This is a genomic window from Georgenia sp. TF02-10, from assembly GCF_022759505.1.
GTDB lineage: Bacteria > Actinomycetota > Actinomycetes > Actinomycetales > Actinomycetaceae > TF02-10.
Genome location: NZ_CP094289.1, coordinates 2172541 through 2229777 on the forward strand (window position 1 = coordinate 2172541; position 57237 = coordinate 2229777).

Below are 57237 nucleotides of genomic sequence, written 5' to 3' on the forward strand. Positions count from 1 at the left end.
CTCACCGCCCGCGGGATCGACCTGCCCGCAGGAACACCGCAGGACCCTGCCGGGGCATGGACGGTGCACGGGCTGGCCACCCGGAAGAACGAGCTCTACCTCGACCTGCTCACCGAGGACGGCATCAAGGCCTTTCCCGGCACCGTGGACCTGCTTGACCGGCTGCGGGCCGGTGGGGTGCCGGTCGCGTTGGTCACCGCCAGCCGCAACACCAGCGAACTTCTGGGGGCCGCTGGCCTGGCCGAAGCCTTTGACGTGGTCGTGGACGGGGAGCGTGCCGCCGAGCTGGGCCTGCCCGGGAAGCCCGATCCGGCGATGTTCCTGAGGGCAGCCGCCGAGCTGGGCGTGGACCCGGCTCGGGTCGCGGTGGTGGAGGACGCCGTCGCCGGTGTCCAGGCGGCCCGCGCCGGCGGGTTCGGCCTGGTCGCGGGCGTGGCCCGGGGCGGGCAGCGGGTCGAGCTGGAGGCCGCCGGGGCCCACTTGGTGGTCGAGGACGTCGCCCAGCTGGACCTGGGTGCGCTGCGCGCCGACCCCTGGACGCTGGTCTATGCGGGGTTCGACCCCGCCCACGAGGGCCACCGTGAGGCGCTGACCACGCTGGGCAACGGCTATCTGGGCACCCGGGGCACGGCCCCGGAGCGTCCCGCCGACGGGGTGCACTATCCGGGCACTTACCTGGCCGGTGTCTACAACCGGCTCCTCTCCACGGTCCATGGCCGCCAGATGGAGGACGAGCACCTGGTCAACGCCCCCAACTGGCTGGTCCTGGACCTCGCCGCCGCGGACGCGCAGCCGTGGTGGTCCGCCGGCGGCCTCACCGTGTCCGGGGAGCGACGTGAGCTGGATCTGCGCCGTAGTGTGCTCACCCGCACCGCGATACTGACCGACCCGGCCGGGCGGCGGCTGCGGCTGCGGCAGCGGCGCCTGGTCTCCATGACCCGGCCGCACCTGGCGGCGCTGGAGACGACCGTGGTCCCCGACGGCTGGAGCGGGATCCTGCGGGTGCGCTCCGGCATCGACGCCGGGGTGGTCAACGCCAATGTCGCCGAGTACGCCGCGCTGGCCGACCGTCACCTGCGCACCACGGGCGCCGAGAACACCGGGCCGGGCACGCTGCTGGTGGAGGTGGAGACCGTCCAGAGCCAGGTCCGCATCGCCACCGCGACCCGCACCACCGTCAACGGAGTCACCCCGGAGGCAGACTTCGAGTCCGACAACGAGCTTCACTCCCTGGTGCTCGACGTGCCGGTCACAGACGGTCAACCGGTCACCATCGACAAGGTCGCTGCCGTGTACACCTCCAAGGACCCGGCGATCGCCTCGCCCCGGCTGGCGGCCCTGGGCGAGCTGGCCGCCGCCCCACCACGCTTCGACGGCCTCCTCGCCGGGCACACGGCGGCGTGGGAGCGGCTGTGGGACCGCTTGGGGATAGAACTGAAAGCCGACACCCAGACCCGGCTGGTGCTCAACCTGCACGTCTTCCACCTGCTCCAGACCCTGTCCACCCACACCGCCGAGCTGGACGCCGGCGTGCCCGCCCGCGGCCTGCACGGAGAGGGATACCGCGGGCACGTGTTCTGGGACGAGCTGTTCGTCCTGCCGGTGCTCACCACCCACCTGCCACAGGTCAGCCGCGGACTCCTGGACTACCGGTGGCGTCGCCTGGACGCGGCCCGCCGCGCCGCGGCACAGGCGGGACTGCCCGGGGCGATGTTCCCCTGGCAGTCCGGCAGCGACGGGCGGGAGGAAACCCCCGACATGCTGTTCAACACCCGCTCCGGACGGTGGATGCCGGACAACTCCCACCGCCAGCGCCACGTCGGCCTCGCCATCGCCTACAACGCCTGGGAGTACTACCAGGCCACCGGCGACCTCAGCTGGCTCACCCGGCGCGGCGCGGACCTGATCATCGAGGTCGCGCGGCTCTTCACCGCCCTGGCCACGCACGACCCCAGCACCGACCGCTTCCACATCAGCGGCGTGATGGGACCCGATGAGTACCACGACGGCTACCCCGACGCACCGGGCCAGGGCCTGGTCGACAACGCCTACACCAACGTCCTGACCGCATGGGTATGCCAGCGGGCACTGGACGTCCTCCAGGCCGTGGCCGGGCAGGAGTGCGACGACCTGCACGCCCGCCTCGACATCGCCCCCGAGGAGCCCACCACCTGGGAGCACCTCAGCCGGCGCCTGACCGTGCCGTTCCTCCCCGAGGGCCTCATCGCCCAGTTCGCCGGCTACGACGACCTCGCCGAGCTGGACTGGGACCACTACCGGCGCACCTACGCCAACATCGGGCGCCTGGACCTCATCCTGGAGGCCGAAGGCGACGCCACCAACCGGTACAAGCTCGCCAAACAGGCCGACGTCCTCATGCTCATCTACCTCCTGGGACCCGACGGACTGCTGAACATGCTCGAGCGCCTCGGCTACCCCACCACCCGCCAGACGCTGGCCCGGACCGTGGACTACTACCTCGCGCGCACCGCGCACGGCTCCACCCTCAGCCGAGTCGTGCACGCCTCGGTCCTGGCCCGCCTGGACCCCGCCCGCGGCTGGGCCACCTTCCGCGAGGCCCTGGCCGCGGACCTGGACGACACCCAGGGCGGCACCACCCAAGAGGGCATCCACCTCGGCGCCATGGCCGGCACCATCGACATCCTCATTCGGTCCTTCGCCGGCCTACACACCCGGGACCCCACCGTTGTCCTGGACCCCGCACTACCGGCCGGGCTGCCCGCCATGCGCTTCCGCGTCCAGCACCGCAGCCAACGCCTCCACATCACCCTCGACGAGACCACCCTCACCGTCACCGCCGAGCCGTGCGCGGCCAACCCACACATCCGCCTGCGAGTCGGGGAGCACGAAGCCGCCCTACCAGCCGGCACCACCCGGCGCTTCTGTGCGGACCCGGGCGTCGTAGTGACTGGGCTGTTCGGCCTATGTGAATAGCTCTGGCGTTGTCTGGCCGGGGCGTGGACGGCCTCGATCGCCATCGACACCACCCCGGGGCCGAGCCGCGTGATGCCTCCACCGACGCGCGATGGCTCATGTCGCCTCAGCGGTCAGCGAGCCCGGCGCTCGAGCATCCACCCGTGCCCGGCCGTGAGACGCTCAGCCTCCTGCGGCCCCCACGAGCCGACCGGATAAGGCAACGGGGACGGGCGCTGGGGACCCTGCACCGGCGCGAAGGCGGTGAAGGCCGCCCGCAGGCAATGGGAGGTGGTGAACAGCGAACGGTCCCCGACCAGGACGTCGAGGAGCAAGGAGGCGTAGGCGGAGATCGGCTCCCCGCCCGGCACCTCGGCCAAGTCGAGCTCGGTGTGCGCGAAGCTCAACGCCCGGCCCGGTCCCGGGGTGTTGACGGTGACACCCACAGCAAAGGCCCCAGGGCCACTGAAGTCGATCTCGATCGTGTTGCGCCCAGTGAGCGCCGCGCCCAAAGGACCCTGGGACGGACGCATGATCAAGGTGATTCGCTGGGCCTTGCGAGCCATGCGCTTGCCGGTGCGCAGCACGAACGGGACGCCCCGCCACCGATCGGTGTCGATCCACAACCGGGCAGCGACAAACGTGTCCTGCCTGGAACCAGCCACCACCCCGGCGATATCGGTATAGCCCTCGAACTGCCCCAGCACGACGTCCCTGACCGGATCCAGTGGCCGGAACGCCCCGATGACCGCATCCCGGGCGGCCACAATCGACTCCGGCTCCGCCACGTCCGCCGGCGGATCCATCGCCACCTGGCTGGCCACGTGGAACAGATGGGTGACCAGCATGTCCAGCGCCGCGCCGGTGGCGTCGTAGAACACAGCCCGCTGGGCGACGTCGAGGTCCTCGGGCACGTCGATCTGTACCTGCTCGATCCCGTGGGCGTCCCATTGCGAACCGAACAGCCGGTTCGCGAAGCGCAACGCGTAGATCCCCTGCACCGCCTGCTTGCCGAGGAAATGGTCGATGCGGAAGACCTGCTCCTCGGTGAGCACCGTCTTCACCAGCGCGTCCAACGACTCAAAGTCCGCCAGCGACCTGCCGTAGGGTTTCTCGAACACCACCCGGGCGCCCGCCGCCAAGCCATGGCGTCCCAGCCCCCGGGTAATCACCGGATACGCCGCCGGGGGCACGGCCAGAAAGTGCACGACCAGCGGCTCACCACCGCCCTCGGCCGCTAGCTCACGCCGCGCGCGGGCCAGAACCTCAGGCAGTGCACCGGGATCGTCATCGGTGAACCCCCCGCCCGCGTAGCCGACCCGCAGGCACACCTGGTCCCAGTCCTCGGGCAGGCCCAGCTCGCTGCTCAGCAGGGAGTCCCTCAGCCGGGCCCGGAAGGCCTCGTCGTCCCACCGGTCTGTGGCGCAGCCGATCAAGCGCCACCGCTGGGGCAGCAATCCGCGCTCGTGCAGCTCCACCAGGGCCGGCATCACCATGCGGCGGGCCAGGTCACCAGTGGCACCGAACAGGACCACGACCACAGACAGTGGGGTTACGGTCGCGCTCCCGGGCGGTGATGACGAGCCCAACGTAGACCTCCGTCGCAGATACCGGCGAGGACCGCTCAGGCCGCCGTGGTGTACGCGTGCGGGTTGGCGTCGAAGAGCTCGGCGCAGTGCCCGCAGCAGAAGTAGTAGCGCTCGCCCTCGAAGTCCCGCATGAGCCCGCTCGCCTCCGCCTGGGACTTCACCTGCGCGGTGCCCCTCACCGCGCAGGTGACCAGCTGCTCACCCGGGCCGGCGACGACGCCGTGGTGACCGTGCCCGTGGCCCCCGCCACCACAACACCCGCCGCCGCCATGATCCTCCTGACCGTGGTCCATCACGTTCCTCCCTCTCCTTCATCCCCTACCTGGAACGGCGATCTGTCGCCCATCACGTGGGCGGTTTGTCACCGTGACGACATTCCCGATCCTACCCCCAGGGGGTACGGGGCGGGTGCGCATGGGCGCCTGCCAGAGGAACTCTTCATCGAAGTTTCACAGAATGCGGTTCGTTGTGGGGTCCGCGTTCCAACTCACCCGCGGGGGACAAAGAAAGGGCCGCCCGCCGGGTAAGTCGGGAAGGTGAAGTTTCGGTCAAATATGGCCGGTGAGCATTGTCTTGTAGTGCCACTGGTGAAACCTTGTACGCACAGCTCATTCGAGCGTGGGGACCCCAATTTCTTGCGCTCCAGGGTGGAGGGAGACGGCAATGTCGAGGCAGACAAGCAATCGAGTGTCCCGGGGGACCAAGCCGATGTTCGCCGAGGACATCGTCACCCGCGCCGGTGCCCGGGTGGCCCTCGCCGTAGGACGGCTGCTCATCGGTTGGATATTTCTCTGGGCCTTCATCGACAAACTCTTCGGACTGGGGTTTTCCACCCAACCGGAGGCGGCGTGGATCCGCGGGGGCACCCCCGCTCAAGGCTACATCGGCGGGATCGAGGAACCCCTCGCCGGCATCTTCCAGCCGCTGTTCCTCAATCCCTTCGGAGACTGGCTGTTCATGGTCGGGCTAGCCGGCCTCGGTCTCGCCCTCATGCTCGGGGTGGGCCTGAAGATCGCCGCCGTCACCGGCACCCTGCTACTTGGTTTCATGTGGCTCTCGCAGTTTCCGCCAGTGGTAGGCGGAACTAACCCGATCACCACGTCTCACTGGGTTGAGGCTGCACTGGTGATCATCTCGGCCCTCACCCTGGCCGGTGATACCTGGGGGCTGGGTCGCTGGTGGGCCGGCAAGGTCGGTAACAGCTGGCTGCGCTGAGCGCGGTAAGAATCGCAATTGAACCATCCCGGGTTCGATGGAGGGTCGCGATCTTGGGAGGATCGGACTCATGTCGAAGCGATACCCGCAGGAACTCGAGGAGCGCGCCGGTTTGGACGGTGCTCGAATGCGAGAAGGACTACGAGACCGCGCTATGGCACGGTCAAAGCCGTAGCCAACAAGGTGGATATCGGAAATGAGATCCTACGGGTGCAGTGGGCATCAGCGAGCTCCCAATAGCGCGCCACGCTCAAGCACGCAGGAGGGCGTCGCCACCGCCCGCCAGGATCGGCCTCACTGTCCGGTGACGAGGCTGACGGGGGCCGTGAGGTCTTCTCGCGCGCGGCCCTCGCGGAGGGTCGCTGTGCGCCGACTGGCCGGACCTTCGGCGCTGTGGCCGCGGCCCCGACGGCTCAGGACGCCGGCAGCCACCCCCACAGCAGCCACGACCCAGACGGCGACGGTGGGCAGGGTGCCGAGCCGGGCAGCTGGGGTGAGGGACGTGCGCAGCGGGAGGGTGGCAGTCATCTCCTCCGCCGTGAACAGTCCCGTGCGCTCAACAACGTCTCCATCGGGCAGGATGATGCCGCTGACACCGACCGTGGAGACCTGGACCGTCGCCCGCCCGTGCTCCACCGCACGAAAGCGTGACATCACCAGCTGCTGGGTCGACTCCGGGGAGTACCCGAAGGAGGCGTTGTTCGTCGGGATGATGATGAGCTCCCCACCCCCCACCACGCCCTCACGGATCAGTCCGGCGTAGGCGACCTCGAAACAGATGCCCACCGCCGCTTCGACCTCACGTGACAGCCGCTGGACCGGGATGGGCATGAGCCCCGGGCCCCGCCCCGCGGCCATGTCGGTAGAAACCCGGTCCACCAGCGGGGTGATCCGCCGGAACAGATCCCGGTAGGGCATGTACTCCCCGAAGGGAACCGGGTGCTGCTTGGCGTAGGCGCCGCTGACAGTCCCCCCTTCCTGCCACAACACCAGCTCGTTGTAACGGATGTCCTGGCCGGTCGGGAACCGCTGCGTGCCCAGCAGGACCGGGGCACCCGCCGCTCTGGCGGCCGCGTCCACCAGTGCCGCCTGCGCGGCGTCGGTACGCGGGTCGATGTCCGCGGCACTCTCCGGCCACAGCACCAGGTCCAGCCGGTCCCCCACGCTTTCGACCAGCCTGCGCGTGCCCCGGGTGTGGTTCGCCGTGACCTCCCGGGCCTGCACCGCCCACTCGGCTCCCAGCTGGGGAACATTGCCCTGGACCGCGCCCACCCGAAGGGTCCCCACCTCCGCTCCAGCATCCAGCGGCAACAGCCACGGCCCCAGAGCCAAGATGAGCCCCACCACCGCAGCGCCCATGGCAGCTGCAACGTGGGATCGGCGCGTCCACACCAACGCCATCAGCGCGCCGATGAACACCACCACGGCCGAGACGAGGACCTCCCCACCGTAAGGAGCCAGCCGCACCAGCGGCGCGTCGGTCTGGGAGAAGGCCAGCATCCCCCACGGGAAGCCACCAAACGGCCACGAGGCGCGAAGCTGCTCGACGGCAACCCAGATGACGGCCGCCAGGCACGCCTGCACCACGGGGCGAGCCCCTACCCACGCCGCCCGCCGGGCCACCACCGTCCACGCGGCGGCGAAGCCCGCGATGTACAGCGCCTGCATCATGCTCAACGCAATCCACGGCACGAGTGAACCGGTCGCGTGGATGACCCAGTACACGTGCGGCAGGAAGAACGCCACACCCCACACCAGTCCGGTCGCCCAGGCCTGCGCCATCCGCGCCCGGCGCAACGCGAGCAGCAGCAGCGCGACGCCCAGGTAGGCCAACGGCCACCATCCACGGTCGGGAAAGGCCAGGTTGGTCAGCACCCCACCGCCAGCGGCCATCACCAGCGGCCAGGCCACACGCGAGAAGGCCGGTGGTGTCGGGTCTCCAGGTGACCGCGGGGACGACGTCACGGCCACACCCACACCACGCGCAGCCTTACCGGGCCACCGGAAGCCTCGACGACCGGGCCTGGCGCGTATGCGGCCAAGCAGCCCCAGAGCTGCGCCCGTCAGTGCCGGTGTCCACGGTCGGTGTGGTCACCGGTGCTGTGGGGAAGCACATCGTCCAAGGGCGGCGCCTCTTGCGAGGTCCGCGGATCGCCATGTCCTCCATGGCCACCGAACATCATCATGACCATCATCAGAGGGCAGGCCAGCACGGCCGCGTACACGAGCGCGTCCCCTGTCGACACACCAAAGACCCGCATGGCTATGAACAGTCCGCCCATGAGCAGGACCATTCCCTTGAGGTGCCCGCTGCCGCTGTGGTTCACCGTCACTCCTCCTCAACAACGCCGCACGGAGCGGTAGAGGACGCGTCCCCGACTCACAACCCCGATACGTTTCCCCCATTCTCTGCCGCTCACCTAAAAGCCGGGTCTCCGTTCTGTGACGCTTTGATGAAGCCACTGCCCCCACAGCACGTCACAGCGCGGTGAGGTCGCACGGCACACCCGTCTCCCTGGGTGTCTATGCCGGCGGCGTGAAGTCCTCGAACCGCACCGACGTATGCGAGATGGCCGATCTCTGCCGAGGGAGGCAGCGGAGTGCGTGTGCCTTCAGAACGGACCGGGCCGACCCTCACACAGCTTGGCGGGCGCGGCCAGAGCCGCTACTCGTTGTCGCCGCCGGTGTCGTACTGCGGGCCGCCGGCGGCGGTTCCGGTCTCCCCGACGTCGGGCCACTGCCACTCGGCGACCTCGGGGATGTCCACCCCGTGCTCCCGGGTGTACCGCCGGGCCGCCAGGCGCGCGTCGGACATCCGCTGCCGCAGACCCGCGTAGCGCGCACCGAGGCCCGGGACGCGGTCGATGACGTCCATGACCAGGTGGTACCGGTCCAGGTCGTTGAGCATGACCATGTCGAACGGCGTCGTGGTCGTGCCCTTCTCCTTGTAGCCGCGCACGTGGAGGTTGGCGTGGTTGGTGCGCCGGTAGGTGAGCCGGTGGATGAGCCAGGGGTAGCCGTGGTAGGCGAAGATCACCTTCTTGCTCGTGGTGAAGATCGCGTCGAACTCCGAGTCGGGCAGTCCGTGCGGGTGCTCCTTGGGGTCCTGCAGACGCATGAGGTCCACGACGTTGACCACCCGCACCCGCAGCTCGGGCAGGTGCTCACGCAGCAGGTCCGCGGCGGCGAGCACCTCCAGGGTGGGGATGTCGCCCGCGCACACGAGCACGACGTCCGGTTCGCTGCCCTCCTCCTCGGTCCCTGCCCACTCCCAGATGCCCAGGCCGCGGTGGCAGTGGTCCAACGCCTCCTCCATCGTGAGGAAGTCCGGACCGGGCTGCTTGCCGGCGACGACGACGTTGACGTACTGGCGGGTGCGCAGCACGTGGTCGTAGGTCGCCAGCAGCGTGTTGGTGTCCGGCGGCAGGTAGACGCGGACGACGTCGGCGCCCTTGTTGACGACGTGGTCGATGAACCCCGGGTCCTGGTGGGAGAAGCCGTTGTGGTCCTGGCGCCACACGTGCGAGGACAGCAGGTAGTTCAGCGAGGCGATGGGCCGGCGCCACGGCAGCTCGCCGGTGACCTTCAACCACTTCAGGTGCTGGTTGACCATCGAGTCGACGATGTGGATGAAGGCCTCGTAGGACGTGAACAGGCCGTGGCGACCGGTGAGGAGGTAGCCCTCCAGCCAGCCCTGGCACTGGTGCTCGGACAGGATCTCCACCACCTGGCCGGCCCGGGTCAGGTTCTCGGCGCGGTCGCTGTCGAGGAGCTCGGCGTTCCACTGCTTGGCGGTGACGTCGTACACCGCCTGAAGCCGGTTGGAGGCGACCTCGTCCGGCCCGAAGAGCCGGAAGTTGTCCGGGTTGCGGCGCATCACCTCGGTGAGCCACTTGCCCAGCTCGCGGGTGGCCTCGGTGAGCGAGGCGCCGGGGACCGGGACGTCGACGGCGAAGTCCCGCACGTCCGGCAGCCGCAGATCACGCAGCAGCAGGCCCCCGTTGGCGTGCGGGTTGTCGCTCAGCCGCAGGTGCCCCTCGGGCGCCAGGGCGGCCACGTCCTCCACCAGCCGGCCAGCGTCGTCGAACAGCTCCTGCGGGCGGTAGCTGCGCAGCCAGTCCTCCAGCACCTGCAGGTGCTCGGGGGTGTCTCGGGCGTTGGCCAGCGGCACCTGGTGGGAGCGCCAGGAGCCCTCGGTGCGCTGCCCGTCGACCTCCTTCGGGCCGGTCCACCCCTTGGGGGTGCGCAGCACGATCATCGGCCACCGGGGACGCTCGACCTCCTCGGCGTCCAGCCCGGCGGCCCGCTCCTTGATGTCGGCGATCTCGTCGAGCACCTCGTCGAGCAGGGCGGCGAACCGGGCGTGGACCGAGACAGCGTCCTCGTCGTCGAAACCGGCGGTGAAGACGTGGGGGCGGTGGCCGTAGCCGCGCATGAGCTCGGTGAGCTCGTCCTCGCCGATGCGGGCCAGCACCGTGGGGTTGGCGATCTTGTAGCCGTTGAGGTGCAGGATCGGCAGCACGACCCCGTCGGTCTTCGGGTTGACGAACTTGTTGGCGTGCCAGCTGGCGGCCAGCGGGCCGGTCTCGGCCTCGCCGTCGCCGACGACGGCCAGGACAAGCAGGTCGGGGTTGTCGAACGCCGCGCCGTAGGCGTGGGAGAGCGCGTAGCCCAGCTCACCGCCCTCGTGGATGGAACCGGGCACCTCGGGCGCCACATGGGAGGGGATACCCCCGGGGAAGGAGAACTGCCGGAACAGCCGGCGCAGCCCCTCGGTGTCCTGGGTGACGTCGGAGTAGATCTCGGAGTAGGTGCCCTCGAGGTAGCCGTTGGCCACCGGGCCCGGCCCGCCGTGACCCGGGCCGGCGATGTAGATCGCGGACTGGGCGCGTTCCCGGATCACCCGGTTGGCGTGGGCGGAGATGAAGTTCAGCCCCGGGGTGGTGCCCCAGTGGCCCAGCAGCCGCGGCTTGATGTGGTCGGGCTCCAGCGGCTCGCGCAGCAGCGGATTGTCCAGCAGGTAGATCTGCCCGACGGACAGGTAGTTCGCGGCGCGCCACCAGGCGTCGATGCGCGCGATCGTGGCGTCGTCCGGGCCCTGCTCGCCGCGTCGGCGCCAGGTGGTCGGGGAAGCAGTCGCGCTAGTCATGGTTCAGTACTCTCCTGTGTCGTAGCTCCCCCGCACATGCTGGTCCACTTCACCATCGCCCACATCGACCCCTTCTCGCCTCCTACTTTGGTCCTGGTGTGCCCCAGTTGCCGCCTCTGACCGCTGTGGCCCATCCGCCCTTGTGTCCGATCACGTGACCCTGGAGTTCACTGGAAGGTCGCCACCATGCCGACCATGTCCTTTTTTGAAGCCTTGCTCTGCCGCAGCGCACCGTGGCGGTGCTTGGCGCGGCGGATCCTGCCGTGGAGTACTCAAGGGTTCTCCCTTGCAGGTGAGGTGCTCGAGCTCGGCGGCGGGAGTGGTGCCATCGCCGCGCAGCTCGGCCGCACCGACCGGCAGGTACGTCTCACCGTGACCGACCTGGACCCCGTCATGGTCCGTGCCGCACGGCAGCGGTTAGCACATCTACCGCACGTCGTGGTCCACCAGGCCGACGCCACACGACTGCCGTACGGGGATGGGTCCTTCGACGCGGTGACAAGCTTCCTCATGCTCCACCACGTGATCGAATGGGAAAGCGCAGTGAGCGAGGCGTCTCGTGTCCTGCGACCCGGGGGAATGTTCCTGGGATACGACCTGGTCGCGTCCCGCGTCGCATCGCTGGTGCACCTGGTCGACCGTTCCCCACACCGACTCATCGAGCGCGGAACACTAGAGCCCGTCCTGGCGCGCGCCGGCCTCCAGGACGTCACCGTGCAGTACTCGCTGCGCGGTCTAGTCCTACGCTTCGCCGCCCGCAAACCGCGCACGCCACAGCCCGGTGGCGGCGCGATCGGGTCGACCTCACCAGCCACAGGCCAGGTCAGGCCGTGAACCGGAATGTGCCTGGCGCTCCGTGACGATGCGAGCCAGGACTCACGCGCGCGACGACGAGCGCCGACCTCCCGTGCCTCAACAGCCGGGAGGTCGGCGCTCGTGAAACACCGCGGTACCTGCGGGCCGCGTGCGTCGCACGTCCCGCGCGGTGAGTCAGTGGTGGTGCGCTGGGACCACGTCCTCACGTCGCCCAGGTGCCTCGACGCCACCGGCGGAGGGCACCTTGGGGGCGCCGTGCGCGGCCGCGGTGCTGGCCTCGGGGCTGAGGTCCAGGCGGCGCAGCAGCTGGGCGTTGAGCGCCACCACGATGGTCGACAGGGACATCAGGATGGCCCCCACCGACATCGGCAGGATGAACCCGATCGGCGCCAACACCCCTGCGGCCAGCGGGACGGCGGCGATGTTGTAGCCCGCTGCCCACCACAGGTTCTGCTTCATCTTCCGGTAGCTGGCGCGCGAGAGCTGGATGACCGACAGGACCGAACGTGGGTCGTCCGAGACCAGGATGACCCCGGCCGAGCCAATGGCCACGTCGGTGCCCGCGCCGATGGCGATCCCCACGTCGGCCTGGGCCAACGCCGGGGCGTCGTTGACGCCATCCCCCACCATGGCCACGATGCGGCCCTGGTGCTGCAGCTCAAGGACCTTGTCGCTCTTGTCCTCCGGGCGGACCTGGGCGAAGACCTGGTCGATGCCCAGGTCGGCGGCCACCGTCCGGGCCACCGGCTCGGCGTCACCGGTGATCATCACGACCCGGATGCCCAGCTGGTGCAGGGCGTCGATCGCCTGCCGGGACTCCTCGCGGATCTCATCGGCCAGTGCCACCGCCCCGGCCACCTTCCCGTCGATCAGGACGTGCAGGACAGTAGCCCCGTCCTCCGACCACGGTGCGCTTGCCCGCAACGGCTCAGCGGAGTGCTGGGCGAGCAGCGCCGGGCCACCAACCTGGACCTCGCGGCCCTCCACGGTGGCACGCACCCCCACGGCGGTCGCGGCACGGAAGTTACCGGCCGGCGGCACCTGCAGTCCTCGGTCCTCGGCCGCGGCCACGATCGCCCGCGCCAGCGGGTGCTCACTCTCGGCCTCCGCGGCCGCCGCCAGGCGCAGCAGGTCCCCGGCCTCATACCCACCGGTGGTGGTGATGTCGGTGAGCGCGGGCTCGCCCTTGGTCAGCGTGCCGGTCTTGTCGAACAGCACGGTGTCCACCACGCGCATGCGCTCCATCGCGGCACGGTCCTTGATCAACACCCCACCACGGGCGGCGCGCTCAGTGGAGATGGACACGACCAGCGGGATCGCCAGGCCCAGGGCGTGGGGGCAGGCGATGACCAAGACGGTGATCGCCCGCACGAGCGCGCTCTCGGGCACCCCCAGCCACACCCACACGACCGCAGTGATGATCGCGGCGATCACCGCGTACCAGAACAGCCAGCCGGCGGCCTTGTCCGCCAGGAGCTGGGCGCGGCTGGTGGAGGCCTGCGCCTCGGCAACCAGGCGCTGGATACCGGCCAGCGCGGTGTCCTCACCAACGGCCGAGACCCGCACCCGTAGCGCGTTGTCGGTGGCCACCGTACCGGCCACGACGTGGTCCCCCACGCTGCGCAGCACCGGCTTGGACTCACCGGTGATCATCGACTCATCCACGTCCGCGCCGCCGTCGACGACCTCACCGTCGGCCGGCACCCGGCCACCCGGACGGACGACGACGACATCACCCAGACGAAGGTCTGCCGGGGCCACCGTGACAATCTCATCACCCTCCACCCGCTCGGCCTCATCGGGCAGGAGCGCGGCCAGGGAGTCCAGCGCGGAGGTGGTCTGCGCCAAGGAGCGCATCTCCAGCCAGTGCCCCAGCAGCATGATGACGACCAGGAGCGCCAGCTCCCACCAGAAGTCCAGCTCGTGGGAGAAGAGCCCCAGGCTCGCCCCGAGTGAGGCGACGAACGCGACCGTGATCGCCATCCCGATCAGCAGCATCATCCCCGGCTTACGGGCACGCAGCTCGTCGACGGCGCCGGTGAGGAAGGGCCGCCCACCCCACACGTAAATCACGGTCCCGAGCACCGGGGAGACCCACCCGACGCCCGGGATGTCGGGCAGGGAGTAGCCGAGAAGGTCGGCGAACATGCCGTTGAGCAGCACGGTGGGAATCGCCAGGGCGAGCATGATCCAGAACAGGCGCCGGAACATCGCCACATGATCCCCATGTCCCCCATGGCCGCCGTGGTCTCCATGACCGCCGTGAGCGTCATGTCCGGCGTGAGGACCATGGCTGTCGTGACCGGAGTGGGACGCATCATGCCCGTGGTGCCCTGCGGCGGTCAGTGGGTCGGTGACCTGTCCGGTCTTCGTCGGCATCGCTTGCCCGTGGGTGGCCTGGCTCCCGTGTCCCCCGCCGTGAGCGGTGTGCTGCTCGGCGGGACCGCGTCCATCTGACCTGGCCCCGCCGTGCCCGTGATGGTGCTCTGGCGTACTCATAGCTTCCCCTCGTCGACATCCTTCATCCATACCCCTACAGGGTATCCCTGCTGGGTGCAAGGGGGACGGGTGGCATTCCATTCCTGATCTGGGGCCCTTGCCGGTGATCTTCATGGGTTCTTCATGAAAGGTCGATCGATTGGCCCGGTCAGGCGGCCGATGCTTTCGGTGGTGATCCGACACCCATTGAGAAGAGGACTTCGTGACAGCCCAAGAAAGCCTGACCAAGGTGACCGTGGTTCAGGCGCCCGCGTGCCACTACTGTGAGGACGCCGCTGCGGTTCTTGCTGAGCTCAGCGTGAGGTTCGCGTTGACCGTGCGGATGGTCGAACGCGACTCGGCCGAGGGACGGGAACTGATCGGCCGGCACCGGCCGCCCATGGCCCCGCTGGTCCTGGTCGACGAGGAGTTCTTCAGCAGCGGACGCCTCCCCCGGCGCCGGCTGGAGAAGCTTCTCCAGCTGCGCGCGGCCGCGGCGTGAGAAGGGCCTGAGCCGTGGGAAGTGAGCTCCTGACCACCGGCAGCGTCCTGGCTGCCTTCTTCGCCGGCGGCGTGGCCCTGTTCGCGCCGTGCTGCATCGTCTTCCTCGCCCCCAGCTACCTGGCCGGGGCGGTGAAGAACCGCCGGTGGCGAATCCTGCCCCTGACCTTCGTGTTCGCCGCAGGCCTGGCGCTCGTGCTGGTCCCCATCACACTCGGCATCAGCATGCTGTCCGGGGCCATCAACCAGTACCACACCCAGCTCTACTGGGCCGGTGGCCTGCTGATGATCGCCCTGGCCGGGCTGTCCCTGTCGGGGACCATGTGGTCCCTGCCCCGCTTCCTGCGCGCCCCGGACACCAGCCGCGGGGACGGCGCCAGCTTCTTCGCCCTCGGTGTCTTCTCCGGGATCGCCTCCAGCTGCTGCGCCCCCGTCCTGGCCGGCGTGATGACACTGTCGGTGCTGTCGGGGTCCGCCGCCGGAGGCGTGGCCCTGGGCCTGGCGTTCGTCTTCGGGATGGTCTTCCCCCTCTTCGTCATGGCCCTGATCTGGGACAAGGCCCGCCTCGGGGAACGCCGCCTCTTCCAGGCGCGGCTCATCAAGATCCGCGTCGGCGGCCGCACCCTGGTCACCAACACCGTCAACCTCGCCGTCGCGATCGCCTTCGCCGTCATGGGCATCTGGGTCATCACCCTGGCCGGCAGCACCGAGATGACCGGCGGTGGCGCGGTGCAAAGCGCCATCGGTGACTGGCTCGCCAGCACGCTGGGCCGCCTGCAGGAGGGGCTCAGCCCCCTGCCCGAGCCCCTCCTGGGCGTGGGCCTCCTCGCCCTGGCCGGCGGGTTCGTGCTCTTCACCCTGCGCGACCGGCGCACCCGAGCCTCGCGCCCCGCCGATCCCGAGCCAGCAGCCGAGACGCCCGCCTGCCACGCCAACCACGACACCGAAGGACTACCCAGATGACCAGCACGACCCTCAGCGCCAAGGACCGGCTCCGGCACAAGCACGCCGAGGAGAAGGCCCGAGCCCAAGCAGCCGCGAGCAAGGCCCGTCGCCGGCGGATCTTAGGGATCTGCGCGCTCCTCGCGGTCGTCGCGGCCGCCGTCTACGCCCTGGCCACCTCCGGAACGGCCAGCTCCGAGGAAACTCGCCGCGCCCCGGACTTCACCCTGCCCACCACGGCCGGGACCAGCGTGACCCTGTCCGAGCTCCGCGGGGAACCGGTCATCCTGTACTTCAACGAGGGCGCCGGCTGCGCCTCGTGCACCGTGCAGATGGCCGAGATCGAGAAAGAACCGGGCTTCGCCGAGGCCGGCATCACCGTCCTGCCCATCGTCATGAACACCGCAGAACAGATCCGCCCCGACATGCAGCGCTACGGGGCCACCACCCCCTACCTGCTGGACGACGGCACCGTCTCCCAGGCCTACGGCACCCTCGGGACCGGCATGCACCCCGGAGTCCCCGGACACGGCTTCGTCCTCATCGACGCCGACGGCAACCAGGTCTGGCAGGGCGACTACCCCTCCATGTGGTTCGCCCCCGCCGACCTCCTGGACGAGGCCGAATCCAGACTCCGCTGACTGTGCCACGGGATACGGTCCACGCACTGCCGACACCCGGACCTGTGCATCAGCGAGGTATCCGCGCGTGGGCTGACAGTGGCGCCGCCGACGGAAGGTGTGCAAGGGGTGGTTGAGGACATGGCCTCAGTCCGTGGCGCACTGACGCTCTGCAGGCTCGTCGAAGGCCGGCACCGCGCGCGCCTCAGCTTCCTCCGGCGTCGCGGCTACCCCGTTCGCCGCGATGTCCTCGATCAGCCAGTCCATCTCAAAGATCTCGCGACGCTGCGCCTCGCTGATCTCCACGGCGAGCTCACAGACCCGGACGTCCTCGATCCCGGCTCGCTCCGACCGCGTGATGGCCAGTGAGTGGTGCGGGATCATCGCGCGCATGAAGGCGGAGTCGTCCACCGTGGCCTGGCTGCGGTCCAGCGCCGTCCCACCCGCCAGCAGCCCGAGGCTGACTACCACGACGACGACGTTCGCCTTGGCGTTCTTGTACATGTTCAGCATCCACGCGAGCATGACCAGCCCCATCGCACCGCCCATGGTCACCGCCATAAACACGCGGCTCTGGCTGAAGCGCACGTGGCCCCACTCCCACGAGCCGACGAACATCACCCAGTACATGACGACCATCGCCGTCAGGAGCATCGCGGCGAACCGCAGGTACATCTTCGTGTTCATGTTGCGCGAGTGGCTGTCGTGGTCCTCGCTCACGTGCTCGTGCTCTGCCATCGGGAAACACTCTCCTTTCTCAGGACTTCGGTCCTCAATCGTTCACTCACCCGCGCGTACCGTCCCACCCGCGGAATGGCGCGGTATCCGCGCGACGGCCGCCGCGGGAGCTAGTGGATGTCGACGACTGCCATCATCCCGGCGTCTTCGTGGTCGAGGATGTGGCAGTGGTAGACGCTGCGGCCCGGGTGATGGGTAAAGTCCACCAGCGCCCGGACCCGGCCATTAGCGGGAACATTGACGACATCCCGCCAGGTCGGTGCTGACACCGGTTCGCCGTTGTCCTCGACGAGTTGCATGGGCCAGACGTGTAGGTGGAAGGGGTGATCCATCGGCGTGGGGTTGGTGATGGTCCACTCCTCCACCGACCCGGCAGCGACCTGCTGGTCGACCCGGTCGGCGTCAAAGGCACGGCCGTCGAAGCCCAGGTCCATCATGGTCCTCCTTTGGCCGGGACGGATTATCCCCCCGCCCATGGTCATCGTGAAGGCGATCTCCCGCCGGCCACTGAGCGGGCGGTCGCGCAGGTCCGGGTCTGCAGGTCGTTCCGGCACCGGTCCCGGGGCGGCGGCCTCGTCTCCGGAGACGACCAGGGTGGCCAAGTTAGTAGGCCCGGACAGGTCCCCGCCGCCCATCATCATCCCCATCCCGCCGCGGTCGTACCCGAGTGAGCGCAGCTCGCTGGTGCCGGCGCGGGCGGTCACCAGCAGGTCCGCGCGGTTCCCCGGAGCCAGCAGGACCTGCTCGACCTCCCGGGCGGCGGGTTCGTGACCGCCGTCGATGCCCAGCAACGCCAGGCGCTGCCCGGGCAGCGCCAAGCGCAGGTAGCGGGAAGTGCACGCGTTGACCACTCGCCACCGTTCCCGTTCTCCCGGCCGGGCGGCGAGCTCCGGCCGGAACTGACCATCGACCAGGACAAGGTCCCCTTCCCGGCCCATCATCACCTCCGGTGCCGATACCGGCGCGACCGCACCGCCGGCGTCCAGAGTGATGTCCGAGACGACGAGGACCCGCTCCCGACTGGCCGGCACCTCATCGCCCTCGACGATCACGGCGCCGTACAGGCCGCCGAAGATCTGGTCAGCCACCGTGCCGTGGCGGTGGGGGTGGTACCAGAACACCCCCGTCGGGTGGTCCTCGGGCAGGTCGAAGCGGTACTCGAACGTCTGGCCCGGCTCGACGCTGATGAAGGGGTTGTCCCCGTTGTCCCGCGGGGAAACCAGGAGGCCGTGAGTGTGCAGGTTGGTCGGCGTATCGAGCTTGTTGCGCAGAAGCACCTCGATGCGGTCCCCGGGCCGCACCCGCCAGGTCTGTCCCGGGACAGCGCCGTTGTAGGTCAGTACCCGCGCAGGCCTTCCGGCAATGGTCGTCTCCCGTGGGGCAGCGACCAGCTCCACGCGCAGGAGCCCACCCTGGCTGCGCACCACCTCAGGCTCAGCCAACGCCACTGATCCGCCTTCCGGTGGGCGCAGCGCGGCCTGCCGGCCGGCCCAGGGAAGGCCAGTGCGGGACAGCCCCACCCCGCCGACGACCACACCCAGCGCCCCCAACGCCCCAAGCCGCAGTGCCTCCCGGCGGGTGATCGGCTCCACCGCTCAGCCCTCTGGACCCTCGAGGCGCCGGCGCCGCTCGTCATACTCCGCGGCGTCAATCTCTCCCCTGGCGTACCGCTCATCGAGGACCTCCAGCGCGCGGCTGCGCCCCTCCAGCGGCGGTCGACGCTGCTCATCGCGGCCACCACCCCACAGAAGGCGGATCAGCACCACCACCAACACGACCACACCGACCATGAGCAGCACGAAGAACAGCCAACCCCAGCCCATTCCCCTCGTGCCAACCATGCCATCTCCTCGAAGTCGGTCCCAGGCACCGGAGGTTGTGCCTTACCCGGGCTGAACTCCCAGCCCCCCGAGCCTCCCTCTCAGAGCGTCTCCAACAGCTGCTCCATCTCCGTGATCTCGGCCTGCTGGTCATCGATGATCGTCTGGGCCAGCTCCAGCGCCTGCGGGTTCTCCCCGCCGTCGAGCTCCTCCTGCGCCATGTCCACCGCGCCGCGGTGATGGGCGATCATCAGCTCGAGGAACCGCTGGTCGAACTCGGCGCCCGACAGCGACTCCAACTCGGCCATGGCCTCCTCCTGGCTCATGCCCTCCATGTCCATGCCGCCGTGGTCCATGCCGCCCATCGGGGAGGTCTCCTCCCCCCAGGCCTCGAGCCAGGACGTCATCTTCTCGATCTCCGGGCCCTGCGCGGCGGAGATCCGCTCCGCGAGGGAGCGCACCTCCTCACTGTCCGCCTTCTCCACGGCCAGGTCGGCCATCTCGATGGCGCCCTCGTGGTGGACGATCATCATCTGAGCGAACATCGTGTCCGCGTCGTTGTGCACGTCCTCAGCGTCCGTCGCGCCGTCGGTCGTCTCCTCCGCGGCGGTGCCCTGGGCCGGCTCCTGCGGTGTCGTCTCCTCACCGTTACCGCATGCGGCAAGGGAGAGAGTCACAGCAAGGCCGCCGGCAACGGCGGCGAGTCGGGTCCTGAGTGTCACGGGCATCTCCATCTACTGGGTTCGATCCACACACAAGGGGTCCCGGCGAGCCCGGCCCCCTGTGGTGGCTACTCGAGGCTAACCACGCCCAACTGACCGGCGCCAAGCCGGGGAGGAGGAGTCTGCGGAATTTCATCGAGTTTTCATCAACTACCTCGAAGCAGACCCGACAGTGACGACCATCGCGGCCGCGGCCGCGGCACTGGACCGCCACGACCGGCTACCAAGCCCGTCGTCCGGCTTCAGCATGAGCTCGAGAGAGCCCCAGCGGGGTAGCAGCCCCGCCACCGCAGAAGCCGATCGCCACCTCCCCCGGCGGCGGCCGCTCGGGCGGGGCGGCGCAGGCCTTCATCGATTCTTGATCATCCCTCTACCGCAGTCCTCCACCGAGTGGAGGACGCTTCTCGCCATGACGACCATCGCGCGACCGGCAGCGACCGCCCCCGCATCCGCGCAGCAGCTCGACGCGTCACGCGGAAAGCCCCGCAGGACGGTATGGACGGTCATCACCGCAACGGTCGGCGGGGTGGTCGGGCTCGCGCCCCACCTCCTCCACCATGCCGGACCACTGGTCGGCACCGCCCTGGTGGCCGGTGCCGGCGGTACGGCCCTGTTCGGGTTGCTCGGGCTGGCGGCATCGGTGCCCATGCTCATCAGGCTCAGGCGTCGTTTCGCTAGCTGGTGGGCGCCCGCGATCGCGCTCACGCTGTTCGGAGCCATGTTCACCCTGTCCTCGCTCGTCATCGGCCCCCAGATCAGTGCGTCACTCGAGCCAGCGGCGCCCGAGGTCACCGACTCCGTCGACCACGACGTCCACCACGAACCGTGAGGACGAGCCGCCCGCAGCCTGACGTCACGAGCGAGCCTCAGGTCGCCGACGTCGGCGCGCCGGGCGTCCCCGTCGCCTCACAGCCGACCGAACCCGGCCCGGCGCGCAGACCGACCATCGCGGTGCGTGTCGTCGGTGTCGCCGGCGAGGTGATGCTCACGCTCGGTGTCCTGGCCTCCCTCTTCGTCGTGTGGCAGCTCTGGTGGACAGATGTCGTCGGCGGACGGCAGCAGGAGGCGGCGGTCGAGGAGTTTCGGACGAGCATCGATACCCCGGGTCGTGAGACGCAACCTGACCTTCCCGATGTCGCAGCGAACCCGACACCGAGCGACCAACCTCCACCGGCCATGCCGTCACCCGACCCGACGGAGGTCTTCGGCATCCTCTACGTGCCGAGGTGGGGACAGGACTACGCGGTTCCTCTCGCCGAGGGCGTCGACGTGGCCACAGTCCTCAACAAAGGCAGCATCGGCCACTATCCCGGGACCGCGATGCCGGGTCAGGTCGGAAACTTCGCCACCGCCGCACACCGGCAGAGCTTCGGTGCCCCCTACCGCCACGTGGAGGAACTGCGACCCGGTGACCCCATAATCGTGGAGACCGCTGATGGCTGGTTCGTCTACCGCGTGACCGAGGACTACATCGTGACCCCGGACCGGGTTGACGTCGTCGCCCCGGTACCAGGACAGCCCGGGGCGGAACCGACACGACGCCTCATCACGCTGACGACCTGCCACCCGCTCTACTCCGCCGCGCAGCGGTGGATCACCCACGGAGAGCTCGCCGAGTGGTACCCCCGCGCGGGTGGCGCACCCGCCCAGCTCATGGAGGAACCCTGATGTATCACGCGATATGGAAGGCGCTGCCCGGGCCCCGTTGGCTCAAGGCGATGGAGGCGATGCTCCTCGCTGGGGTCGCCGTGGCGGCGCTGTTCACCTGGGTCTTCCCCTCCATCGCAGACGACATCGGACTCTTCACCAACACGGTGGGGTGACTACACCGATGACGTCTGAGCATGCTGCGCCACCAACACCGCTCGACCCAACGGCGAAACGCTCTGCGCACCAACGGGCGCGACGCCCTTCACGGTTACCTGTAGTCGTGACCGCCCACCACTGCCCAGGACCGACGTGATCGAATCCCGCCTCACCAGCCGCGGCGCCCGCGTGCTCGCCGCCACAGCCGTCATCGTCGGACTGCCGAGTCCGGCATCCGCCCACCAGGAGTGGTTCGTGAGCGACCCGGACGCATACCCGGTCGACCTCTCCGCGCTCCTACGACCGGGAGTCCTCCTCGGCGTGACGGCCGTCGTGCTCGTGACACTCATCTGGCGCGGGCTCGCCGCCCGCTTGCCGGTTCCCGAACTGCGTGCGCTGACCATCACCCGCCACCTCTCAACGCTGGTCCCGTGGGTGCCGCGCCTCCTCGCCGCGCACCTGGGCGTCAGCCTCCTCGTGCTTGCCTTCGACCGCGCTGTCCTCGACCCAGGCATCCACGTGCCAGATGGAGTTGGAGGTACCCTCCTGCTGGTGCCGCAAGCCGTCGTAGGTGCCCTCCTCGTGGCCGGCGTGCTCGTCCGCCCAGCGGCCGTAGCCATCGTGATCGCCGGACCCCTCGTCGTCATGCTCCACAGCCCCAGGGCCTTAGCCACCCTGGCCGTCCTGGTCGGCATCGCGGCATTCCTGTTCATCCTCCCGCCGCGCCTGGAGAACGGCGGTCGACGTGACATGGACGCTCTCGCGCTCCGGCGCGCGACCCTCGCACTCAAGCTTGGCACCGGAACGACGCTGATCTCCCTGGCCGTCGTGGAGAAGCTCGCCAACCCGCAGATGGCCAGAACGATGCTCGACCAGGTGCCGGTCCTCAACCTCCTCGCCCCCTTCGGCGTGAGCGCGGACATGTTCGCGCTGTTCGCCGGAACCGTTGAGCTGATGTTCGGCCTCCTCGTCATCTCGGCTGCCTTGCCGCAGGTCGTCGCCGTCGTGGCGGCCGTCCCATTCACGGTGACCCTCACGCTCTTCGGAGCGACCGAGCTCCTCGGGCACCTCCCGGTCTACGGCGTCCTGCTCGCCCTCCTCGTTCTGGGCAGCCGGGAGGATACTTCGCGAGTCCTCTCGGGACTTCGCCCGACGGAGGCCTCACCGGATCGGCACGCACGTGCCAGGCGACGGCAGATCCAGCGCCCGCGCTCATGAGGCGCGAGCCGGCACCGCGACCCGCGCACACCGCGCGCGGACGCTGCACCGCTACCGTCAACCACTCAACACGGGGAGGCGCTTACGGTCCCTAACCGAACGGACGCGTCGTCCCTCGCCACCGGCAGGTCCGTGCTGCCCTCAACGAGCCGGGACCCCCTATGACCAGGACGGCTGGGCGACTCCGTCCTCACCGCCTCGCCTCCAGCGGCACGCGCGGCGACCCGCTGGCACTGCTCGCGGCCAGCGAAGGAAGCGGGACTGGGGAGCGCACCGTTGAGGCCCCCCAGGCCCGGGTCACCGGCTCCCAGACCGTGCCACGGCTTCAGGTGATCCGCCAAAGAACCACGGACGCCGACAACACCTGCCGGACTTCCCCATGCTCGACGCTCTCCGCGCACGCCGGGCGGGCAGCGGGCAACGACTCCGGCTCAGTCGGAGTGCCTCGGCCTCAGGCCCGGCCCGTCCACAGTGGGCGCAACAGCCTCTCGAGAAGCCCGCAGCGAAACGGTAGTTGCTGGGAGCGGCCTGGTGGACGCAGCAACGGCAGAGCGAGGACCAACCCCATCGCGTAGGTGGGCATGACGTTGACCCCGTGATCCAGCAGCTGCAACGACAGCCCGCCCACGAGAAGCAGGGACGCACGCCACAGCACCGTGCCCCAGAGAGGCCGAAGGCCCGTGTTCCGTGCCCGTCCGGTCAGCAACGACAGGCCAAGTCCCGCAAGCACGACGAAGAGCAGCGACGCCCGTCCCATCGGCACGCGATTAAGGACCTCGGCCAGCCCCTGGCCCTCAGTAGGGCCAATCACCCGAGGAAGAAGCTCCCGGGGAGGACACCGGGAGTCGGAGTCTTCATGGTCCCTTCATCTTCGGCCCACCCACACGTCCTAAGCCTCGATCCACCGATGAGCTGCTGAGGAGGTCGCTGTCGGCGGCAGGATGTCGGGGCTGGAGTGAGGGCGTGCAGGAGTTGCCGGTCTGCCCGGCTCTTCCACTGGGGTTCCTGCTTGTAGGGACTGGGTCTGTGGGTCAGATCGGCGCGGTCGCTCGGCGCGGGGCGAGGGCGTCGTAGAGCGCGGACCACGCTGTTTGCCATGGCCAGCCCTGTGGAAGGTGCAGGTGCAGGCGCCGGGCGGAGGAAGCAATACGTGCCGGGACGTTGATGAGCTTGCGGCGGATCGTTGCCGTGGTCGCCCGAGCCAGCCCCGGGGCGTTGGTCAGTGTCGCGGCGGCGCGGGTGAGGTTGAAGGCCATGACCGCGCAGACGAGCCAGGCAGCGTTGGCGTTGAAAACTCCCGAGGGCATGTGCGCCAGCGCGGAGGCCTTGAGGTCGGCGTGGACGTTCTCGATGATGGCGTGTGCCCGGTGGACCTTGTCGGCAGCCACGGTGTCGCGCTCGGCGGCGGGGGCGGTGGTGAAGAACGCGTGGAAGCGCCACGTATCGAACAGTGTGGCCTGCCCCTGGTTCTTCTTCGGGTTCAGGTCGGGGATTCGGCGCACCACCAGGCGGCCGGGGATCTGCTCGCTGGTCTTCTTGGAGGTGAAGGCGGTGAAGGGGATCTCGGCGACCTCGGCCCGCGAGATCCACCTGCCGCTGTCTTCGTCGAAGATCGCGTCGGTGTACTTGATCGTGGTCCAAGCATCGTCGCTGATGGCGGCGATGGCGCGCTTGACGGCCGGGTCCATCCGCACGGTGACCGATACGTGCGCCCCGGTCTTGAGCACGGCGGTGACCAGGGCGTGGGAGTAGAACGCTGAGTCCGCGCGCACCAGCACTGGCCGCCCGGCCAGGCAGGTGCGCCGGATCAGAGCCAGGGTGTCAGTGGCCAGGCGGACCGCTCCGCGCGGGGAGCCGGCCGAGCCCTTGCGCAGCCGCTGGGCGGCGATCACCGGGGCGATCTGCTCGGTGCTCACGGTGGCCAGCAGCGCATTCAGGCCACGCACTCGGGTATAGCCGAAGGATGCTCCCTGCTTGTGGTGGCCGTGGACCTCGATGATGGTGTCGTCGATGTCGACCATCACCGTGCCGCTGTCCCCCTCGCGGCCCAGGAACTCGGAGCGCTCGGCCAGGGCAAGTGCGAACCGTGAAGCCACCGCGTCAGCCTGACGCACGTGTCCGAAGGTGAAGGCGCGCAGGAAGGAGCCCAACGTCGAGGGAGCGTAGGCACGGTCGAAGATCTTGCCCATCGCCCCGTGGCGCAGCAAGGCCATGTCATCGATGCTGTCCGCCCCGGCGGCCATACCCGCCACCAACGAGGCAAGCTTCAGGCCCGCGTTGGCCCCCTTGTCCCTCGCCACGCTCAGGTGCTCATCTCCCAGCCGACGCAGCCCGGCCTCCTGAGCCAGAGCCATCAATGGGACCAGCCCGGCGGCCGACACGAGGTTGGGCTCGTCAAACGTCGCTGAGACCACTGAAGGGGTGTGAGACAGTTGCATCTACGAGATGCCCTTCTTGAGCGGGTTATGCGGACCTTAGACAAGTCGCATTTTCCCAGGTCAGGAGGGCATTCTCACTCTCCCACGCCGCCCACCGGACACAGTCGATCGGTGGATCGAGGCTAAGGTGCAGTCACCGGGGCGCAGCCGCGCACCACAGAAGGGACCGCAGTGGGTGACGGGAAGAAGCAGGTGCGTGAGCGAGCCGCCAAGGTGGCCGCCATGCGGGCGGAGCAGATGCGAAAGGAGCGCCGCCAGAAGTTCTTGCTCTTCGGGGCCGTCACCGTCGTCTGCCTAGGGCTCATCGCCGCTGTAGCGGTGGCCCTAGCAGGGGAAGCGCGGCGCCAGGCTGAGGTTGAGGCAGCGGCCAACGCCCCCATCGAGGGGGTACAGGAATACGAGGATCTCTCCGCCGGGCACGTCACCGACCCGGTGGACTACGGGACCTCACCGCCAGTAGGCGGTGATCACAGCACGGTGTGGCAGAACTGCGACGTGTACACCGAACCGGTGCCAAACGAGAACGCCGTCCACTCCCTCGAACACGGAGCCGTGTGGATCACGTACTCCCCCGACCTGTCCGCCGATCAGGTCACCGCCCTCACCGAGAAGGCGACCCGGGGCCAGGGATACACCCTGGTAAGCCTCGATCCACCGATGAGCTGCTGAGGAGGTCGCTGTCGGCGGCAGGATGTCGGGGCTGGAGTGAGGGCGTGCAGGAGTTGCCGGTCTGCCCGGCTCTTCCACTGGGGTTCCTGCTTGTAGGGACTGGGTCTGTGGGTCAGATCGGCGCGGTCGCTCGGCGCGGGGCGAGGGCGTCGTAGAGCGCGGACCACGCTGTTTGCCATGGCCAGCCCTGTGGAAGGTGCAGGTGCAGGCGCCGGGCGGAGGAAGCAATACGTGCCGGGACGTTGATGAGCTTGCGGCGGATCGTTGCCGTGGTCGCCCGAGCCAGCCCCGGGGCGTTGGTCAGTGTCGCGGCGGCGCGGGTGAGGTTGAAGGCCATGACCGCGCAGACGAGCCAGGCAGCGTTGGCGTTGAAAACTCCCGAGGGCATGTGCGCCAGCGCGGAGGCCTTGAGGTCGGCGTGGACGTTCTCGATGATGGCGTGTGCCCGGTGGACCTTGTCGGCAGCCACGGTGTCGCGCTCGGCGGCGGGGGCGGTGGTGAAGAACGCGTGGAAGCGCCACGTATCGAACAGTGTGGCCTGCCCCTGGTTCTTCTTCGGGTTCAGGTCGGGGATTCGGCGCACCACCAGGCGGCCGGGGATCTGCTCGCTGGTCTTCTTGGAGGTGAAGGCGGTGAAGGGGATCTCGGCGACCTCGGCCCGCGAGATCCACCTGCCGCTGTCTTCGTCGAAGATCGCGTCGGTGTACTTGATCGTGGTCCAAGCATCGTCGCTGATGGCGGCGATGGCGCGCTTGACGGCCGGGTCCATCCGCACGGTGACCGATACGTGCGCCCCGGTCTTGAGCACGGCGGTGACCAGGGCGTGGGAGTAGAACGCTGAGTCCGCGCGCACCAGCACTGGCCGCCCGGCCAGGCAGGTGCGCCGGATCAGAGCCAGGGTGTCAGTGGCCAGGCGGACCGCTCCGCGCGGGGAGCCGGCCGAGCCCTTGCGCAGCCGCTGGGCGGCGATCACCGGGGCGATCTGCTCGGTGCTCACGGTGGCCAGCAGCGCATTCAGGCCACGCACTCGGGTATAGCCGAAGGATGCTCCCTGCTTGTGGTGGCCGTGGACCTCGATGATGGTGTCGTCGATGTCGACCATCACCGTGCCGCTGTCCCCCTCGCGGCCCAGGAACTCGGAGCGCTCGGCCAGGGCAAGTGCGAACCGTGAAGCCACCGCGTCAGCCTGACGCACGTGTCCGAAGGTGAAGGCGCGCAGGAAGGAGCCCAACGTCGAGGGAGCGTAGGCACGGTCGAAGATCTTGCCCATCGCCCCGTGGCGCAGCAAGGCCATGTCATCGATGCTGTCCGCCCCGGCGGCCATACCCGCCACCAACGAGGCAAGCTTCAGGCCCGCGTTGGCCCCCTTGTCCCTCGCCACGCTCAGGTGCTCATCTCCCAGCCGACGCAGCCCGGCCTCCTGAGCCAGAGCCATCAATGGGACCAGCCCGGCGGCCGACACGAGGTTGGGCTCGTCAAACGTCGCTGAGACCACTGAAGGGGTGTGAGACAGTTGCATCTACGAGATGCCCTTCTTGAGCGGGTTATGCGGACCTTAGACAAGTCGCATTTTCCCAGGTCAGGAGGGCATTCTCACTCTCCCACGCCGCCCACCGGACACAGTCGATCGGTGGATCGAGGGTAAGTCCCTACGAGAATCTGGAATCGGCCATCGTGCTCAGTGCGTGGGGTGTCCAGCTCTCGGTAGATGACGCGGCGGACCCCCGCATCGACGCGTTCCTAGCGAAGCATGTCCAAGGCGAGCAGACCCCAGAGCCCGGCGCATCCTGCTCGGGCGGCACCACCGACACATCCCCGGCCTGAGTACTGCCAGACGCGACCCGACCCCTCGGAGTCCAAGCCGCCGGCGGCGGACGTGTCGCCGGCACGGGTGACCACTCAACGTCAACCGGTGTGCCCCGGCCCCAGCTAACGGGGAGACGCCACCCTCCCTGTAGGCGGACACGGATCTGCCTGCCGATGGACAGCCGATCCCCTGTCCGTGGCCATGGGGCCGGGCCGTCGTGAACCTCCCACCGGGGGCTCGCTCGACCACCGCGGTACCCCTTCCCGCCAGACGCAGACAACCCGACGACCAGGACAGGGGCGCCGTCCACGCCCAGGAACCACGGCAAGCGGCGTCACGAATTCGACACGGCAGGCCCCTTTCCGGAACTGCAACTGAGACAAATCCTCGACTTACCACCAAAGCGGTACCGCCCCGCCGGGGCAGCATGCATGTCCTTGCCGGTGGGAGACGTCCCGCGAGCGAAACGCTCCCCTGCCGTTCCCGCAGGTGGCGCGGCGTTGGATCCCCGAACACGGCACTTGGGCGGCGGGCCGAGCCGGCCAGGGCCCGCGGCTAGGAACGCACGAGGCGGGCGATGGCGTCGGACGCTTCCTTGATCTTGGCGTCCGCGGTGTCACCGCCGAGCCTGGCGGCGTCAACGACGCAGTGCTTGAGGTGGTCGTCGAGCAGGCCGAGGGCCACGCCCTGCAGCGCGCTGGTCAGGGCGCTGACCTGGGTGAGGATGTCAATGCAGTACTGCTCCTCCTCGACCATGCGGTGGATGCCGCGGGCCTGGCCCTCGATACGCTTGAGCCGGTCGAGGTAGCGCTTCTTGTCGGTGATGTAGCCGTGCGTGTGGGGCGCCAGCCCCAGGTCTGGGGTGGGCTCAAGGGTGTCGGTCATGGTGGTGGTCCTTCGAGGGTGGAGCGATAGGGCAGAGAACTTGCCCGGGTGCCAGGCGCGGTGCTACTTGCTGGACGTGTCGCACCGGCCACGGCGGGGTCAGGCAACGGTGGTGTATCGGGCGGGGTCGGCGTCGAAGAGGGGTCCGCAGGCGGCGCAGCACAGCCAGTACCGCTGTCCCGCGTGGTCGCGGACCAGACCGGATGCCTCCGCCTCGGCCTTGACGACCATGCTGCCCTTCATGACGGGGCACTCAGCGATGTCGTCCGCCTCCGGTCCAAGCAGGTTGTGACGCTTGGCGCCGTCGTGGTGGCCGTGGCCGTGGCCGTGGTCGTGGTCGTGAGCCATGCGTGGTCCTTTCGGGTTGTGGGTTGGTCAGGCGTTGACCGGCTGCGCCACGCGGGTGCGTGGCATGGCCGCAGACGGCTGAGGATCCTTCGCCTGGCTCGTGAAGGAGCGCAGGCGCAGGCTGTTGCCGACGACGAAGACGCTGGAGAAGGCCATGGCCGCGCCGGCGAGCATGGGGTTGAGCAGCCCGAGGGCGGCCAGCGGGATCGCGGCGGTGTTGTAGGCGAAGGCCCAGAACAGGTTGGTCTTGATGGTGCCCAGCGTCCGGCGGGAGAGCCGGATCGCGTCGGCGGCGCTGCGCAGGTCCCCGCGGACCAGGGTGATGTCGGCCGCCTCCATCGCGACATCGGTCCCGGTGCCCATCGCCAGGCCAAGGTTGGCCTGCGCAAGGGCCGGGGCGTCGTTGACGCCGTCGCCGACCATCGCCACGACCTTGCCCTCGGACTGGAGGCGGGCGACCACGTCGACCTTGTCCTTGGGCAGGACCTCGGCGATGACCTGCTCGATGCCGACCTCGGCGGCGATCTGCTCGGCGACGGTCCGGTTGTCCCCGGTGAGCAGCACCGGTGTCAGGCCCAGTGCCTTGAGCTGGTCTATCGCCTGGGCGCTGGTCGGCTTGACGGTGTCGGCCACCACCAGCACGCCCCGGGCCCGACCGTCCCACCCGACGACGACGGCGGTCCTGCCTTGCGCCTCGGCGCGGGCCTTGGCAGCGACCAGCTCTGCGGGGAGGTCCAGGGACCAGTCGGCCAGGAGCGACTCGCGGCCCACGACCACGCCGTGCCCGTCGACGGTGCCCTGGACGCCCTTGCCCTCGACGTTGGCGAAGTCCTCCGGCGTCGGCAGGATGCCGACCTCCTGGGTGGCGCCCTTGGCGATCGCCTGGGCGATGGGGTGCTCCGAGGCGTCCTCCAGGGCGCCGGCCAGGCGCAGCAGCTCGGCGCGGTCGGTGCCGGTGGCGGGGACGACGTCGACCAGGGTCATCTTGCCGGTGGTCACGGTGCCGGTCTTGTCCAGCACCACGGTGTCGACCCTGCGGGTGGACTCCAGCACCTCGGGGCCCTTGATGAGGATGCCCATCTGAGCGCCGCGCCCGGTGCCCACCAGCAGCGCGGTGGGGGTGGCCAGGCCCAGGGCGCACGGGCAGGCGATGATGAGCACCGCGACGGCCGCGGTGAACGCCGCGCTGAGCGGGAAGCCCGCGCCGATCCAGGCACCCAGGGCCGCGACGGCGATGGCGATCGCGACGGGCACGAAGATCCCGGAGACCCTGTCGGCCAGGCGCTGGATCTCGGCTTTGCCGGACTGGGCGTCCTCGACCAGCTTGGCCATCTGCGCCAGCTGGGTGTCGGACCCGACCCGGGTGGCGCGCACCACGAGGCGCCCGCCGGCGTTGACGGTGGCACCGGTGACCGGGTCGCCCTCGGCGACCTCGACGGGCACCGACTCACCGGTGAGCATCGAGGCGTCCACCGCGGAGGTGCCCGAGACGATGACCCCGTCGGTAGCGATCTTCTCCCCCGGGCGCACGACGAACTCATCGCCCACGGCGAGCTCGGAGGTGGGGATGCGCGTCTCCGCCCCGCCGCGCAGCACGGCCACGTCCTTGGCGCCCATCTCCAGCAGGGCACGCAGTGCCGCACCGGCCTGGCGCTTGGAGCGCTTCTCGAAGTAGCGGCCCAGCAGGATGAACATCGTCACCCCGGCGGCGACCTCGAGGTAGATGTTCGCCGCCCCGTCGCTGGGGGCCACGGTCAGCTCGAAGGGGTGGGTCATCCCCGGCACGCCGGCCGTCCCGAGGAACAGGGCGTATAGCGACCACAGGAACGCCGCGCCGGTCCCCACCGAGATCAGGGTGTCCATCGTGGCCGCGCCGTGACGCAGGTTCGTCCACGCCGCCTTGTGGAAGGGCCAGGCCGCCCACACGATCACCGGTGCGGCCAGCGCCAGGGAGGCCCACTGCCAGTAGGTGAACTGCAGCGCCGGGATCATCGCCATCGCGATGACCGGCACCGACAGCACCACCGAGCCGATCAGGCGCTGACGCAACGAGACGAGCTCGGCGTCCGGCTGTTCGCCGTCGCCGTCCTGCTCACGGTCCAGGTCCTTGGCGCGGGGCAGGGCGGCGGTGTAGCCGGTCTTCTCCACCTCGGCGATCAGCGCGGCAGCGTCGATCCCGGCGGGCGCGCTGACCTGGGCCTTCTCGGTGGCGTAGTTCACCGTGGCGGTGACGCCGTCAAGCTTGTTGAGCTTCTTCTCGATGCGCATCGCGCACGAGGCGCAGGTCATCCCACCGACCTCGAGCTCAATGAGGGTGCCCAGCGCCTGCGGCTGAGCCGACGATGCAGACATTCGCAACTTCTCTCGTGTCGTTCCGCTGCCGGTGCGTACGGACCGCACCGCAGGGCCAATCAGTGGCCGCGCTCGTCGCTGCCTGAGTCGGTGTCGGTGGAGCCGGCGCCCGGGATCTCCTCACCGTTCGCCTTCTCACCGTGCCCCTGCGTCGACTGCGTCCACGCCGCCACCGTCTCCTCGGGGACGATCGCGTCTGCGGTCGCGGCGGAGACCGCGAAGACCACACCAAGGCCGGCCAGGTACAGACCGATCCGTGCGGGCGCCCTCATCAGACGCGCACCGCCGAGTAGCCGGCTTCGTCGACCGCGGCCAGCACGGCGGCGTCGTCAACCGGCTCACCGCCGGTCACGACCAGCTTGCCGGTCTTCGCGCTGACGTCGATGCCCTCCACACCCGGGATCTGGCTGACCTCCTCACGGACGGACATCTCGCAGTGGCCGCAGGTCATGCCGGTCACCTGGTACTCGAGGTTGACGATGCTCATGGTTCAGTCTTCCTTCCGACGACTACCCCTACAGGGTACGTGTACCGTGAAGCGACGGTACCCACCCGGGGTATTCCCGGTCAAGTGGAGAACGAGCAGGTGGCATGAGGCACAGTGGGTCGAACGTGGTGATCGTAGGTGGCGGCGCGGCCGGGCACGCGGCGGCCAGCACACTGCGCCAGCAGGGCTACCGGGCAAGATCACCCTGGTGCACGGTGAGGACATCGCGCCTTACAACCGCACCCTGGTCAACAAGGCCGTGCTCCAAGGCCTGCTCACCCCGCCAGATCGCCCTGCCCCCACTCGAGAGCCTCGACGTTGAGATCACCCACGCCCGGGCGCAGGCGCTGGACGAGCCAGGTTCCACCCTCGCCCGCCCCAGGGGTGTGATACCAGCCGCGCCGCGTGTCACCGCGCCCGGGTGCGCTCGGTTGGGTGATCGTCCAGCGCCCACTCAGGGGGCTCTCCCGTGCGGCGCCGCGGCACGCGCCCCTCACCGGCCGCGCCCGCCCCGCGGCGGCTGACGCCGAGGACCAGGAGGCTGACGGCGAGCACCCCCACCACCAGCGCGGGCCACTCCCCCAGCCTGTTCGTCAGGGTGATGGAGGTGCGCAGCGGAAGCTCCCCGATCATCTGCTCAGCAGTGAACAGCCCGGTCCGCACGAGCACATCCCCGTCGGGGCCGATCAAGGCGCTGACGCCCACCGTCGAGATCTGCACCGCCGCCCGCCCGTGCTCAGCGGCCCGGAACCGGGACATCGCCAGCTGCTGCGTCGACTCCTGGGTCAGCCCGAAGGAGGCGTTGTTGGTGGGGATGACGATGAGCTCACCACCCGCCAGCACACCCTCGCGGACCAGGTCGTCGTAGGCCACCTCGAAGCAGATCGCCGTGGTCACAGGCACCGTGCGGCCGAGCCGCGCGATCGGCACCGGCACCATCGCCGTCCCGTCCCCGGCGGCCATGTCGGTGGTCACGAGATCCACCGCCGGGGTCAGCCGCCGGAAGAAGTCCCGGTAGGGGACGTACTCACCGAACGGGACCGGGCGCTGCTTGGTGTACCCCACCTCGGCGCTCGTGCCGATGCCGGGTTCCCACAGGATGTAGTCGTTGTAGCGCCGCTCGGGATGAAACCGCTGGGTGCCCAGGAGAATCGGCGCGCCGACCGTACGCGCCGCGGCGTCGACGACGGTGGCGACGCCCGGGTCGGTGCGCGGGTCGATGTCGGAGGCACTCTCCGGCCACAGCACCAGGTCCAGCTCACCGGGTCCGACCTGCTCCAGCAGCGCCTCAGTGCCGGTGGCGTGGTTGGCAGCCACCGCGCGCGCTTGAGACATCGCCTCGGCGCCCTGCTCGTGTACGTTGCCCTGGACCGCACCGACCCGGAGGGTGCCCGACTCGGCACGGGTCTCCAACGGCGCCATCGCCGGCAGGAACAGGACGACGGCGGCGACGAGGAGGGCTGCGCCCGCGGGGGCTACCCGCAGTCGGCGCACGCTCACCAGTGCCATGGCGAGGAGGGCGGCGAGGGCCACGACGACAGCGCTGACCAGGGCCTCGCCACCTACCGGCGCGAGGCGCAGCAGCGGCGCGTCGGTCTGGGAGAACGCGAGCGTGCCTGACCTGTGTCAGCGTCTTTGTCCGCTTTAGGCCGTGGGATCACACCACATCGGGGTCTCCTGGGTTGGGTTGATTCTTCCGGTGTGCTCGGTGGTAGGCAAGGCGCTGGCGGGCAGCGCGGGCCAGCCCCTCGCGCCGGGCCCGACGGATGGCTTCGCCGCGGCCCTCGTGCTCGTCCAGCGGGGTGACGTAGCCGATGCCCGAGTGCAGCCGCGAGCCGTTGTACTCGGAGCGGACGACGTCGAGCTCGGCGCGCAGGACAGCGGGGTCGGTGATTGCCAGCAGGTGGGGCCACTCGGTCTTCACCGTCCCGTTGAGGGACTCGATCCAGGCCTGGTCGGTCGGCGTTGAGGGCCGGCCGAAGTGCTGGGCGATGGCGACCATGGCCATGAACTTGCGGGTGTGCCCGGCGATCATCTGCGAGCCGTTGTCCGAGACCGCCAGCAGGATCGGGGTCAACTCATCCTCCCCGTCCAGCTCCAAGTTCCGACCTCGGTCCTCGGCCCGCTGCACCGCAAGGTCGAGCAAGCCCTCGGCGTCAAGAGCCTGCTCGAAGCCGAGCCGGACCTGGACGTGGGTCTCCTCGGCCGAGACCACGTGCGTGAGCCACTTGCGCGAGACCAGGTCCTCGATGATCAGCACCGCCATCCCGGCCGCGGTGAAGTGGGTCGTGTCGTAGATCCAGATCGAGTTTGGCCGGTAGGAGGCCCAGTCCGGGAACGGACGCCGCTGCCCACGCGTAGGGCGCGGTGGATGACGAAACCGCAGGTCATGATCGGTAAGCACACGTCGCACCGTCGATGGGGAAGCCCAGAACAGGTCCTCATAGGAGCCGCGGTGGGCCAGGCGCCGGTGGGAGAAGTCTCTCTCCCCGAAGGTCTCGAACGCCGCCAGGATCGCCTCGATCTCCACCGGCCTCAGGGCGTTGACCGAAGCCCCGGGACGAGCATCATCCAGACCAGCCTCGCTGTCCGCTCGGCGCCGCCAGCGACGCAGCCGGCGCTCCTGCAGGCCGAGCACCTCACACGCCCGGGCCGCGGGCCAGCCCTCGCCCTCGGCGTGCTCGACCAGGTCCAGCAGCACCTGCTTGGTACCGGCGTCGACCCGGACTGGGACGGGGGCGGTGGGCATCAAACCCGCCCCCCTTTTCCCTCCAGGAGGGTCAGCTTCACTGCCAGTTCCTTGACCGCCTCCGAGAGTCGGGCGATCTCGGCGTTGGCCTCCTCCAGCTCCACATCACGCACCGACTTGCCCGGCGTGCCGGGCTTGGAGGCCGCCAGCGCTGCCAACGCGCCGTCCTTGGCCACCTGCCGCAGCCGGATGATCGTGGAGCGGTCCACCCCGGCCGAGGTCGCCGCCTGACCGATCGTGGCCTCACCCCGCAGCAGCTGCAGCCAGATCTCATACTTCGCTGACGGCGACAGCACCGTCCTGCTCCGCCGCGTCCTCGCGGCACCGTTCGTACTCATCGCGCACCCTCCTACAGGCGTCACGAAGACCGTACCGATGTTGCTTGATTCCCCGGCTCAAACCGGACACGAACGCTGACTCAACACACGCACCGCGCCCGGGTGCGCTCGGTTGGGTGATCGTCCAGCGCCCACTCAGGGGGCTCTCCCGTGCGGCGCCGCGGCACGCGCCCCTCACCGGCCGCGCCCGCCCCGCGGCGGCTGACGCCGAGGACCAGGAGGCTGACGGCGAGCACCCCCACCACCAGCGCGGGCCACTCCCCCAGCCTGTTCGTCAGGGTGATGGAGGTGCGCAGCGGAAGCTCCCCGATCATCTGCTCAGCAGTGAACAGCCCGGTCCGCACGAGCACATCCCCGTCGGGGCCGATCAAGGCGCTGACGCCCACCGTCGAGATCTGCACCGCCGCCCGCCCGTGCTCAGCGGCCCGGAACCGGGACATCGCCAGCTGCTGCGTCGACTCCTGGGTCAGCCCGAAGGAGGCGTTGTTGGTGGGGATGACGATGAGCTCACCACCCGCCAGCACACCCTCGCGGACCAGGTCGTCGTAGGCCACCTCGAAGCAGATCGCCGTGGTCACAGGCACCGTGCGGCCGAGCCGCGCGATCGGCACCGGCACCATCGCCGTCCCGTCCCCGGCGGCCATGTCGGTGGTCACGAGATCCACCGCCGGGGTCAGCCGCCGGAAGAAGTCCCGGTAGGGGACGTACTCACCGAACGGGACCGGGCGCTGCTTGGTGTACCCCACCTCGGCGCTCGTGCCGATGCCGGGTTCCCACAGGATGTAGTCGTTGTAGCGCCGCTCGGGATGAAACCGCTGGGTGCCCAGGAGAATCGGCGCGCCGACCGTACGCGCCGCGGCGTCGACGACGGTGGCGACGCCCGGGTCGGTGCGCGGGTCGATGTCGGAGGCACTCTCCGGCCACAGCACCAGGTCCAGCTCACCGGGTCCGACCTGCTCCAGCAGCGCCTCAGTGCCGGTGGCGTGGTTGGCAGCCACCGCGCGCGCTTGAGACATCGCCTCGGCGCCCTGCTCGTGTACGTTGCCCTGGACCGCACCGACCCGGAGGGTGCCCGACTCGGCACGGGTCTCCAACGGCGCCATCGCCGGCAGGAACAGGACGACGGCGGCGACGAGGAGGGCTGCGCCCGCGGGGGCTACCCGCAGTCGGCGCACGCTCACCAGTGCCATGGCGAGGAGGGCGGCGAGGGCCACGACGACAGCGCTGACCAGGGCCTCGCCACCTACCGGCGCGAGGCGCAGCAGCGGCGCGTCGGTCTGGGAGAACGCGAGCGTGCCCCACGGGAACCCACCGAAGGGCCAGCGGCCCCGGACCTGCTCCACACCAACCCACACAACCGCCACGCCAACCACCTGCGCCCAGGCGTGCTTCCCCACCCATGCCCCGCGTCGCACCCAGGCCCACGCCGCACCGAAGACCCCCAGGTACACCGCCTCAAGCACCGACAGCGCCACCCACCCGATCGGCTGGCCCACCGCTTCGTTCGCCCACCACACGTGTGGGAGGAAGAACGCCAGCCCGTAGACAAGACCCACCACGAATCCCCACCGGGCGGAGTCGCGCCGAAGCGCGAGCAGCAACAGCGCGACGCCGACATAGGCCATCGGCCACCAGGACCTGGCCGGAAATGCCGTCTCGGTCGCCAGGCCACCGGCGACGGCGAGCAGGACAGTCCACCAACGTGACGGCTCCGGCCCGGCCACCCCGTGCCGGCCACCGCTCACACGTGCGAGGACCACTCCGCGTCAGGCCAAGGACAGCACGGCGATCATGCCGAGCCGTCCACCTTCTGCAGTGCCAGTTCGCACTCGCGGTCAAGTCGCGTGGCTCCAACGCGGTCGCCCGGGTCGCCCGGGTCCGTGCAGCCCAGCAGACGCCCCCCAGCACCCGCCCTCAGGAGCAGCGCAGACCCGACGGATTGAGCGCTGCTCCTCACGCAGGCGTCCCGGTGAGCTCGTAGCCGGCCTCGTCCACCGCAGCACGGACCTCATCGAGCGCGAGCTCCCCGACGCTCGTGACCGTGACCGTGGAGGCCCCACCGGCGACGAGGTCGACATCGACGTTCTGCACGCCGGTGAGCTTGCCGACCTCCTCGGCCACGGAGCTCACGCAGTGCCCACAGGTCATGCCGGTAACGGTGAAGGTGCTGGTAGTCACGGGGACCTCCCTGATCGATGTGTTCGGCGCCGAAGTCGGCCCTCTCTTTGTACCCCCCCAGGGTAGGACCGACAACCTGCTGGGTTATGGTGCTTGCCAGGCCCATATTCCCCGGACCCGTGCGGTTTCGTGGCCCCCACCGGCACGCCGCGCGCGGCGCCAGGCACCGTGAAGATTCCGTTAAGAACCGCCCCGGTCGTCCCCGGGACGGGGAACTTCCGGCCAGAGCGGCGACGATGGTCGCCGGACCAGTGCAGCGATCAGCGAGCCCCCGGGCGGGGTTCCGGTTGGAAAAGGTGACAAGCGTGAGACCCCCCAGGCGTCGGGCATCCCTCAGGCGAGCGGTCACGGCGGCGGCCCTGGCCACCGTCGTGGCCCTGAGCGGCTGTGCCGCCACCGCGGATGCGGGCGCGGAGCAAGACTCCGGGGCCGGGTACGTCGCCGGGGACGGGTCCCTGGCGACCTGGGAACCGGAGCAGCGTGACGGCGCCATCGACCTCGTCGGCCAGACCTACGACGGCGAGGAGGTCGACCTCAGCCAGTGGCGCGGGGAGGTCGTGGTCGTCAACTTCTGGTACGCCGCCTGCCCACCGTGCCGCGCCGAAGCCGGGGACCTGCGGGCCATCCACGAGGACTACACCCCCCGCGGGGTACAGCTGCTCGGCGTCAACCCACGCGACGACGCCGCCACCGCGCAGGCCTTCGAACGCACCTTCGAGGTCCCCTACCCCTCCATCCACGACCAAGGAGCCGCCGCCGTCGCCGCCTTCCAAGGACTCGTGCCGCTCCAAGCCATGCCCACCACCGTGGTCCTGGACCGCCAGGGCCGGGTCGCTGCCCGCATCATGGGCCAGATCGACCCCACCACGCTGCGCGGCCTTATCGACGACACCCTCACCGAGACGGCCTGAGCGATGTGGGACCAGCTCGGCTCCTTCTTCGCCAGCACCGTGCTCACCGGCCCCATGCTCGCCGCGCTCCCCGTCGCCGCGATCGCCGGATTCATCTCCTTCGCCTCCCCGTGCGTGCTGCCCCTGCTGCCCGGGTACGTCGGCTACCTCTCCGGCATGGCCGGGGTCACCACCCCCGGCACCCGCCTGGCCGGCGGACCCCAGACCAAGGTCCGCGACGGGCGGCTCCTGGCCGGGGTGCTGCTCTTCGTCGCCGGCTTCACCGCCGTGTTCGTCCTGCTCGGCGTCATCTTCGCCTGGCTCGGGATCCTGCTCGCCCCCTGGCTGGACCTCACCACCCGCGTCCTCGGCGCGCTCGTCGTGCTCATGGGCCTGGCCTTCATGGGCTACGTCCCATTCATGCAACGCGACCGGCGCCTGCACCTGACCCCCCGACAGGGCCTGTGGGGCGCCCCGCTGCTCGGTGTCGTCTTCGGGCTGGGCTGGGCCCCCTGCATGGGCCCCACCCTGGCCGCAGTCCTCAGCCTCGCCTTCAGCGAGGCCGACCCCGCCCGCGGCGGGGTCCTCGTCTTCGCCTACAGCCTCGGGCTGGGCATCCCCTTCGTCGCCGGGGCGATGCTGCTGTCCCGCTCCACCCGGGCGCTGGGCTTCCTGCGCCGCCACCGCCGCGCATTCCAGCGCCTCGGCGGCGGGCTGCTCGTCCTCCTCGGACTCGCGATGGTCACCGGGCTGTGGACCTGGGTCTCGGGCTACCTGCAGGGCCTCGTCGCCAACTTCCAGACCCTCGTCTGACCCCGGAACGGGTGGTGGCCCGCAGCCACACGGCTACGGGCCACCACCAATCGGCTCCCCGGGGGCTCAGCCCACCCGGATGAACGTCGGGTTCGCCTTGTAGATGTCACGCACCGACAGCGGGTTACCCGGGCTGAAGGCCGCGATGTACTGCCCATCACCCACGTAGATCCCCACGTGCCCGGGCCACCACACCAGGTCACCGGGCTGGGCCTGGGACGCCGAGACCTGCGTGCCCGCGTTGCGCTGCGCCGCCGAGGACCGCGGGATGGAGATGCCCGCCTGGGCGTACACGTACTGGGTGAAGCCCGAGCAGTCGAAGCCCGCCGGGGTCGACCCGCCCCACACGTAAGGGGTGCCGACGTACCGGTAGGCGATGTCCAGGACCGCGTTGCCCGACGTGTTGGCCGGCGGGGCCTCACTGCGGGCCGCCGACCGCGACGCCGACGTGGTCTCCCGCTCGATGCCGGTCGCCGTCGACGTAGCCGTCGTTGCCGCCGCCACGGCGGCCTGCCCCTGGGGGATGGTCAGCACCTCACCGACAATGATGAGGGCCTGCGCGTTCAGGCCGTTGGCCGCGATGATCCCCGAGATCGTGCTGTCGTAGCGCTGCGCCAGCTTCCCCACGGTGTCCCCCGACACCACGGTGTGGGTGACCTCGCCGGCCGCGGGGCTGCTCGCCGGCGTGGTCGCCGCCGCCTGGGTGTCGACCACTGGCGGGTCGGGGTGGACCGGCTCCATCGCGGAGGCGGTGGTGGTGGCCATGGTCAGCACCAGGCCGGAGGAGGCCGCCGCAAGGGCGGCCCGGCGCGCGGCCGGACCCGTCAGGCACGGACCCAGCGATGAGAAAACGGTGACGGGACGACCCTCGGCGCGGTGCCGTCCACGGGTGTGGCTAGATGTCACGGGTAAACCTCTCCAGGGCGCCTACGAGGTCAGCTGTCGGGTTCGGGTAGGAGCACACCCGGCTCAGGCATCGAGCTTCACCCCAAGGACCTGCAACGCAGGCCCACATCGGGTTCCCCGTCCCTGCCACGGACGATCGAGGACCACGGTGCGGTGGCAGGGCTCGGCGTCCGCACGCGGGCTTCCCGATGAAGGGGCGAGAAGCAGGAGCGACGCTACACACTCCAACCCCCAGGATCACGGTTCGATAACGGCCCCGGCGAAGACTTCATCAAACCTTCATCCTCACCGCCCGCTCCTGCGGCTGCGGGCCCCCGGCGAGGCCCGTAGCGTCGCTACTCCCGCACCATCACGACTGTCCGCGGGGATAGCCACTGATGTGTTGAGTCAGCGTTCGTGTCCGGTTTGAGCCGGGGAATCAAGCAACATCGGTACGGTCTTCGTGACGCCTGTAGGAGGGTGCGCGATGAGTACGAACGGTGCCGCGAGGACGCGGCGGAGCAGGACGGTGCTGTCGCCGTCAGCGAAGTATGAGATCTGGCTGCAGCTGCTGCGGGGTGAGGCCACGATCGGTCAGGCGGCGACCTCGGCCGGGGTGGACCGCTCCACGATCATCCGGCTGCGGCAGGTGGCCAAGGACGGCGCGTTGGCAGCGCTGGCGGCCTCCAAGCCCGGCACGCCGGGCAAGTCGGTGCGTGATGTGGAGCTGGAGGAGGCCAACGCCGAGATCGCCCGACTCTCGGAGGCGGTCAAGGAACTGGCAGTGAAGCTGACCCTCCTGGAGGGAAAAGGGGGGCGGGTTTGATGCCCACCGCCCCCGTCCCAGTCCGGGTCGACGCCGGTACCAAGCAGGTGCTGCTGGACCTGGTCGAGCACGCCGAGGGCGAGGGCTGGCCCGCGGCCCGGGCGTGTGAGGTGCTCGGCCTGCAGGAGCGCCGGCTGCGTCGCTGGCGGCGCCGAGCGGACAGCGAGGCTGGTCTGGATGATGCTCGTCCCGGGGCTTCGGTCAACGCCCTGAGGCCGGTGGAGATCGAGGCGATCCTGGCGGCGTTCGAGACCTTCGGGGAGAGAGACTTCTCCCACCGGCGCCTGGCCCACCGCGGCTCCTATGAGGACCTGTTCTGGGCTTCCCCATCGACGGTGCGACGTGTGCTTACCGATCATGACCTGCGGTTTCGTCATCCACCGCGCCCTACGCGTGGGCAGCGGCGTCCGTTCCCGGACTGGGCCTCCTACCGGCCAAACTCGATCTGGATCTACGACACGACCCACTTCACCGCGGCCGGGATGGCGGTGCTGATCATCGAGGACCTGGTCTCGCGCAAGTGGCTCACGCACGTGGTCTCGGCCGAGGAGACCCACGTCCAGGTCCGGCTCGGCTTCGAGCAGGCTCTTGACGCCGAGGGCTTGCTCGACCTTGCGGTGCAGCGGGCCGAGGACCGAGGTCGGAACTTGGAGCTGGACGGGGAGGATGAGTTGACCCCGATCCTGCTGGCGGTCTCGGACAACGGCTCGCAGATGATCGCCGGGCACACCCGCAAGTTCATGGCCATGGTCGCCATCGCCCAGCACTTCGGCCGGCCCTCAACGCCGACCGACCAGGCCTGGATCGAGTCCCTCAACGGGACGGTGAAGACCGAGTGGCCCCACCTGCTGGCAATCACCGACCCCGCTGTCCTGCGCGCCGAGCTCGACGTCGTCCGCTCCGAGTACAACGGCTCGCGGCTGCACTCGGGCATCGGCTACGTCACCCCGCTGGACGAGCACGAGGGCCGCGGCGAAGCCATCCGTCGGGCCCGGCGCGAGGGGCTGGCCCGCGCTGCCCGCCAGCGCCTTGCCTACCACCGAGCACACCGGAAGAATCAACCCAACCCAGGAGACCCCGATGTGGTGTGATCCCACGGCCTAAAGCGGACAAAGACGCTGACACAGGTCAATCACCGCGCTGCACGCGGACGCCGCCGGCGGCGATCCGGCGACGTGCTCCGCCGAGGACGTCTGCCGCTACCTGTGAAGAGCACGCGGCCCGTGGGACCATCGCGACATGGCCGATGACACCCTGCAGCGGTGCTCGTGCTGCGGCCGACTGCGGCCACGCAAGGCGCTCCACGCACTCGGCAGCGAGCCGGCCTACATCTGCCGCAGGTGCGGGCTCTGGGTCGCTCTTCGCTTCTCTCGCCACTGAGCGACCCACCCCGCAAGGAGGGGCGCCGGCGACCGCTCACTGCGGGGTTGGGTGGGGGTCAGTAGCGCGGGTCTGTGTCCGGTGGTGGTGGTTCATGCCCATTCGACGGTGCCTGCTCCGCCGTCGACGGTGACGAGTTGGCCGTCGTGCAGCCGGGCGGTGGCGTCGCCGGTGCCGACGACGGCGGGGATGCCGTACTCGCGGGCGACGAGCGAGGCGTGAGCGGCGAGGGTGCCGCCGTCGGTGACCACTGCGGCGGCTCTGGCGAACAGTGGTGTCCAGGCCGGTGCGGTGCTCCGGGCGACGAGGACGTCCCCGGTGGTGAAGTGGGCGAGGTCCTCTGGACCGGTGATGATGCGGACCGGGCCGGTCGCTCGTCCTGCGCTGGCGGGTTGCCCGATGATGGCTGCCTCCGGGGGCGTGTGGGTGCGGGCTGCGTTGACTGCGCGGGCGATCGGGTCGCCGATGAACCGGGGCGGCTGGCCCAGGGTGAGTGGAGCGACCAAGCGGCGCTGCTTCTCCCACGCGGCTCGGCGACTGTCCGCTGCTTCCGCGCGTGGCGTGGGGTCGCCATCAAGTGCGGAGGTTAGTTCCTCGAGGGTGAGGAAGAACAGCTGGGTGCGCTGGTCGATGACGCCGCGGGTGGTGAGGTGGTCGCCAAGGCGGTGAGCGCAGCGGCGAAGGAGGGGCCAGCCGAGGGTGAGGTCCCGGGCTTGTTCCTCCCTGACAGTGGTGTAGCGCTGCACGGTCCGCAGCAGCCGGTGTCCCTGCCCTACAACGACGTGCGCCTCCAAGACCCCCAGCACGTCGTCGCGCGGCGCGCCGTCCAAGCCCAGCTCGCCCTCACTCTGCACAGACTCACTGAGGTGAGGGATTGATCTCGGACCATGGCCCCAACGGATAGAATCCGGAGGGAGACAGGGAAGGGAACCAATGGCCCCGAGAAAGTTCAGCGAGGAGTTCAAGACCGAGGCCGTCCGCGCGGTCGTCGAGTCCTCGCGCACGATCGCCGACGTGGCGAGAGAAAACGGTATCGGCGCGGAGACGCTGCGGAAGTGGGTGAACAAGTACCGCCGCGAGCACGCCGGCGACGAGCCCGCGCTCAGCGAGCACGAGCGGACCGAGCTCGCCCGGCTCCGCAAGGAGAACCGCGAGCTGAAGATGGAGCAGGAGTTCCTAAAAAAAGCGGCGGCCTTCTTCGCCAAGGAGTACCGGTGAGCGCGAAGTACGCGTTCATCAACGGCGAGGAAGGCAACTACCCCCTGCGGAGCATGTGCACCTGGGCGAACGTGTCCCGCTCGGGCTACTGCGCCTGGCGCAAGCGCAAGCCCTCGGCCACCGCCCGCTGGCGCGCCGAGCTCGGCGAGATCATCGAGCACATCTTCGTGGAGTCTGACCGCACCTACGGCCACCGCCGCGTCCACGCCGCCCTGGCCCGGATGGGCCGCGCGTGCGACCCGCAGACCGTCCGCTCGGTCATGGCCGAGCGGGGCCTGGTGGCCTGCCAGCCCAGGCGCCGCAGGCCGGTCACGACCGTCGCCTCCGACGCCGGGTCCACCCCGGACCTCGTGCAGCGGGACTTCACCGCCACCGAGCCGGGCGTGAAGCTGGTCGGGGACATCACCTACATCGACACCTGGCAGGGCTGGGTGTACCTGGCCACCGTGCTGGACTGCTTCTCCAAGAAGGTCGTCGGCTATGCGATGGCCGCCCATATGCGCACCGAGCTGGTCACCGCCGCCCTGGACATGGCCGCCCGCAACGGCCGCGTCCGAAAGGGCGTGACGATCTTCCACTCCGACCGCGGCACGCAATACACTTCCCAGGAGTTCGCCGACCACACGCAGCGGCTGGGCATCACCCGGTCGGTGGGCCGGACCGGTATCTGCTACGATAATGCCTGGGCGGAATCGTTCAACGCTACGCTGAAGGTCGAGCGGGTTCATCGGACCGCGTACCCGACCCGTGAGCACGCCGTCCGGGACGTGACTCGGTACATCGAGTTACGCTACAATCAGAACCGGCTTCACTCGGCCCTGGACTACCGCACGCCGAACGAGGTCGAGCACGCCTGGTACGAGTCGAACGAGACTGCCTGACCAAAATCCAACAGATCACCGGTCCGAAAAACGTCCCTCAGCCCACACCCGCCCCGGCGGGTACACGATCCTCCTCGCCTCCCACGACCTGATGGACCAGCCGTTCCCCGAAGCGCGCCGGCACCTGCACCTCGTCGCCGACCTGCTCGGTGCGGTCCGCCTCCCGGCCGGCGCCCACCGCAGGCTCCCCGGCCTGGACCTGCCCACCGACCTGCTCGTCCTTCGGCACCGGCCCGACGGTCAGAGCAGCCGGTCGCAGGACTTCGAGCACACCACCACCATCCACGTCGACGACCGCGACGTGGAGATCAACACCTACTTCGAGAACAACATCGGCCAAGTGCTCGGCACCGTCGGCGCCGACCCTCTCGCCTGGGGACCCGCCGCCGTCACCGTCTCCAGCACACCCGACCGACTCGACCGTGACCTCGCCGAAGGCCTCCGCAACATCACCGCTCACGGGCTCCGCACGGGCCTGGCCTATGCGCCAGACGCGATCCGTCCGGGGCCGCAGGAGCCGTCCGTCGCCGACCTGATCCGCCAGCGCGACAGCCAGGCAGCAGCCACCCCGCCACGCCCCCACCCCCGCCACATCCACCGCCGCACCGGGCTCGACCGATGACCGTCGACGACACCCGAGAAGGTTCCGCCGGGCGGGGAGCCTCCTCTTCGTCCTGCGTGCGACCTTCCTCGAACGCCCCGGGCTGAGCACCGGCGCCCGATCAGGTTCCCCACCCGTATAGGAGATGAGCACAATGCGGTCCTCGAAGACCACCACTGTCCGAAACGCTGTGCTTCCGGCCAACCTCGTCTCGTTGGCAGTCGCCGCCGAACATATCGGCGTCCACCCGAAGACGCTGCGCCGGCGGATCGCCGACGGCACTCTCACCGGATACCGCATTGGCCGGATGGTCCGGGTCGATCTCGACGAGGTCGCCCGGTGCCTGATAACGACCATCACCACGACGCGGACCGTTGCCTGAGAGTGGGCGACACTGGTCGTTGCGGGACTTCTGTGGGCCTACGGATCCGGCCCGTGGGCCCATACGACCATCGGGTTGCGGCATCGGTCCTGGTCACGTGCCGCGTCACCGGCCGTCCGTTGTCAGTCGGAGTCCGACGCCGTGGGCCTAGGCCTGTCGAAACTGTGGGCCTCCACACGACCCGTGTCGCTCACTTGGACTGGTTGTCACCGGTGCGTTTCGGATGGGAGTTCTTCCTGCCATGAGACGCCTGCGACTTCTTCTTCGGCGCCGTCAGGTCGATCGGCACCAGGATGAAGTCATCCAGCGCGTCGGCGATGTGAGCGTCGCGCGCCGCGGCGGCCGTCTGGTACTTCATGGCCGCGTTGGGTGTGGTGTGCCCCAGTCGCGCCTGCAGCTCCGCGATCGTCGCCCCGGTGCGTGCCGCCTGAGTCGCTGCGGTCGCACGTAGGTCGTGGATGCGCAGGTCCGGCCGGCCGATCGCCCGTCGCGCCTCATTCCACACTTGGTGAAGCACTGACTGAGAGATCGGCGTGCCCACGTGGGAAGGGAAGACCAGCCCGTCGGGACCGGCCTGGGAGAACGCGGCCATGTGTGTCGCGAGGACGTTCGTCACCGATGCCGGCAGGTGAACGATCCGCGCACCGGCCTCGGTCTTGACCGCCCGCACGACCTTGCCCTGGCCGCGCAGGTTCTGGATCTGCTCATCGACGACGACCCTGCGGCCGACGAGGTCGATGTTTCGGCGACGGAGGTTGCGAAACTCTCCGGATCGCAGGCCCGACCAGGCTGCCAGGAGAATCATGGCCCGGTACCGCTCGTCGAGGTGAAGCAGCGCCTCGGCGATCTGCTCAGGGGTGGCGATGGTTTTCTTCGACCTGCGCGGCGCCTCGGAGGCACCACGGATCGTGCACGGGTTGTGGTCGATCAGCCGGTCGCGGACCGCGGCGTTGAAGACCGAGGACAGAAACCCGTACACACGCGCGGTCATCGTCTTGCCGGTCTGGCCCTGCAGCCTCGTGTACCAGGAGGTGATGTCGCGAGCGGAGATCGCCCTCAGCGACTTCCTGCCAAGCTCGTCGTGGGCGAGGAACCGCTCCACGTAGCTCTCATACTCCTCGCGGGTGCGAGGGGCGAGATCGCGAAGGCTCAGGTTGGCCGCGATGTATTCGTTGAGGGTCACCGTGACGCGCGCCACCCGCTGGTCGGGCGGGAGCCACTCTCCACGCGCGATCAGCGCCTCCTCGGAGTGCAACCATGCCTCGGCGTCGATCTTGGTCGTGAAGGTCTGGTGGTACCGGCCTTCGTCGGGACCGAAGTACCGCGCACGCCATCCGGTCGTCTTGCCGGTTCTCGCGTTCTTGCGGCGTTCGGTGTTGCCGAACCCTCGCCTGCTTCCTGTTGCCATCGGCTTCGCCTCCCACGGGCTAGGTGTCTGTCGATCACCAGTCCGTGGGCCTCTGGTGGGCCTCCAGGAGGCCCACAGGGGGCATTCGGGTCCTCTCGTGTCCATCTGGGGCGGACACGGGAAGGGCCCCTGACCTGCGCTTTCGCTGGTCAGGGGCCCCATCAATCTGGTGGGCGATACTGGGATCGAACCAGTGACCTCTTCCGTGTCAGGGAAGCGCGCTACCGCTGCGCCAATCGCCCAGAGGGTGTTTCGAGGTGGCGACGGGATTCGAACCCGTGTATACGGCTTTGCAGGCCGCTGCCTCGCCTCTCGGCCACGCCACCCTGAGGCTGGTGTCCACCGGGTGGTGGTGCCCTCCGAGCGGATGACGGGACTCGAACCCGCGACCCTCACCTTGGCAAGGTGATGCTCTACCAACTGAGCCACATCCGCTTGTCCGCCGGCTGGTGTGCCCGCGGCTGCCTGCAGAACTCTAGACCAGCGGCGTGGGCAAGTCCAAGCCGGACCGGTGGTGGCCGGATGTCGCCCATGCCACAGTGGCAGCCATGCCTGGCGAGCCCCGCACCGAGCCCCGAATCGTTCTGTGGCACGACGGCCGCCTGCGCGACCCGGCCGAGCCGCTGGTGCGGGCCACCGACCACGGCCTGACCGTGGGCGACGGCGTCTTCGAGGCCTGCGAGCTGCTCGACGGCGTCCCCTTCGCCCTCACCCGACACCTCGACCGCCTCGAGCGGTCCGCCGCGGGCCTCGGGATCCCGCTGCCCGACCGGGCCACCGTCCGGCGAGCGGTGACGGAGGTCGCCGAGGCGTGGGGCACCGAGCTCGCCCGCATCCGCATCCTGTGGACCGCCGGGCCCGGGCCGCTCGGCTCGGACGCCGCCTGGGGACCCGGAACGCTCCTGGTCGCTGCGGCGGCAGTGGGGGCACCCGCCGCCGTCCCCGTCGCCGTCGTCCCCTGGACCCGCAACGAGCGGTCGGCCATCGCCGGGCTGAAGACGACCTCCTACGCCGAGAACGTCCGGGCCCTGGCGTGGGCCCACGAGCGCGGGGCCGGCGAGGCGGTCTTCGGCAACACCCGGGGCGAGCTGTGCGAGGGCACCGGCACCAACGTCTTCGTCGAGCGCGACGGCGCGCTGCTCACCCCGCCGCTGGAGTCCGGCTGCCTGGCCGGCGTCACCCGCGCCGTCGTCCTGGAATGGGCGCGCGAGGAGGGCATGGACGTGCGCGAGGAGACGCTGCCGCTCACCGCGCTGACGGAGGCTGAGCACGCGGCGCTTACCTCCTCCACCCGCGGGGTGGTGCCGATCAGCGCCGTCGACGGCCGGCCGCTGGAGCCCGGGCCGCTGACGACCCGCGCCGCGGAGATCTACACCCGACGCCACGTCGCCACGCCCGACCCGTGAGCGTCCGGTCCGTCGACCGCCGCAGTTTCGCGATCGATCGGCTCGTTCGGTAGGATCGCTGCTCGCGGTACCGGCCACCGCCGGCCCGGGCGATTGGCTCAGTGGTAGAGCGCCTCGTTCACACCGAGGAGGTCACTGGTTCGAACCCAGTATCGCCCACGAGCAAGGCCCCAGGTCATCGACCTGGGGCCTTCGTCTTGTCCAGCGGTCCAGCGTAGCGAGCGATCGTGTGCCGTCAGGTTCCCAGCGGGGTTGAGATTGCCTCCGCGAACGCCTCCAGCATCGTCGGTAGTCGGCGCGGAGTATCCGTCAGGTCGTTACGTTGGCGATGGCACGCTCCGACGCTCGGCTGACCGATCGACGACCCGACAACTCGCTCGCCGGTTGACCCTAGGGGCGACGGACGTCGACCAGGTCATTGATGATCCGAAAGTCAGCAGCGTTGTGGGTGAGCAGCGGCACGCCCTCGACAGATGCCGTGGCAGCGATGGCTAGATCAATCTGACGCCGGCGAGGTTTCCCTCCTCGTTGACTGACTGCGGCTGCCAGGCGCCCCCAGGCTCGTGCCACCTCGGTCGTGACCGGAAGGGGATCGAAGCTGGCTTCGACGGCAGCGAGCCGATCGGTTCGGCGCGCCCGCTCGGCGTAGTTGCGGGCCTGGAGCACACCGAAGTGCAGCTCGGTGAGTGATACGACGCTGATTGCGGCGTCGACGTCGACCGGAGCATCGTCACTGATGAGGACCGACGTGTCGAGCAGAGCTCTCATGACGCGAACGGGTCGACGATCTCGGCGTCCAGTCGATCCAGGTCGTCTTCCATCTCGCGTGGGGCCGGGCCCTGCCAGACGCGGGCAAGCGCAGGACCGCTCACCCAGCGACGACGCTGGGCGGGGCGAAGCTCGGCCACGGGTCGACCGGCGACGGTCACCATGAGGCTCTCACCGGCCTCAACCCTGCGGAGTACCTCCCCGACATTGTTGCGGAGCTCCTTCTGCGGGATCACGTCCATGGACACCATGGTAGCACTTCTGCTACGGCACTCCTGCTGGGCGCAGTCGGTACAGAGACTCAGGTCTCGTCCCTGCTCTGAGCCACGCCATGGCGCGCCGTCTGGTCCCGTGGCCGACGGTCTCGTACGCCTCGCGCACGAGGTACGGGATGGTGTCGTCGATCTTGCCTGGCCACTCGCCCAACGGAGCTCCGACGCGGTGCGTTCGTTCTCGCATCGCTCGCCTGTCCTGACGCCGTACCGCATCGGCTCCACGCACGCCGGCGGCCACGTGGTTCCCTCGAGCTCTGATACGCCACCCCCCGCTGGGCGGAGGTGAGCGTCGACCGCCACAGGTGGGAGCCGTCTTGACAGCTCCTGCGCCTGCTCCCGGACACCGCCGTCCCCAGGCGGATAACCCCGCCCGTGAGGAGTTCTTCCGGCGGGCGTCGAGGCCGAGCTCAGCGCGCAGCTGGGCCCGGAGCGAACGGCACCGACCCGGTCGACGGGCGACGGGCGTGGTGGCCATCCGGCCGGCCGCTCTGGCCCTCGGCGGCGCGGTTGTCGCTCCCGTCCGCCCAACCTCCTCCGCCGCCTGGGCGTGAGCGCCCTCACCTGCGCGTCGGGGGCGGCGGCACCGGCCCCATGACAGCCTTACCCCCATGCAGACCTGGCCTGGCCGTCCCTACCCGCTCGGCGCCACCTACGACGGCTCGGGCACCAACTTCGCCCTCTTCTCCTCCGTCGCCGAGCGGGTGGAGCTGTGCCTGCTCGACGACGACGGCGGCGAGACCCGCCTAGAGCTCACCGAGGTCGACGCGCACGTGTGGCACGCCTACCTCCCCGGTGCCCAGCCCGGGCAGCGGTACGGCTACCGCGTGCACGGGCCCTACGACCCCGACCAGGGCCACCGGTGCGACCCGAGCAAGCTCCTGCTCGACCCGTACGCCAAGGCCATCGACGGGCAGATCGACGCCCACCCCTCGCTGTACTCCTACGACATGGCCGACCCAGCCGCCCGCAACACCGCAGACTCCCTCGGGCACACCATGACCTCGGTGGTCATCAACCCGTTCTTCGACTGGGGCTACGACCGGCCGCCGGGCCACGAGTACCACGACTCGGTCATCTACGAGGCGCACGTCAAGGGCATGACCCAGCGCCACCCCGACGTGCCCGAGGAGCTGCGCGGCACCTACGCCGGGATGGCCCACCCCGCCGTCGTCGACCACCTCGCCGGGCTCGGAGTGACCGCGGTGGAGCTCATGCCGGTCCACCAGTTCGTCAACGACCCGCACCTGCAGGCCAAGGGCCTGACCAACTACTGGGGCTACAACACCATCGGCTTCTTCGCCCCGCACAACGGCTACGCCGCCTACGGCACCCGCGGGGAGCAGGTCCAGGAGTTCAAGTCGGTGGTCAAGGCGATGCACGAGGCGAACATCGAGGTGATCCTCGACGTCGTCTACAACCACACCGCCGAGGGCAACCACCTGGGCCCGACGCTGTCCTTCCGCGGGATCGACAACGCCTCCTACTACCGGCTGGTCGACGGCGACCGGGCGCACTACTTCGACACCACCGGCACCGGCAACTCCCTGCTCATGCGCTCCCCGCACACGCTGCAGATGATCATGGACTCGCTGCGGTACTGGATCGAGGAGATGCGGGTGGACGGGTTCCGCTTCGACCTCGCCTCCACCCTGGCCCGCGAGCTGCACGCCGTGGACCGGCTCTCGGCCTTCTTCGACATCGTCCAGCAGGACCCCGAGATCTCCCAGGTCAAGCTCATCGCCGAGCCGTGGGACGTGGGCGAGGGCGGCTACCAGGTGGGCGGGTTCCCGCCGCTGTGGTCGGAGTGGAACGGCAAGTACCGGGACACCGTCCGGGACTTCTGGCGCGGCGAGCCCGCCACGCTCGGGGAGTTCGCCAGCCGGCTCGCCGGCTCCGCCGACCTGTACGAGCACACCGGCCGCCGGCCGGTCTCCTCGATCAACTTCGTCACCGCCCACGACGGGTTCACCCTGCGGGACCTGGTCTCCTACAACGAGAAGCACAACGAGGCCAACGGCGAGGGCAACGCCGACGGGGAGTCGCACAACCGGTCCTGGAACTGCGGGGTGGAGGGCCCCACCGACGACCCGGAGGTCGGCCGGCTGCGCGCGCGCCAGCAGCGCAACTTCCTCACCACCCTGCTGTTCAGCCAGGGCGTGCCGATGATCGCGCACGGGGACGAGATCGGCCGCACCCAGCAGGGCAACAACAACGTCTACTGCCAGGACAACGAGCTGTCCTGGGTGGACTGGGACCTCAGCGAGGACCAGCGGGACCTGCTGGAGTTCACCAGGTCCCTCGTCCAGCTCCGCCGGGACCACCCGGTGCTGCGCCGGCGCCGGTTCTTCGCCGGCGCCCCCGAGCACGGCGGGGAGTCCGAGATCGGGGACATCGAGTGGTTCACCCCGGCCGCCGAGCACATGGCCGCCGAGGACTGGGGCGTGTCCTACGCCCGCTCGGTGATGGTCTTCCTCAACGGCAGCGCCATCCCCGAGCCCGACGCGCGGGGGAACCGGATCGTGGACGACTCCATCCTCTGCCTGCTCAACGCCGACGGCGCCGCCATCGACTTCCAGCTCCCCGGCTCCGGGTACGGGGCCAGCTGGACCACCGTCGTGGACACCACCACCCCGGACGCCGAGCCCACCGAGCACCCCGCCGGCGCCACCCTGACGGTGACCGGGCGCAGCGTGGTGCTGCTGGTGTGCCCGCAGGGCGAGGACCTGTGAGCGCGGCCGACGGCGCCCGGCCGGGCAGCGCGGCCGACGGCGCCGAGCCGGGCAGCGTGGCCGACGGCGCCCGGCCGGGCAGCGCCGTCGACGGCGCCGAGCCCCACCCCGGGCCGGACTACGCCCACCGGCCCGCGGCCGGCCGGCGCCAGCCGGTGTCCACCTACCGCCTCCAGCTCGGCCCGGACCTGACCTTCGCCGGTGCCGCCGCCGCGCTGCCCTACCTGGACGCCCTCGGCGTCACCGACCTCTACCTCTCCCCCGTGCTGCAGGCCGCGCCGGGCTCCACCCACGGCTACGACGTCGTGGACCACTCCCGGATCAGCGACGTCCTCGGCGGGCGCGCCGGCCTGGAGGCCCTGGCCGCCGCCGCACACGCGCGCGGGATGGGCGTCGTCGTCGACGTCGTGCCCAACCACATGGCCGTGCCCACCCCGGCCTGGCACAACCGGGCGCTGTGGTCGGTGCTCAAGCACGGCCCGGACTCCCCCTACGCCACCTGGTTCGACATCGACGTCGGCGGCGGGGAGGGCGTGCTGATGCCCGTCCTGGGCGCCCGGGTGGGCACCGTGCTGGCGGCCGGGGAGCTCACCGTGGGCACCGCCGTCGTGCCCACCGAGCCCGACGCCGGCGAGCAGCCGGTGCTGCGCTACTACTACCACGTCTTCCCCGTCCGGGCCGGCACCGAGCAGCTCCCGCTCGCCGAGCTCCTCGAGCGCCAGCACTACCGGCTGGCCTACTGGCGGGTGGCGGACGAGGAGCTGAACTACCGCCGGTTCTTCGACGTCGGCACCCTCGCCGCGGTCCGGGTGGAGGACCCCGAGGTCTTCGCCGCCACCCACGCCCTGCTGCTCGCGCTGCTCGCCGACGGCGTCATCGACGCCCTGCGGATCGACCACCCGGACGGCCTGGCGGACCCCCGCGGCTACTTCCGCCGCCTCCACGAGGCCACCGGCGGGGCGTGGGTCGCCGCCGAGAAGATCCTCGAGGGCGGCGAGCAGCTCCCGGCGGACTGGCCGGTGGCCGGCACCACCGGCTACGACGCCGCCTGGCGGCTCGGCGCGCTGCAGGTCGAGCCGGCCGGCGCGCTGCCGCTGGGCGGGCTGCTGGCCGAGCTCACCGGGGACGTCCCCGGCGCCCTGCCGGCGGAGGTCGAGCGGTCCAAGCGGCAGGTCGTCAGCACCTCCCTCTACGCCGAGGTGCACCGCCTGGCCACCCAGCTGCACGAGCTGTGCCACGCCGACATCCGGCTGCGCGACCACACCTTCCGGTCCCTGTTCGAGTGCGTCGCCGAGCTGGTCGTGGCGATGGACCGCTACCGCGCCTACGTCGTGCCCGGCGAGAGCGCCCCGGCCGGCGCCGAGGCGGTGCTCCGCGACGCCGCCGACCGGGCCCGGGCCCGGCTCGAGCCGGACCGGCACGAGACCCTCGACGTCGTGCTCGACCTCCTGCTCGGCAAGGAGGTGGGCAGCGCCGGGCGCAGCCACGAGGCCCGCCGCGGCGAGGCGATCGTGCGCTTCCAGCAGGTCTGCGGGGCGGTGACGGCCAAGGGGGTGGAGGACACCGCCTTCTACCGCTGGACCCACCTGGTCAGCCTGTGCGAGGTGGGCGCGGACGCCGAGCGGTTCGGGCTCGGCGCCGACGAGCTGCACGCCTGGGTCCAGGAGACCGCCGCCGCCTGGCCGGTGACGATGACCGCCGGGTCCACCCACGACACCAAGCGCGGGGAGGACGTCCGCGCCCGGATCGGGGTGCTGTCCCAGCACGCCGAGGAGTGGGTGGCGCTGGTCCACGACCTGCGCACCGCCACCGAGCCGCTGCGCCCGGCGGACCTGGACGGGCGCACCGAGAACCTGCTCTGGCAGACCCTGGCCGGGACCTGGACGCCGGCCGGGCCGATCGAGGCCGACCGGCTGCGGGCGTACCTGACCAAGGCGGCGCGGGAGCAGAAGACCTGGACCTCCTGGACCGCGCCGGCGGCGGACCGGGAGGCCGAGCTGGTCGGCTTCGCCGACGCGCTGCTCCAGGACGACGGCGTCCGGGCCGCGTTCGACGGCTGGGTCGCCAGCACCGGGCCCGCGGTCCGCGCGGCGGTGCTCGGCACCAAGCTGCTCCAGCTCACGATCCTCGGCGTCGCCGACGTCTACCAGGGCACCGAGGTCACCCGCACCTCGCTGGTGGACCCGGACAACCGGCGCCCGGTGGACTTCGCCGCCCTGGCCGGGGCGCTGGCCCGGCTGGACGACGGCGCCGCCCCGGTGGGCCTGGACGAGGAGAAGCTCCAGCTCACCGCCGCGGCGCTGCGGCTGCGCCGCGCCCGGCCGGGCGCGTTCGTCGGCGCGGGCGCCGGGTACGAGCCGCTGCCGACCACCTCCGGCCACGCCGTCGCCCTGGCCCGCACCGACGGCGACGGCCCGCAGGTGGTCGCCGTCGCCACCCGGCTCGCCCACGTGCTGGACCGCCTCGGCGGGTTCGGCGAGCACACCGTCGTCCTGCCGCCGGGACGGTGGCGCGGCGCGCTCACCGGGGCCACCTACGACGGCGGCGCCCACCGCCTGGCGGACCTGCTCGCCGCCCGGCCGGTCGCCCTGCTGGAGCGGGTCGGATGAGCGGCGCCGCGCCCACCGGCCCGGGGTCTGCCGGTCGCGGGCCCGCCGCCCCGCCGACCGTGTGGGCGCCGGCCGCGACCGCCGTCGCCCTGGTCACCGGCGGGCGGGACCACCCGATGCACCCCCGGCCCGGCGGCTGGTGGCAGGCGGCCGCGCCGCTGCCGCCGGGCACCGACTACGCCTTCCGGCTCGACGGCGGCCCGGCGCTGCCCGACCCCCGCAGCCCCTGGCAGCCGGCCGGGGTGCACGGGCCCTCGCGCACCTTCGACCCCGCCGCGCACGCCTGGGGGGACGCCGGCTGGGCCGGGCGCTCGAGCCTGGGCGCGGTGGTCTACGAGCTGCACGTGGGGACCTTCTCCGCCGCGGGCACCTTCGACGGCGCGCTGGCCCACCTGGACCACCTCGTCGACCTCGGCGTGGACATGGTCGAGCTGATGCCGGTGGCCGCCTTCCCCGGCACGCACGGCTGGGGGTACGACGGGGTGGCCCTGTACGCGGTGCACGAGGCCTACGGCGGGCCGGCCGGGCTGCAGCGCTTCGTCGACGCCTGCCACCAGCGCGGCCTAACGGTGTGCCTGGACGTGGTCTACAACCACCTCGGGCCGTCCGGGAACTACCTCGGCGCGTACGGGCCGTACTTCACCGACCGCCACCACACCCCGTGGGGCAGCGCGGTCAACCTCGACGGCCCCGACGCCGGCCCGGTGCGGGCCTTCGTCATCGAGAACGCGCTGCGCTGGCTGCGGGACTTCCACGTCGATGCCCTGCGGCTGGACGCCGTCCACGCCCTGCTCGACGACTCCCCGCGGCACCTGCTCGCCGAGCTCGCCGACGCCGTCGCGGACCTGGCCGAGACGGTGGGCCGGCCGCTGTCGCTCATCGCCGAGTCCGACCGCAACGACCCCCGCACGGTCGCCCCGACCGCCGTCGGCGGGCTGGGGATGACGGCGCAGTGGGCCGACGACGTCCACCACGCCCTGCACGCCTACCTCACCGGCGAGCGGCACGGGTACTACACAGACTTCGGCGCGCCGGAGACCCTTTCCCGGGCGTTGACCGAGGTGTTCGTGCACGCCGGCACCTTCTCCACCTTCCGCGGCCGGGACTGGGGCGCGCCGGTCCCGCCCGAGGTGGACGGGCGCCGGTTCGTCGTCTTCGCCCAGGACCACGACCAGGTGGGCAACCGCGCGCTGGGCGACCGGCCCAGCGCGGTGCTGGACGACGGCCAGCTGGCGGCGGCGGCCGCGCTCGTCCTGCTCGCCCCATACACCCCGATGCTGTTCATGGGCGAGGAGTGGGGCGCCCGCACCCCGTTCCAGTACTTCACCGACCACGCCGAGCCCGAGCTCGCCGCCGCGGTCCGGGAGGGCCGCACCGCCGAGTTCGGCGCGCACGGCTGGGCCGAGCTCTACGGCGGGGACGTCACAGTGCCCGACCCGCAGTCCCCGGCCACGGTCGCCGCGTCCCGGCTGGACTGGGCCGAGCCGGCCGAGCCGCGCGGGGAACGGCTGCTGGGCTGGTACCGGGACCTCATCGCGCTGCGCCGCGCCGAGCCGGACCTCGCCAGCGGGGACCGCTCGGCCACCGCGGCGGACGTGAGCGAGGAGAGCGTGCTGCTGCGCCGGGGGAGCTTCCTGGTCGCCGCGCCCACCGGCGACGGCGGCCAGACCCTGCCGCTGCCCGGTGGGGCCGACGTCGTGCTCGCCTTCGGCGGCGCCGAGGTCCGGGACGGGCAGGTCGTCCTGGACCGGCACGCGGTGGCGGTGCTGCGGCTGCGGTGACCGGCGCCGTCAGCCGTAGTACACCCCGATCCGCCGCCCGTCGACGACCTGGACCGCGACGTCCATGTCGAACACCTCCCGCAGCCGGTCGGTGTCGATGATCTCCTCCGGACCGCCCTGGCACAGCACCCGGCCGTCCTTCATCGCCACGATGTGGTCGGAGTAGCACGAGGCGAAGTTGATGTCGTGGACCACCAGCACGACCGTCTTGCCCAGCTCGTCGGCGGTGCGGCGGAGCAGCTTCATCATCGTCACCGCGTGCCGCATGTCCAGGTTGTTCAGCGGCTCGTCCATCAGGACGTAGTCGGTGTCCTGGCACAGCACCATGGCCACGAACGCCCGCTGCCGCTGCCCGCCGGAGAGCTCGTCGAGGTACCGCCCGGCCAGCGGGCCCAGCTCGAGGTAGTCCATCGCCGCGGCCACGTGCCGGCGGTCCTCCAGCGTCAGCCGCCCCCGGGAGTGCGGGTAGCGCCCGAACGCCACCAGGTCCTGCACGGTCAGCCGGACGGCGAGGTGGTTGTCCTGGCGCAGGATGGACAGCCGGGTCGCCAGCTCCCGGGACGGGGTCTTGGAGACGTCCAGGCCGTCCACGCTCACCGTGCCGCCGTCCATCTGCAGCAGCCGGGAGATCATCGACAGCACGGTGGACTTCCCCGCCCCGTTGGCGCCGATGATGGACGTCACCCCGCCGGCCGGCAGGGTGAGGGAGACGTCGTCGACGACGACCGTCCGCCCGTACCGCTTGGTCAGGGAACGGGTCTCGATCACCGGGTACCTCCACGAACGAGCAGGACGATGAACACGAGCCCGCCGAGGAACTCGATGACGACCGACAGCACGGTGTCCAGCCCGAACACGTGCTCCAGCACCGCCTGCCCGCCGACCAGGGTGATCACCGCGAGCAGCGCGGCGACCGGCAGCACGTAGGCGTGCCGGTGCGTGCCGGCCACCTGGTAGGCCAGGTTCGCCACCAGCAGGCCGAAGAAGGTGATCGGGCCGACCAGCGCCGTCGAGACGGACACCAGCAGGGCGGAGACGAGCAGGACCGCCATGGTCAGCCGCCGGTGGTCCACGCCCAGGGCGACGGCGTGCGCGCGGCCCAGCGCGAGGACGTCCAGGTCGCGCCGCCGGGTCCACGCCCAGGCGCAGACCAGGGCCACCACGGCGGTGCAGACGAGGAGCAGGGTGGGGTCCGGGGCGCTGAAGGAGGCGAAGAGCCGGTCGGCGACGGTGAGGTACTCGTTGGGGTCGATGACCCGCTGCAGGAACGTGGCCAGGGACCGGAAGAGGACCCCGAAGACGATGCCGACCAGCACCACCAGGTGCAGGCTGCGCCGGGGCCCGCCGAAGATCCACCGGAACAGCGCGGTGGAGAAGACGAGCATGGCCGCCACCTCCACCGCGAACCGGCCGGTCGGCGCCAGCCCGTTCACCGTCGTCGCCCCGAGGAAGAAGACGGCGGCGGTCTGGATCAGGGCGTAGAGGGAGTCGAAGCCCATGATCGCCGGGGTGAGGATGCGGTTCTCGGTCACCGTCTGGAACAGCACGGTGGAGACCGCGATCGCGACGCCGACCACCACCATGGC

General features: G+C 70.3%; 51 protein-coding genes, 4 tRNA genes, 1 pseudogene and 1 riboswitch (2 of these 57 cut by a window edge). Of the genes and pseudogenes, 24 read left to right on the top strand and 32 right to left on the bottom strand.

The window, feature by feature from the left end; translation table 11 throughout:
* On the top strand, positions 1–2955 hold the 3' portion of the coding sequence (locus MF406_RS09790; protein WP_242892575.1) for a beta-phosphoglucomutase family hydrolase. Its footprint begins 270 nt before the window's first position; 2955 of the gene's 3225 nt are visible here — the last part of the coding sequence; its start codon lies off the left edge, out of view; the stop codon is at positions 2953–2955.
* Positions 2956–3068: 113 nt separating this feature from the next.
* On the opposite strand, the gene MF406_RS09795 is transcribed toward MF406_RS09790, so the two are convergent.
* The gene (locus MF406_RS09795) at positions 3069–4475 is read right to left on the bottom strand and encodes a glucose-6-phosphate dehydrogenase (protein WP_242892578.1); all 1407 of its coding nucleotides are present in this window, start codon (positions 4473–4475) and stop codon (positions 3069–3071) included.
* Positions 4476–4558: 83 nt separating this feature from the next.
* On the bottom strand, positions 4559–4816 hold the full coding sequence (locus tag MF406_RS09800; protein WP_242892581.1) for a YHS domain-containing protein: 258 nt from the start codon (positions 4814–4816) through the stop codon (positions 4559–4561).
* A 415-nt stretch (positions 4817–5231) separates the two neighbouring features.
* On the opposite strand from MF406_RS09800, the gene MF406_RS09805 reads away from it, so the two are divergent.
* Positions 5232–5738, top strand: coding sequence for a DoxX family protein (locus tag MF406_RS09805; protein WP_242892584.1), 507 nt, complete (start codon positions 5232–5234; stop codon positions 5736–5738).
* Positions 5739–6032: 294 nt separating this feature from the next.
* Here the strand turns inward: MF406_RS09805 and lnt (MF406_RS09810) are convergent, their stop codons facing one another.
* The 3 genes from lnt (MF406_RS09810) to MF406_RS09820 all read right to left on the bottom strand — a co-directional run bounded on the left by lnt (MF406_RS09810) (position 6033) and on the right by MF406_RS09820 (position 10887).
* The gene (gene lnt, locus MF406_RS09810; RefSeq protein ID WP_242892586.1) at positions 6033–7613 is read right to left on the bottom strand and encodes an apolipoprotein N-acyltransferase; all 1581 of its coding nucleotides are present in this window, start codon (positions 7611–7613) and stop codon (positions 6033–6035) included.
* Positions 7614–7801: 188 nt separating this feature from the next.
* On the bottom strand, positions 7802–8065 hold the full coding sequence (locus MF406_RS09815) for a DUF2933 domain-containing protein (RefSeq protein WP_242892588.1): 264 nt from the start codon (positions 8063–8065) through the stop codon (positions 7802–7804).
* A 338-nt stretch (positions 8066–8403) separates the two neighbouring features.
* Positions 8404–10887, bottom strand: coding sequence for a phosphoketolase (locus MF406_RS09820; protein WP_242892590.1), 2484 nt, complete (start codon positions 10885–10887; stop codon positions 8404–8406).
* Between the two features lie 186 nt (positions 10888–11073).
* Here MF406_RS09820 and MF406_RS09825 point away from each other — a divergent pair, with 186 nt between their 5' ends.
* Complete coding sequence (locus MF406_RS09825) at positions 11074–11721, top strand: class I SAM-dependent methyltransferase (RefSeq protein ID WP_242892592.1); 648 nt, start codon at positions 11074–11076, stop codon at positions 11719–11721.
* Positions 11722–11877: 156 nt separating this feature from the next.
* Here MF406_RS09825 and MF406_RS09830 read toward each other — a convergent pair whose 3' ends face one another.
* Entirely contained in the window at positions 11878–14202 is a 2325-nt protein-coding gene (locus MF406_RS09830) for a heavy metal translocating P-type ATPase (RefSeq protein WP_371744458.1), read from the bottom strand.
* Positions 14203–14404: 202 nt separating this feature from the next.
* Between MF406_RS09830 and MF406_RS09835 the strand changes: the two genes are divergently transcribed.
* Genes MF406_RS09835 through MF406_RS09845 form a run of 3 tightly spaced genes read left to right on the top strand, consistent with a single transcriptional unit; the run spans position 14405 to position 16265 of the window.
* Entirely contained in the window at positions 14405–14683 is a 279-nt protein-coding gene (locus MF406_RS09835) for a glutaredoxin domain-containing protein (RefSeq protein ID WP_242892595.1), read from the top strand.
* Positions 14684–14697: 14 nt separating this feature from the next.
* The gene (locus MF406_RS09840; RefSeq protein ID WP_242892597.1) at positions 14698–15645 is read left to right on the top strand and encodes a cytochrome c biogenesis CcdA family protein; all 948 of its coding nucleotides are present in this window, start codon (positions 14698–14700) and stop codon (positions 15643–15645) included.
* Positions 15642–16265, top strand: a complete 624-nt coding sequence (locus MF406_RS09845; RefSeq protein ID WP_242892599.1) for a peroxiredoxin — start codon at positions 15642–15644, stop codon at positions 16263–16265. Before MF406_RS09840 ends, MF406_RS09845 begins: the two co-directional genes overlap by 4 nt.
* A 126-nt stretch (positions 16266–16391) precedes the next feature.
* Here the strand turns inward: MF406_RS09845 and MF406_RS09850 are convergent, their stop codons facing one another.
* The 4 genes from MF406_RS09850 to MF406_RS09865 form a co-directional block, all read right to left on the bottom strand.
* Positions 16392–16982: a DUF305 domain-containing protein gene (locus tag MF406_RS09850; protein ID WP_242892601.1), complete on the bottom strand. Its 591-nt coding sequence runs from the start codon at positions 16980–16982 to the stop codon at positions 16392–16394.
* 110 nt (positions 16983–17092) lie between these two features.
* Positions 17093–18430, bottom strand: a complete 1338-nt coding sequence (locus MF406_RS09855) for a multicopper oxidase family protein (RefSeq protein WP_371744459.1) — start codon at positions 18428–18430, stop codon at positions 17093–17095.
* Between the two features lie 147 nt (positions 18431–18577).
* Entirely contained in the window at positions 18578–18823 is a 246-nt protein-coding gene (locus tag MF406_RS09860) for an SHOCT domain-containing protein (RefSeq protein WP_242892605.1), read from the bottom strand.
* Positions 18824–18903: 80 nt separating this feature from the next.
* Positions 18904–19530, bottom strand: a complete 627-nt coding sequence (locus MF406_RS09865) for a DUF305 domain-containing protein (RefSeq protein ID WP_242892607.1) — start codon at positions 19528–19530, stop codon at positions 18904–18906.
* A 403-nt stretch (positions 19531–19933) separates the two neighbouring features.
* Between MF406_RS09865 and MF406_RS09870 the strand changes: the two genes are divergently transcribed.
* The 4 genes from MF406_RS09870 (at position 19934) to MF406_RS09885 (ending at position 22548) form a co-directional block, all read left to right on the top strand.
* On the top strand, positions 19934–20353 hold the full coding sequence (locus MF406_RS09870; protein ID WP_242892609.1) for a hypothetical protein: 420 nt from the start codon (positions 19934–19936) through the stop codon (positions 20351–20353).
* 122 nt (positions 20354–20475) lie between these two features.
* Positions 20476–21192 (top strand): class E sortase, encoded by a 717-nt coding sequence (locus MF406_RS09875; protein ID WP_242892611.1) that lies wholly within the window; start codon positions 20476–20478, stop codon positions 21190–21192.
* Entirely contained in the window at positions 21192–21347 is a 156-nt protein-coding gene (locus tag MF406_RS09880) for a hypothetical protein (protein WP_242892613.1), read from the top strand. Before MF406_RS09875 ends, MF406_RS09880 begins: the two co-directional genes overlap by 1 nt.
* A 238-nt stretch (positions 21348–21585) precedes the next feature.
* On the top strand, positions 21586–22548 hold the full coding sequence (locus MF406_RS09885) for a hypothetical protein (protein WP_242892616.1): 963 nt from the start codon (positions 21586–21588) through the stop codon (positions 22546–22548).
* A gap of 1031 nt (positions 22549–23579) precedes the next feature.
* Here the strand turns inward: MF406_RS09885 and MF406_RS09890 are convergent.
* Complete coding sequence (locus MF406_RS09890) at positions 23580–24986, bottom strand: IS1380 family transposase (RefSeq protein ID WP_242892618.1); 1407 nt, start codon at positions 24984–24986, stop codon at positions 23580–23582.
* Between the two features lie 171 nt (positions 24987–25157).
* Here MF406_RS09890 and MF406_RS09895 point away from each other — a divergent pair, with 171 nt between their 5' ends.
* Positions 25158–25655, top strand: coding sequence for a DUF3105 domain-containing protein (locus tag MF406_RS09895; protein WP_242892620.1), 498 nt, complete (start codon positions 25158–25160; stop codon positions 25653–25655).
* Between the two features lie 112 nt (positions 25656–25767).
* On the opposite strand, the gene MF406_RS09900 is transcribed toward MF406_RS09895, so the two are convergent.
* Positions 25768–27174, bottom strand: coding sequence for an IS1380 family transposase (locus MF406_RS09900; protein ID WP_242892618.1), 1407 nt, complete (start codon positions 27172–27174; stop codon positions 25768–25770).
* A 107-nt stretch (positions 27175–27281) separates the two neighbouring features.
* Here MF406_RS09900 and MF406_RS09905 point away from each other — a divergent pair, with 107 nt between their 5' ends.
* Positions 27282–27479: a DUF3105 domain-containing protein gene (locus tag MF406_RS09905; RefSeq protein ID WP_256463958.1), complete on the top strand. Its 198-nt coding sequence runs from the start codon at positions 27282–27284 to the stop codon at positions 27477–27479.
* Between the two features lie 538 nt (positions 27480–28017).
* Here the strand turns inward: MF406_RS09905 and MF406_RS09910 are convergent.
* The 10 genes and pseudogenes from MF406_RS09910 to MF406_RS09955 form a co-directional block, all read right to left on the bottom strand.
* Positions 28018–28347, bottom strand: coding sequence for a metal-sensitive transcriptional regulator (locus MF406_RS09910; protein ID WP_242892633.1), 330 nt, complete (start codon positions 28345–28347; stop codon positions 28018–28020).
* 99 nt (positions 28348–28446) lie between these two features.
* Complete coding sequence (locus MF406_RS09915; RefSeq protein WP_242892635.1) at positions 28447–28695, bottom strand: hypothetical protein; 249 nt, start codon at positions 28693–28695, stop codon at positions 28447–28449.
* Positions 28696–28722: 27 nt separating this feature from the next.
* Positions 28723–31047 carry a cation-translocating P-type ATPase gene (locus MF406_RS09920; protein ID WP_242892637.1) on the bottom strand — a complete coding sequence of 775 codons (2325 nt, stop codon included), beginning with the start codon at positions 31045–31047 and terminating at the stop codon, positions 28723–28725.
* 59 nt (positions 31048–31106) lie between these two features.
* On the bottom strand, positions 31107–31319 hold the full coding sequence (locus tag MF406_RS09925) for a hypothetical protein (RefSeq protein ID WP_242892639.1): 213 nt from the start codon (positions 31317–31319) through the stop codon (positions 31107–31109).
* Positions 31319–31534, bottom strand: coding sequence for a heavy-metal-associated domain-containing protein (locus MF406_RS09930; RefSeq protein ID WP_242892641.1), 216 nt, complete (start codon positions 31532–31534; stop codon positions 31319–31321). Before MF406_RS09930 ends, MF406_RS09925 begins: the two co-directional genes overlap by 1 nt.
* Positions 31535–31942: 408 nt before the next feature.
* A pseudogene (gene lnt / locus MF406_RS09935) lies at positions 31943–33139 on the bottom strand (apolipoprotein N-acyltransferase); the annotation flags it as partial.
* Between the two features lie 52 nt (positions 33140–33191).
* Positions 33192–34283, bottom strand: a complete 1092-nt coding sequence (locus MF406_RS09940; protein ID WP_242892526.1) for an integrase core domain-containing protein — start codon at positions 34281–34283, stop codon at positions 33192–33194.
* Positions 34283–34579: a hypothetical protein gene (locus tag MF406_RS09945; RefSeq protein WP_242892566.1), complete on the bottom strand. Its 297-nt coding sequence runs from the start codon at positions 34577–34579 to the stop codon at positions 34283–34285. The genes MF406_RS09940 and MF406_RS09945 overlap by 1 nt, the downstream gene beginning before the upstream one ends.
* 122 nt (positions 34580–34701) lie before the next feature.
* A complete protein-coding gene (lnt, locus tag MF406_RS09950) occupies positions 34702–36381 on the bottom strand; it encodes an apolipoprotein N-acyltransferase (RefSeq protein ID WP_371744461.1) in 1680 nt (559 codons plus the stop codon).
* Positions 36382–36574: 193 nt separating this feature from the next.
* Positions 36575–36799 carry a heavy-metal-associated domain-containing protein gene (locus MF406_RS09955; protein WP_242892648.1) on the bottom strand — a complete coding sequence of 75 codons (225 nt, stop codon included), beginning with the start codon at positions 36797–36799 and terminating at the stop codon, positions 36575–36577.
* Positions 36800–37104: 305 nt separating this feature from the next.
* Here MF406_RS09955 and MF406_RS09960 point away from each other — a divergent pair, with 305 nt between their 5' ends.
* Entirely contained in the window at positions 37105–37710 is a 606-nt protein-coding gene (locus MF406_RS09960; RefSeq protein WP_242892650.1) for a TlpA disulfide reductase family protein, read from the top strand.
* A gap of 3 nt (positions 37711–37713) precedes the next feature.
* On the top strand, positions 37714–38502 hold the full coding sequence (locus MF406_RS09965) for a cytochrome c biogenesis CcdA family protein (protein ID WP_242892653.1): 789 nt from the start codon (positions 37714–37716) through the stop codon (positions 38500–38502).
* Positions 38503–38568: 66 nt separating this feature from the next.
* Here MF406_RS09965 and MF406_RS09970 read toward each other — a convergent pair whose 3' ends face one another.
* Positions 38569–39267 (bottom strand): C40 family peptidase, encoded by a 699-nt coding sequence (locus MF406_RS09970; protein ID WP_242892655.1) that lies wholly within the window; start codon positions 39265–39267, stop codon positions 38569–38571.
* A gap of 144 nt (positions 39268–39411) precedes the next feature.
* A riboswitch (cyclic di-AMP (ydaO/yuaA leader) is annotated at positions 39412–39587 on the bottom strand.
* A gap of 329 nt (positions 39588–39916) precedes the next feature.
* Between MF406_RS09970 and MF406_RS09975 the strand changes: the two genes are divergently transcribed.
* Together MF406_RS09975 and MF406_RS09980 are read left to right on the top strand one after the other, a co-directional pair.
* Positions 39917–40213 (top strand): hypothetical protein, encoded by a 297-nt coding sequence (locus MF406_RS09975; protein WP_242892566.1) that lies wholly within the window; start codon positions 39917–39919, stop codon positions 40211–40213.
* Complete coding sequence (locus MF406_RS09980; RefSeq protein WP_242892526.1) at positions 40213–41304, top strand: integrase core domain-containing protein; 1092 nt, start codon at positions 40213–40215, stop codon at positions 41302–41304. Before MF406_RS09975 ends, MF406_RS09980 begins: the two co-directional genes overlap by 1 nt.
* Before the next feature lie 381 nt (positions 41305–41685).
* On the opposite strand, the gene MF406_RS09985 is transcribed toward MF406_RS09980, so the two are convergent.
* Complete coding sequence (locus MF406_RS09985; protein WP_242892669.1) at positions 41686–42447, bottom strand: PEP-utilizing enzyme; 762 nt, start codon at positions 42445–42447, stop codon at positions 41686–41688.
* Positions 42448–42526: 79 nt separating this feature from the next.
* Between MF406_RS09985 and MF406_RS09990 the strand changes: the two genes are divergently transcribed.
* From MF406_RS09990 to MF406_RS10000, 3 genes are all read left to right on the top strand, one after another.
* Positions 42527–43692, top strand: a protein-coding gene (locus tag MF406_RS09990) for an IS3 family transposase (protein ID WP_242892671.1) whose coding sequence is annotated in 2 segments (ribosomal slippage) — positions 42527–42770 and positions 42770–43692 — 1167 coding nt in all. Because the reading frame shifts where the segments join, the coding sequence is not laid out codon by codon here.
* Positions 43693–43783: 91 nt separating this feature from the next.
* Positions 43784–44314: a hypothetical protein gene (locus MF406_RS09995; protein ID WP_242892674.1), complete on the top strand. Its 531-nt coding sequence runs from the start codon at positions 43784–43786 to the stop codon at positions 44312–44314.
* 193 nt (positions 44315–44507) lie between these two features.
* Positions 44508–44675 (top strand): helix-turn-helix domain-containing protein, encoded by a 168-nt coding sequence (locus MF406_RS10000; protein WP_242892677.1) that lies wholly within the window; start codon positions 44508–44510, stop codon positions 44673–44675.
* Positions 44676–44865: 190 nt separating this feature from the next.
* On the opposite strand, the gene MF406_RS10005 is transcribed toward MF406_RS10000, so the two are convergent.
* From MF406_RS10005 to MF406_RS10020, 4 genes are all read right to left on the bottom strand, one after another.
* The gene (locus MF406_RS10005; protein ID WP_242892681.1) at positions 44866–46083 is read right to left on the bottom strand and encodes a tyrosine-type recombinase/integrase; all 1218 of its coding nucleotides are present in this window, start codon (positions 46081–46083) and stop codon (positions 44866–44868) included.
* Between the two features lie 167 nt (positions 46084–46250).
* Positions 46251–46325, bottom strand: a tRNA-Val gene (locus tag MF406_RS10010).
* A gap of 13 nt (positions 46326–46338) precedes the next feature.
* Positions 46339–46409: transfer RNA gene (locus MF406_RS10015), tRNA-Cys, on the bottom strand.
* 36 nt (positions 46410–46445) lie between these two features.
* Positions 46446–46518, bottom strand: a tRNA-Gly gene (locus MF406_RS10020).
* Between the two features lie 113 nt (positions 46519–46631).
* Here MF406_RS10020 and MF406_RS10025 point away from each other — a divergent pair.
* Positions 46632–47489 carry an aminotransferase class IV gene (locus MF406_RS10025; RefSeq protein ID WP_242892684.1) on the top strand — a complete coding sequence of 286 codons (858 nt, stop codon included), beginning with the start codon at positions 46632–46634 and terminating at the stop codon, positions 47487–47489.
* Positions 47490–47576: 87 nt separating this feature from the next.
* A tRNA-Val gene (locus tag MF406_RS10030) sits at positions 47577–47648 on the top strand.
* A gap of 231 nt (positions 47649–47879) precedes the next feature.
* Here the strand turns inward: MF406_RS10030 and MF406_RS10035 are convergent.
* Both MF406_RS10035 and MF406_RS10040 read right to left on the bottom strand, forming a co-directional pair.
* On the bottom strand, positions 47880–48257 hold the full coding sequence (locus MF406_RS10035) for a PIN domain-containing protein (protein ID WP_242892687.1): 378 nt from the start codon (positions 48255–48257) through the stop codon (positions 47880–47882).
* Complete coding sequence (locus MF406_RS10040; RefSeq protein ID WP_242892690.1) at positions 48254–48499, bottom strand: type II toxin-antitoxin system Phd/YefM family antitoxin; 246 nt, start codon at positions 48497–48499, stop codon at positions 48254–48256. The genes MF406_RS10035 and MF406_RS10040 overlap by 4 nt, the downstream gene beginning before the upstream one ends.
* Positions 48500–49140: 641 nt before the next feature.
* Between MF406_RS10040 and glgX the strand changes: the two genes are divergently transcribed.
* From glgX to treZ, 3 genes are all read left to right on the top strand, one after another.
* Positions 49141–51261, top strand: coding sequence for a glycogen debranching protein GlgX (gene glgX / locus MF406_RS10045; protein WP_242892693.1), 2121 nt, complete (start codon positions 49141–49143; stop codon positions 51259–51261).
* Between the two features lie 155 nt (positions 51262–51416).
* The gene (gene treY, locus MF406_RS10050; protein ID WP_242897757.1) at positions 51417–53870 is read left to right on the top strand and encodes a malto-oligosyltrehalose synthase; all 2454 of its coding nucleotides are present in this window, start codon (positions 51417–51419) and stop codon (positions 53868–53870) included.
* Positions 53867–55651, top strand: a complete 1785-nt coding sequence (gene treZ, locus MF406_RS10055; protein WP_242892709.1) for a malto-oligosyltrehalose trehalohydrolase — start codon at positions 53867–53869, stop codon at positions 55649–55651. Before treY ends, treZ begins: the two co-directional genes overlap by 4 nt.
* A gap of 9 nt (positions 55652–55660) precedes the next feature.
* Here treZ and MF406_RS10060 read toward each other — a convergent pair whose 3' ends face one another.
* Positions 55661–56419, bottom strand: coding sequence for an ABC transporter ATP-binding protein (locus tag MF406_RS10060; RefSeq protein ID WP_242892712.1), 759 nt, complete (start codon positions 56417–56419; stop codon positions 55661–55663).
* On the bottom strand, positions 56416–57237 hold the 3' portion of the coding sequence (locus MF406_RS10065; protein WP_242892715.1) for an iron chelate uptake ABC transporter family permease subunit. The gene runs 216 nt beyond the window's last position; 822 of the gene's 1038 nt are visible here — the last part of the coding sequence; the start codon falls outside the window, past its right edge — the gene reads right to left on this strand; its stop codon occupies positions 56416–56418. Before MF406_RS10065 ends, MF406_RS10060 begins: the two co-directional genes overlap by 4 nt.

Coding starts and splice junctions, on each gene's coding strand:
- MF406_RS09970 (WP_242892655.1), bottom strand. CDS start 39,267: ATGGCCACCACCACCGCCTCCGCGATGGAGCCGGTCCACCCCGACCCG.
- MF406_RS09940 (WP_242892526.1), bottom strand. CDS start 34,283: ATGCCCACCGCCCCCGTCCCAGTCCGGGTCGACGCCGGTACCAAGCAG.
- MF406_RS09910 (WP_242892633.1), bottom strand. CDS start 28,347: ATGACCGACACCCTTGAGCCCACCCCAGACCTGGGGCTGGCGCCCCAC.
- MF406_RS10025 (WP_242892684.1), top strand. CDS start 46,632: ATGCCTGGCGAGCCCCGCACCGAGCCCCGAATCGTTCTGTGGCACGAC.
- MF406_RS09845 (WP_242892599.1), top strand. CDS start 15,642: ATGACCAGCACGACCCTCAGCGCCAAGGACCGGCTCCGGCACAAGCAC.
- MF406_RS09800 (WP_242892581.1), bottom strand. CDS start 4,816: ATGGACCACGGTCAGGAGGATCATGGCGGCGGCGGGTGTTGTGGTGGC.
- MF406_RS10005 (WP_242892681.1), bottom strand. CDS start 46,083: ATGGCAACAGGAAGCAGGCGAGGGTTCGGCAACACCGAACGCCGCAAG.
- MF406_RS09850 (WP_242892601.1), bottom strand. CDS start 16,982: ATGGCAGAGCACGAGCACGTGAGCGAGGACCACGACAGCCACTCGCGC.
- MF406_RS09930 (WP_242892641.1), bottom strand. CDS start 31,534: ATGAGCATCGTCAACCTCGAGTACCAGGTGACCGGCATGACCTGCGGC.
- MF406_RS09830 (WP_371744458.1), bottom strand. CDS start 14,202: ATGAGTACGCCAGAGCACCATCACGGGCACGGCGGGGCCAGGTCAGAT.
- MF406_RS10040 (WP_242892690.1), bottom strand. CDS start 48,499: ATGGACGTGATCCCGCAGAAGGAGCTCCGCAACAATGTCGGGGAGGTA.
- MF406_RS09865 (WP_242892607.1), bottom strand. CDS start 19,530: ATGCCCGTGACACTCAGGACCCGACTCGCCGCCGTTGCCGGCGGCCTT.
- MF406_RS09890 (WP_242892618.1), bottom strand. CDS start 24,986: ATGCAACTGTCTCACACCCCTTCAGTGGTCTCAGCGACGTTTGACGAG.
- MF406_RS09870 (WP_242892609.1), top strand. CDS start 19,934: ATGACGACCATCGCGCGACCGGCAGCGACCGCCCCCGCATCCGCGCAG.
- MF406_RS10035 (WP_242892687.1), bottom strand. CDS start 48,257: ATGAGAGCTCTGCTCGACACGTCGGTCCTCATCAGTGACGATGCTCCG.
- glgX (WP_242892693.1), top strand. CDS start 49,141: ATGCAGACCTGGCCTGGCCGTCCCTACCCGCTCGGCGCCACCTACGAC.
- MF406_RS09900 (WP_242892618.1), bottom strand. CDS start 27,174: ATGCAACTGTCTCACACCCCTTCAGTGGTCTCAGCGACGTTTGACGAG.
- MF406_RS09805 (WP_242892584.1), top strand. CDS start 5,232: ATGTTCGCCGAGGACATCGTCACCCGCGCCGGTGCCCGGGTGGCCCTC.
- treZ (WP_242892709.1), top strand. CDS start 53,867: ATGAGCGGCGCCGCGCCCACCGGCCCGGGGTCTGCCGGTCGCGGGCCC.
- MF406_RS09820 (WP_242892590.1), bottom strand. CDS start 10,887: ATGACTAGCGCGACTGCTTCCCCGACCACCTGGCGCCGACGCGGCGAG.
- MF406_RS09880 (WP_242892613.1), top strand. CDS start 21,192: ATGTATCACGCGATATGGAAGGCGCTGCCCGGGCCCCGTTGGCTCAAG.
- MF406_RS09925 (WP_242892639.1), bottom strand. CDS start 31,319: ATGAGGGCGCCCGCACGGATCGGTCTGTACCTGGCCGGCCTTGGTGTG.
- MF406_RS09995 (WP_242892674.1), top strand. CDS start 43,784: ATGGACCAGCCGTTCCCCGAAGCGCGCCGGCACCTGCACCTCGTCGCC.
- MF406_RS09860 (WP_242892605.1), bottom strand. CDS start 18,823: ATGGTTGGCACGAGGGGAATGGGCTGGGGTTGGCTGTTCTTCGTGCTG.
- MF406_RS09920 (WP_242892637.1), bottom strand. CDS start 31,047: ATGTCTGCATCGTCGGCTCAGCCGCAGGCGCTGGGCACCCTCATTGAG.
- MF406_RS09825 (WP_242892592.1), top strand. CDS start 11,074: ATGCCGACCATGTCCTTTTTTGAAGCCTTGCTCTGCCGCAGCGCACCG.
- MF406_RS09980 (WP_242892526.1), top strand. CDS start 40,213: ATGCCCACCGCCCCCGTCCCAGTCCGGGTCGACGCCGGTACCAAGCAG.
- MF406_RS09965 (WP_242892653.1), top strand. CDS start 37,714: ATGTGGGACCAGCTCGGCTCCTTCTTCGCCAGCACCGTGCTCACCGGC.
- MF406_RS09915 (WP_242892635.1), bottom strand. CDS start 28,695: ATGGCTCACGACCACGACCACGGCCACGGCCACGGCCACCACGACGGC.